This is a genomic window from Pseudomonas sp. MT92 (genome assembly GCF_058792515.1).
In genome coordinates, this window is the sequence record NZ_JBXAFA010000014.1 from 1 (window position 1) to 55,991 (window position 55,991).

The 55,991-nt window shown below is 54.5% G+C and carries 59 protein-coding genes and 1 pseudogene (1 of these 60 running past the window's edge); 17 read left to right on the forward strand and 43 right to left on the reverse strand.

Going from position 1 to position 55,991, the window contains the following annotated elements; all coding sequences use genetic code 11:
* A partial coding sequence (locus tag AC1Q6D_RS23940; protein WP_132445019.1) for a Tn3 family transposase occupies positions 1-265 on the forward strand: 265 nt, incomplete at its 5' end.
* Positions 234-1,349, forward strand: a complete 1,116-nt coding sequence (locus AC1Q6D_RS23945; protein WP_103403839.1) for a hypothetical protein — start codon at positions 234-236, stop codon at positions 1,347-1,349. The genes AC1Q6D_RS23940 and AC1Q6D_RS23945, both read left to right, overlap by 32 nt.
* A gap of 77 nt (positions 1,350-1,426) precedes the next feature.
* Here AC1Q6D_RS23945 and AC1Q6D_RS23950 read toward each other — a convergent pair whose 3' ends face one another.
* The gene (locus AC1Q6D_RS23950) at positions 1,427-2,179 is read right to left on the reverse strand and encodes a hypothetical protein (protein ID WP_103403838.1); all 753 of its coding nucleotides are present in this window, start codon (positions 2,177-2,179) and stop codon (positions 1,427-1,429) included.
* Between the two features lie 59 nt (positions 2,180-2,238).
* Positions 2,239-3,216, reverse strand: a complete 978-nt coding sequence (locus AC1Q6D_RS23955; protein WP_256590191.1) for a DNA replication terminus site-binding protein — start codon at positions 3,214-3,216, stop codon at positions 2,239-2,241.
* A gap of 1,093 nt (positions 3,217-4,309) precedes the next feature.
* Here AC1Q6D_RS23955 and AC1Q6D_RS23960 point away from each other — a divergent pair.
* Positions 4,310-5,236, forward strand: a complete 927-nt coding sequence (locus tag AC1Q6D_RS23960) for a coiled-coil domain-containing protein (protein WP_103403837.1) — start codon at positions 4,310-4,312, stop codon at positions 5,234-5,236.
* Positions 5,229-5,714, forward strand: a complete 486-nt coding sequence (locus AC1Q6D_RS23965; protein WP_050682283.1) for a hypothetical protein — start codon at positions 5,229-5,231, stop codon at positions 5,712-5,714. The genes AC1Q6D_RS23960 and AC1Q6D_RS23965 overlap by 8 nt, the downstream gene beginning before the upstream one ends.
* Positions 5,715-6,624: 910 nt before the next feature.
* On the opposite strand, the gene trfA is transcribed toward AC1Q6D_RS23965, so the two are convergent.
* From trfA to AC1Q6D_RS24005, 8 genes are all read right to left on the reverse strand, one after another.
* Positions 6,625-7,740, reverse strand: coding sequence for a plasmid replication initiator TrfA (gene trfA, locus AC1Q6D_RS23970; RefSeq protein WP_050682282.1), 1,116 nt, complete (start codon positions 7,738-7,740; stop codon positions 6,625-6,627).
* 11 nt (positions 7,741-7,751) lie between these two features.
* Positions 7,752-8,723: a ParB/RepB/Spo0J family partition protein gene (locus tag AC1Q6D_RS23975; protein ID WP_103403836.1), complete on the reverse strand. Its 972-nt coding sequence runs from the start codon at positions 8,721-8,723 to the stop codon at positions 7,752-7,754.
* Positions 8,723-9,529: a ParA family protein gene (locus tag AC1Q6D_RS23980; protein WP_050682280.1), complete on the reverse strand. Its 807-nt coding sequence runs from the start codon at positions 9,527-9,529 to the stop codon at positions 8,723-8,725. The genes AC1Q6D_RS23975 and AC1Q6D_RS23980 overlap by 1 nt, the downstream gene beginning before the upstream one ends.
* Positions 9,530-11,731: 2,202 nt before the next feature.
* Positions 11,732-13,168 carry a 3'-5' exonuclease gene (locus tag AC1Q6D_RS23985; protein ID WP_050682279.1) on the reverse strand — a complete coding sequence of 479 codons (1,437 nt, stop codon included), beginning with the start codon at positions 13,166-13,168 and terminating at the stop codon, positions 11,732-11,734.
* 1 nt (position 13,169) lies between these two features.
* Positions 13,170-13,943, reverse strand: a complete 774-nt coding sequence (locus AC1Q6D_RS23990; RefSeq protein WP_103403835.1) for a FlhC family transcriptional regulator — start codon at positions 13,941-13,943, stop codon at positions 13,170-13,172.
* A 1-nt stretch (position 13,944) separates the two neighbouring features.
* Positions 13,945-14,376 carry a hypothetical protein gene (locus AC1Q6D_RS23995; protein ID WP_146041479.1) on the reverse strand — a complete coding sequence of 144 codons (432 nt, stop codon included), beginning with the start codon at positions 14,374-14,376 and terminating at the stop codon, positions 13,945-13,947.
* Positions 14,369-14,878, reverse strand: coding sequence for a hypothetical protein (locus AC1Q6D_RS24000; protein WP_050682276.1), 510 nt, complete (start codon positions 14,876-14,878; stop codon positions 14,369-14,371). Before AC1Q6D_RS24000 ends, AC1Q6D_RS23995 begins: the two co-directional genes overlap by 8 nt.
* 2 nt (positions 14,879-14,880) lie before the next feature.
* Positions 14,881-15,438, reverse strand: coding sequence for a transglycosylase SLT domain-containing protein (locus tag AC1Q6D_RS24005; RefSeq protein ID WP_050682412.1), 558 nt, complete (start codon positions 15,436-15,438; stop codon positions 14,881-14,883).
* A 447-nt stretch (positions 15,439-15,885) separates the two neighbouring features.
* Here AC1Q6D_RS24005 and AC1Q6D_RS24010 point away from each other — a divergent pair, with 447 nt between their 5' ends.
* Positions 15,886-16,581, forward strand: a complete 696-nt coding sequence (locus AC1Q6D_RS24010; RefSeq protein WP_050682275.1) for a LexA family transcriptional regulator — start codon at positions 15,886-15,888, stop codon at positions 16,579-16,581.
* 34 nt (positions 16,582-16,615) lie between these two features.
* Here AC1Q6D_RS24010 and AC1Q6D_RS24015 read toward each other — a convergent pair whose 3' ends face one another.
* Together AC1Q6D_RS24015 and AC1Q6D_RS24020 are read right to left on the reverse strand one after the other, a co-directional pair.
* Positions 16,616-17,137 carry a hypothetical protein gene (locus AC1Q6D_RS24015; protein WP_103403833.1) on the reverse strand — a complete coding sequence of 174 codons (522 nt, stop codon included), beginning with the start codon at positions 17,135-17,137 and terminating at the stop codon, positions 16,616-16,618.
* A 10-nt stretch (positions 17,138-17,147) separates the two neighbouring features.
* On the reverse strand, positions 17,148-18,158 hold the full coding sequence (locus AC1Q6D_RS24020) for a ParM/StbA family protein (protein ID WP_103403832.1): 1,011 nt from the start codon (positions 18,156-18,158) through the stop codon (positions 17,148-17,150).
* 587 nt (positions 18,159-18,745) lie between these two features.
* On the opposite strand from AC1Q6D_RS24020, the gene mobI reads away from it, so the two are divergent.
* Both mobI and AC1Q6D_RS24030 read left to right on the forward strand, forming a co-directional pair.
* Positions 18,746-19,213, forward strand: coding sequence for a conjugative transfer protein MobI(A/C) (gene mobI / locus AC1Q6D_RS24025; RefSeq protein ID WP_050682272.1), 468 nt, complete (start codon positions 18,746-18,748; stop codon positions 19,211-19,213).
* A 61-nt stretch (positions 19,214-19,274) separates the two neighbouring features.
* Positions 19,275-19,598 (forward strand): hypothetical protein, encoded by a 324-nt coding sequence (locus AC1Q6D_RS24030; RefSeq protein WP_103403831.1) that lies wholly within the window; start codon positions 19,275-19,277, stop codon positions 19,596-19,598.
* A gap of 79 nt (positions 19,599-19,677) precedes the next feature.
* On the opposite strand, the gene AC1Q6D_RS24035 is transcribed toward AC1Q6D_RS24030, so the two are convergent.
* From AC1Q6D_RS24035 to AC1Q6D_RS24055, 5 genes and pseudogenes are all read right to left on the reverse strand, one after another.
* Positions 19,678-20,655: a DinB/UmuC family translesion DNA polymerase gene (locus tag AC1Q6D_RS24035; protein ID WP_256590190.1), complete on the reverse strand. Its 978-nt coding sequence runs from the start codon at positions 20,653-20,655 to the stop codon at positions 19,678-19,680.
* A gap of 136 nt (positions 20,656-20,791) precedes the next feature.
* A pseudogene (locus AC1Q6D_RS24040) lies at positions 20,792-21,014 on the reverse strand (DUF4113 domain-containing protein); the annotation flags it as partial.
* A 165-nt stretch (positions 21,015-21,179) separates the two neighbouring features.
* Positions 21,180-21,308 carry a hypothetical protein gene (locus AC1Q6D_RS24045; RefSeq protein ID WP_256556348.1) on the reverse strand — a complete coding sequence of 43 codons (129 nt, stop codon included), beginning with the start codon at positions 21,306-21,308 and terminating at the stop codon, positions 21,180-21,182.
* A gap of 92 nt (positions 21,309-21,400) precedes the next feature.
* On the reverse strand, positions 21,401-22,036 hold the full coding sequence (locus AC1Q6D_RS24050) for a hypothetical protein (protein WP_057387498.1): 636 nt from the start codon (positions 22,034-22,036) through the stop codon (positions 21,401-21,403).
* A gap of 12 nt (positions 22,037-22,048) precedes the next feature.
* Positions 22,049-22,786, reverse strand: coding sequence for a HupE/UreJ family protein (locus tag AC1Q6D_RS24055; protein ID WP_103403829.1), 738 nt, complete (start codon positions 22,784-22,786; stop codon positions 22,049-22,051).
* 513 nt (positions 22,787-23,299) lie between these two features.
* Between AC1Q6D_RS24055 and AC1Q6D_RS24060 the strand changes: the two genes are divergently transcribed.
* Entirely contained in the window at positions 23,300-23,599 is a 300-nt protein-coding gene (locus AC1Q6D_RS24060) for a metal-sensing transcriptional repressor (RefSeq protein WP_069557030.1), read from the forward strand.
* 38 nt (positions 23,600-23,637) lie between these two features.
* Here the strand turns inward: AC1Q6D_RS24060 and AC1Q6D_RS24065 are convergent, their stop codons facing one another.
* Positions 23,638-24,954, reverse strand: a complete 1,317-nt coding sequence (locus AC1Q6D_RS24065; protein WP_103403827.1) for an MFS transporter — start codon at positions 24,952-24,954, stop codon at positions 23,638-23,640.
* Between the two features lie 286 nt (positions 24,955-25,240).
* On the opposite strand from AC1Q6D_RS24065, the gene AC1Q6D_RS24070 reads away from it, so the two are divergent.
* Positions 25,241-25,372, forward strand: a complete 132-nt coding sequence (locus tag AC1Q6D_RS24070; protein ID WP_103403826.1) for a YHYH domain-containing protein — start codon at positions 25,241-25,243, stop codon at positions 25,370-25,372.
* Positions 25,373-25,420: 48 nt separating this feature from the next.
* Here the strand turns inward: AC1Q6D_RS24070 and AC1Q6D_RS24075 are convergent, their stop codons facing one another.
* The 10 genes from AC1Q6D_RS24075 to AC1Q6D_RS24120 all read right to left on the reverse strand — a co-directional run bounded on the left by AC1Q6D_RS24075 (position 25,421) and on the right by AC1Q6D_RS24120 (position 35,141).
* Positions 25,421-25,873 (reverse strand): chromate resistance protein ChrB domain-containing protein, encoded by a 453-nt coding sequence (locus AC1Q6D_RS24075; protein ID WP_103403825.1) that lies wholly within the window; start codon positions 25,871-25,873, stop codon positions 25,421-25,423.
* Between the two features lie 83 nt (positions 25,874-25,956).
* The gene (gene chrA / locus AC1Q6D_RS24080) at positions 25,957-27,315 is read right to left on the reverse strand and encodes a chromate efflux transporter (RefSeq protein WP_103403824.1); all 1,359 of its coding nucleotides are present in this window, start codon (positions 27,313-27,315) and stop codon (positions 25,957-25,959) included.
* Positions 27,308-28,252 carry a chromate resistance protein ChrB domain-containing protein gene (locus tag AC1Q6D_RS24085; RefSeq protein ID WP_103403823.1) on the reverse strand — a complete coding sequence of 315 codons (945 nt, stop codon included), beginning with the start codon at positions 28,250-28,252 and terminating at the stop codon, positions 27,308-27,310. The genes chrA and AC1Q6D_RS24085 overlap by 8 nt, the downstream gene beginning before the upstream one ends.
* A gap of 579 nt (positions 28,253-28,831) precedes the next feature.
* Positions 28,832-29,278: a hypothetical protein gene (locus AC1Q6D_RS24090; protein WP_057387491.1), complete on the reverse strand. Its 447-nt coding sequence runs from the start codon at positions 29,276-29,278 to the stop codon at positions 28,832-28,834.
* Entirely contained in the window at positions 29,268-30,065 is a 798-nt protein-coding gene (locus tag AC1Q6D_RS24095) for a hypothetical protein (RefSeq protein WP_256590188.1), read from the reverse strand. Before AC1Q6D_RS24095 ends, AC1Q6D_RS24090 begins: the two co-directional genes overlap by 11 nt.
* Positions 30,055-31,287 carry a hypothetical protein gene (locus tag AC1Q6D_RS24100; RefSeq protein ID WP_256590187.1) on the reverse strand — a complete coding sequence of 411 codons (1,233 nt, stop codon included), beginning with the start codon at positions 31,285-31,287 and terminating at the stop codon, positions 30,055-30,057. Before AC1Q6D_RS24100 ends, AC1Q6D_RS24095 begins: the two co-directional genes overlap by 11 nt.
* Complete coding sequence (locus AC1Q6D_RS24105; RefSeq protein WP_103403822.1) at positions 31,284-33,020, reverse strand: integrase; 1,737 nt, start codon at positions 33,018-33,020, stop codon at positions 31,284-31,286. Before AC1Q6D_RS24105 ends, AC1Q6D_RS24100 begins: the two co-directional genes overlap by 4 nt.
* A complete protein-coding gene (locus AC1Q6D_RS24110; protein ID WP_069552991.1) occupies positions 33,013-34,326 on the reverse strand; it encodes a tyrosine-type recombinase/integrase in 1,314 nt (437 codons plus the stop codon). Before AC1Q6D_RS24110 ends, AC1Q6D_RS24105 begins: the two co-directional genes overlap by 8 nt.
* A 25-nt stretch (positions 34,327-34,351) precedes the next feature.
* Complete coding sequence (locus AC1Q6D_RS24115; protein WP_158249384.1) at positions 34,352-34,657, reverse strand: Y-family DNA polymerase; 306 nt, start codon at positions 34,655-34,657, stop codon at positions 34,352-34,354.
* 43 nt (positions 34,658-34,700) lie between these two features.
* Entirely contained in the window at positions 34,701-35,141 is a 441-nt protein-coding gene (locus AC1Q6D_RS24120; protein WP_050682269.1) for a LexA family protein, read from the reverse strand.
* A 313-nt stretch (positions 35,142-35,454) separates the two neighbouring features.
* Here AC1Q6D_RS24120 and AC1Q6D_RS24125 point away from each other — a divergent pair, with 313 nt between their 5' ends.
* Positions 35,455-38,715 (forward strand): DEAD/DEAH box helicase, encoded by a 3,261-nt coding sequence (locus AC1Q6D_RS24125; RefSeq protein WP_103403820.1) that lies wholly within the window; start codon positions 35,455-35,457, stop codon positions 38,713-38,715.
* A 140-nt stretch (positions 38,716-38,855) separates the two neighbouring features.
* Here AC1Q6D_RS24125 and AC1Q6D_RS24130 read toward each other — a convergent pair whose 3' ends face one another.
* The 3 genes from AC1Q6D_RS24130 to AC1Q6D_RS24140 form a co-directional block, all read right to left on the reverse strand.
* Positions 38,856-39,977, reverse strand: a complete 1,122-nt coding sequence (locus AC1Q6D_RS24130; protein WP_103403819.1) for a S1 family serine peptidase — start codon at positions 39,975-39,977, stop codon at positions 38,856-38,858.
* A 113-nt stretch (positions 39,978-40,090) separates the two neighbouring features.
* Positions 40,091-40,771 (reverse strand): hypothetical protein, encoded by a 681-nt coding sequence (locus tag AC1Q6D_RS24135; RefSeq protein ID WP_103403818.1) that lies wholly within the window; start codon positions 40,769-40,771, stop codon positions 40,091-40,093.
* Between the two features lie 123 nt (positions 40,772-40,894).
* Entirely contained in the window at positions 40,895-41,713 is an 819-nt protein-coding gene (locus tag AC1Q6D_RS24140; RefSeq protein ID WP_103403817.1) for an abortive infection family protein, read from the reverse strand.
* A gap of 299 nt (positions 41,714-42,012) precedes the next feature.
* On the opposite strand from AC1Q6D_RS24140, the gene AC1Q6D_RS24145 reads away from it, so the two are divergent.
* Entirely contained in the window at positions 42,013-42,672 is a 660-nt protein-coding gene (locus tag AC1Q6D_RS24145; protein ID WP_103403816.1) for an SOS response-associated peptidase, read from the forward strand.
* On the opposite strand, the gene AC1Q6D_RS24150 is transcribed toward AC1Q6D_RS24145, so the two are convergent.
* The 11 genes from AC1Q6D_RS24150 to AC1Q6D_RS24200 all read right to left on the reverse strand — a co-directional run bounded on the left by AC1Q6D_RS24150 (position 42,669) and on the right by AC1Q6D_RS24200 (position 48,301).
* Positions 42,669-42,860, reverse strand: a complete 192-nt coding sequence (locus AC1Q6D_RS24150) for a hypothetical protein (RefSeq protein WP_103403815.1) — start codon at positions 42,858-42,860, stop codon at positions 42,669-42,671. The genes AC1Q6D_RS24145 and AC1Q6D_RS24150 overlap by 4 nt on opposite strands.
* A gap of 11 nt (positions 42,861-42,871) precedes the next feature.
* Positions 42,872-43,153: a hypothetical protein gene (locus tag AC1Q6D_RS24155; RefSeq protein ID WP_103403814.1), complete on the reverse strand. Its 282-nt coding sequence runs from the start codon at positions 43,151-43,153 to the stop codon at positions 42,872-42,874.
* A gap of 132 nt (positions 43,154-43,285) precedes the next feature.
* Positions 43,286-43,513: a hypothetical protein gene (locus tag AC1Q6D_RS24160; protein ID WP_103403813.1), complete on the reverse strand. Its 228-nt coding sequence runs from the start codon at positions 43,511-43,513 to the stop codon at positions 43,286-43,288.
* Between the two features lie 35 nt (positions 43,514-43,548).
* Positions 43,549-44,112, reverse strand: coding sequence for a 3'-5' exonuclease (locus AC1Q6D_RS24165; RefSeq protein ID WP_256590186.1), 564 nt, complete (start codon positions 44,110-44,112; stop codon positions 43,549-43,551).
* Positions 44,113-44,414: 302 nt separating this feature from the next.
* Positions 44,415-45,833 (reverse strand): hypothetical protein, encoded by a 1,419-nt coding sequence (locus AC1Q6D_RS24170; protein WP_146041478.1) that lies wholly within the window; start codon positions 45,831-45,833, stop codon positions 44,415-44,417.
* A 101-nt stretch (positions 45,834-45,934) separates the two neighbouring features.
* Entirely contained in the window at positions 45,935-46,222 is a 288-nt protein-coding gene (locus AC1Q6D_RS24175) for a hypothetical protein (RefSeq protein ID WP_103403810.1), read from the reverse strand.
* Between the two features lie 27 nt (positions 46,223-46,249).
* Positions 46,250-46,474 (reverse strand): hypothetical protein, encoded by a 225-nt coding sequence (locus tag AC1Q6D_RS24180; RefSeq protein ID WP_146041477.1) that lies wholly within the window; start codon positions 46,472-46,474, stop codon positions 46,250-46,252.
* A gap of 144 nt (positions 46,475-46,618) precedes the next feature.
* Entirely contained in the window at positions 46,619-47,029 is a 411-nt protein-coding gene (locus AC1Q6D_RS24185; RefSeq protein ID WP_146041476.1) for a hypothetical protein, read from the reverse strand.
* Between the two features lie 343 nt (positions 47,030-47,372).
* Positions 47,373-47,603: a hypothetical protein gene (locus AC1Q6D_RS24190; protein ID WP_103403808.1), complete on the reverse strand. Its 231-nt coding sequence runs from the start codon at positions 47,601-47,603 to the stop codon at positions 47,373-47,375.
* Between the two features lie 10 nt (positions 47,604-47,613).
* Positions 47,614-47,805, reverse strand: a complete 192-nt coding sequence (locus AC1Q6D_RS24195) for a hypothetical protein (protein WP_103403807.1) — start codon at positions 47,803-47,805, stop codon at positions 47,614-47,616.
* 178 nt (positions 47,806-47,983) lie between these two features.
* Positions 47,984-48,301 (reverse strand): hypothetical protein, encoded by a 318-nt coding sequence (locus AC1Q6D_RS24200; RefSeq protein ID WP_146041475.1) that lies wholly within the window; start codon positions 48,299-48,301, stop codon positions 47,984-47,986.
* A 166-nt stretch (positions 48,302-48,467) separates the two neighbouring features.
* Between AC1Q6D_RS24200 and AC1Q6D_RS24205 the strand changes: the two genes are divergently transcribed.
* The 6 genes from AC1Q6D_RS24205 (at position 48,468) to AC1Q6D_RS24230 (ending at position 55,904) form a co-directional block, all read left to right on the forward strand.
* Complete coding sequence (locus tag AC1Q6D_RS24205) at positions 48,468-49,289, forward strand: GIY-YIG nuclease family protein (RefSeq protein WP_219738956.1); 822 nt, start codon at positions 48,468-48,470, stop codon at positions 49,287-49,289.
* A 374-nt stretch (positions 49,290-49,663) separates the two neighbouring features.
* A complete protein-coding gene (locus AC1Q6D_RS24210) occupies positions 49,664-49,855 on the forward strand; it encodes a hypothetical protein (RefSeq protein WP_103403804.1) in 192 nt (63 codons plus the stop codon).
* Positions 49,856-50,321: 466 nt separating this feature from the next.
* Positions 50,322-50,624: a hypothetical protein gene (locus AC1Q6D_RS24215; RefSeq protein WP_050683038.1), complete on the forward strand. Its 303-nt coding sequence runs from the start codon at positions 50,322-50,324 to the stop codon at positions 50,622-50,624.
* A gap of 168 nt (positions 50,625-50,792) precedes the next feature.
* A complete protein-coding gene (locus AC1Q6D_RS24220; RefSeq protein WP_050683037.1) occupies positions 50,793-50,981 on the forward strand; it encodes a hypothetical protein in 189 nt (62 codons plus the stop codon).
* Positions 50,982-54,758, forward strand: a complete 3,777-nt coding sequence (dsr1, locus tag AC1Q6D_RS24225; protein ID WP_103403803.1) for an anti-phage defense-associated sirtuin Dsr1 — start codon at positions 50,982-50,984, stop codon at positions 54,756-54,758. It abuts the gene before it with no gap.
* Between the two features lie 90 nt (positions 54,759-54,848).
* Positions 54,849-55,904, forward strand: a complete 1,056-nt coding sequence (locus AC1Q6D_RS24230; RefSeq protein WP_103403802.1) for a tetratricopeptide repeat protein — start codon at positions 54,849-54,851, stop codon at positions 55,902-55,904.
* A gap of 42 nt (positions 55,905-55,946) precedes the next feature.
* Here the strand turns inward: AC1Q6D_RS24230 and AC1Q6D_RS24235 are convergent, their stop codons facing one another.
* Positions 55,947-55,991, reverse strand: the 3' end of a protein-coding gene (locus AC1Q6D_RS24235; RefSeq protein ID WP_050683034.1) for a hypothetical protein. It continues 228 nt past the right edge of the window; 45 of the gene's 273 nt are visible here — the last part of the coding sequence; its start codon lies beyond the right edge, outside the window; the stop codon is at positions 55,947-55,949.

Here is a 55,991-nt window from a genome sequence, read left to right on the forward strand (position 1 = left end):
GACCGGCCGCACCGACATCGAAATCGAGATCAGCAACCAGTGCGCCAGGCTGATCGGCAACGCGATCATCTTCTACAACTCGGCGATCCTGTCCCTGCTGCTGACGAAGTACGAGGCAGCTGGCAATGCCAAGGCGCTGGCGTTGATCACGCAGATGTCGCCAGCGGCCTGGCGGCACATCCTGCTGAACGGGCATTACACCTTCCAGACTGACGGCAAGTTCATCGACCTGGATGCGCTCGTGGCGGGACTGGAGCTGGGCTGACGGAAATTTCTGGGATTCCGGCGTACAACCCCTGTCTGCGGTCAAATCATCTGGCCTTGGAGAGACTGTCAAAAGCGCACTTCAAAAAACCGACGGCACTACGCTGGCCAAGAACTTCCAGAGCGCTGACCGCTCGAGCCTTTCGAAAGCTGACCAGGATAGCCTTTCACAATCGGCCCAGAAAACCATCAACGATCAGATGGCCTATCAGAAGGTTAGCGGATTGGCGAATACCTATGGGTACTCTGAGGACATGAAGCTTGATTCGTTGACGGGCAAGGTCATCAACGAAGGCCGGGATCGGGCCGTTGTCGGTGACGCCATGAACAAGTACGGCCAAGAGTTTCAGGAGAACCAGCAGATGTTCAGTCAAACAATGCTGGATCCCAACCGTGCGAATACAGCTGCAGCGTTGTACACCCTGGCCAAACACCATGATTTCGAGGCTTTGACTGGAGCCACCGTCGACTATGACAAGAATGCGAATTTGCGTTCACCGGCGGTTGGCAATCTAGAGGCGGAGACAAGCAACGCAGGCCACATGGTTGACACAGGGGCATTTGACTCTCGGTTTAATACGGAGAAGACAGCTGCCGTTGCGGATGCTCACCAAAATATCGCAGCTAAACATGCTCACAATGATGGGATTGCGCAAAACGACTCTGAGGTTTACGCGAAGAAGGCATTGGATCCTGCAGCGGATAGGGCTGCTGATCGTATCCGCGGTTCGGCGACCGAACTCAACGATCGAGGTGAGTCCTCGTTTGGCATACTCGCTGCGGCCTCCAATGGTGTCGGAGCGGCTTTGGGCACCCGCGCAACACGTGAGGAGTACATGCACGAAGGTGAACAACTGGGTCTGAATGAGGCCCAGGCAGATGTATTTGCAACAGCAAGAGTTGGTGGCCTAACTGATAATTCAAGGGAACGTTGGGACAGTTACGCTGCTGCCAATCATATGGATAAGGACTTGTCCGATGGAATGTATAAGCAACTGGTTGAGGCAGGGCTACACGACAATGGATCTGGTGGGCACCTTGCAGACATTTTGACGCTGAATCAGCGAGATAATGTCGGTCGCTGACATGTCCACAGTTCCGCGGCAGTAAATTGAACCCTCGTTACGAAAAAAAACCGGCTTTTAAAGCCGGTTTTTTTTGGTCAAGACAATCTGTCAATTGGTTCGCTCATATCGTTGCCAGTCGTCACCTTGTAGTAGTTGAATTCTTCTGCGCGTAATCCTTCCACTGGTTGGTATTCCTCGGGATACAACTCGCTACCGGTAGGACCGTTTTTGCTATCGAACAGACTTAGAAACGACCCAGCCATGAAGGCGATTGCACCTGCAAGCAGAACAAGAAACCCGACATTAGGTGCGAACAGAGAGTTCAGCACACAGAAGGCTACCAGAGCACCAATCGTGTAGACAGGAACTCTCGTGCCGGCATTGCTGCTGTGTGTCAGGTGCAATGCCCCCGAGGCAACGATCAAGACCAAGGCGACATAGGCAAACATCTCGTAGCCTAAGGTCATGACTTTAGTGCTACCTACCAGCACGCCGGCGAACGCCAGTGCGATCGTCACCAGGTGCTTGAGCGTCCACAGTCCACCAGCAGTACGAATGCCCTCCTCCACCGCCCACAATTTCTGGATGGGTGCAGGCAGTTGTGGCCGTTGCGCCAGTTCTGCAATCAGATCAACCACGTTCACGGCGTAGGCTGCATCAGCTTGCGAAGGGCTGCTTATGCCAGCTACCTGGCGCAATGCGCTGATAGCGCGTCCAAAGTCGGCAGGAGCCTTGCGCAATGCATCCACGTTGAAGCTGAACAGATCGATCGTTTCTGGTGGCAGGCCCATGTAGCGCTCAACCAGTGCTTCAGCACGTTTGACTTCTGACTCAATGATCATCTTCATTGCGAATTCTCCTTTCGACTGAATACATCCTACCGCACCTGCTGTAGATGCAACCCCTGTCACTGGCTTGAGTAAGTCTGCCCGGCCAAGCGATAGGTGGATGCGACCTCCTCCTCCGGACTCTGGCGATCAATGTCCTTCTCCTGGACAGGCTTGCCCTTGGCGGTAGGTAAGTACATGTCTCGCCCCTGCAGAACCTCCTGACGCGCCTTTTCGTCGTGTCGCTTGGCACGCCTTGCGTTGCGGTCGAATGACTTCAGCGGCTTGATCGTTGGTGCTCGTTCGCTAGCCAGCACAAACACCGGAAGATTGGCTTTGATCATTGCGTCCCATCGGCTGCTTTCGGAAAACCACAGCATGCAGCGTGGGTGGGGAGCGACCATTTTGTGTTTGATAAGGATGTCGGCGTCCGAAAGATGAACAATAGAGTTGAGGTCGAAAAACTCCGGGGTTTGCTCCATCGGAATGTCCTCGGCGCCGGCGCGGATTTCTGCCTTGGCCTCGAGCTGAGCGCGGATCTTGCTGACGGTCACTCGCTCGTTGCCGGGTGAGTGACCAGCCCACGTGAACGTAATTTGCCGTGGGGCTCCGTCGAATGCGTGTACGGATCGCTTCAGCTGGTTGGTATTGAAGCTCGCCCCCAGGGCACGCCGCATAATTCGCGGCCGCATCTCCGGCGTCAGGTTCTGCTCAACGCGCACCATCTCAATGGCGTCGACCAGGTTCTGTTTGCAAGCGTTGATCGCAAGTACCTGATCGAGCACCGAGGTGGCCACCGTGAAATAGCCAGGCAAGCGCATGACTGTGCCCGGGGCCTGTCCTATGTCGCGTTCGAAAGTCCCGATCGCATCGATGGCCATCTTGATGGCATCAGGACCAGTAACCCTCTCCACCAGCAAGATGTCGGGCGTTTTCTGCTCGTTCAGCAACGGCAGTACATACACCACGCCGTCGACCACCAGTGTTGGCCACGTTCGGTTGAATGCCTCGATGGCAGCGGTCAGTGATTGGTAGGCAGACTGAATTCGTTCGTACATAGGACCCCCTATACAAGAAGCCACATTATACCACCCCTGCACGTCTTCCTCCATTTGCAAGCCAAACCCTTCTACCGCGTCCCTCCCCACTACCTCACCGCCGACTTACCCTCACCTTCATCTCCCTTCCCTTTACCTTCCTCTTACCTTCCATCGCGCTACGCGCGGGCCGATCAGGATAGGGGTCGCGCCCTGCACCCTGCTTTTGAGGTTTCAAGGCTCAGCGGAGCTCCTGGGAGGTACGCAGCGAGCTTCGCGTTTAGGTGTAGGGTCAGGAAGGTCGCGGAGTGGCCCGCCAACCATATGCAGGGGTGGTATAAAGTCGCTTGTTTGTCGCCTTACTGTCGACCGATTGTTTTCGAGTTTTGAAGAGTCGAGTCCGCTTATGGAGTCGCTCTCGGCCGGGCCGCGGGCTGCGTATTCCAGAATTCGTGGTGACGTTGCCGCCGGCCATTACCAACGCCGAACTTGGGCGTAGACAGTGGCTTCCCTTCTGCTATTTCCAGATCCCTCCTCTACCTGGGGTTCGGGGAGCAATGGAACAGTAAACGCACTTAAGCCCAGTACCTGCCCGCAAACCAGCGCTCTGTCTGGGGAGTACGATAAAACCACCGTTTTATGAAACCGCTTTAACGAACATCAGGAAGGACCGTAAACATCCGAAAAGCGGTTCGATAAACTCGTTTCGACAATCAGAGTTCTCCAATCAACAGTCACATACGAGTAAAGCGAACTCTAATTCGTGCTTACGTTGGTTTTCGGTTCCATTGCTCCCCAAACCCCTACCTCTTCCCTGCCACTTATTCGAGATCGATCCGTTGCTACAGACAACCTGGTTGGTCGTAATACTCGGCCGCCGTTCGTTCAAGGCGCTGATCGATCCTGGTGGATTGTGGCCACCGTTCTCGCTCAGGCGATCAGTGCTCGGACCAGCCTGGCGAAAGCTGGAGGTGCGGCGCTTCTTCGGTCGCCCATATCAACAGCATCGGGTGTGGGGTACGAAAGAATGAGGTCGCAATGATTGTTTGTTTGTTTGTTTGTTTGTTTGTTACTAGTTACAATCAACTTAACATTCCTTGCAAGGTGTCTCGCTGTGCGCGAATCCCCGATCTCAACTCAAGACATCGTCGACGCTGGCAATTCCATTCTCGCGGATGGTCGCGCGGTGAATGGCTATTCGTTACGTAACGCTATTGGTAGTGGCCGGGCCGATCGGCTCATCAGGATCTGGACAGAACACGTAGAGCTGAACGGCTCGTCTGCTGCTGGGTCCATAAGCATTCCAGTCCGCGCACAATCATTGATTTCCAGCTACGTGAAACGCCAAGAAGCATCGGTCAACCAGCTGCTGCAGGAATTGGCAGTTGTGCTGAACGAAGCGGCTCAGTCCGCCGCTCTAGAGGAAATTGATTCCTTGAAAGCCTCGGTTGAACAACAGCGCAATGCTTTGCTTGATGCAGATTTGTTGATTGATCGTCTCGAGCAGACAAACCAGGATCTTGAAAATCAACTTGTTGTTGAACGGGACAACGCTGACCAGATGCGCACTGCCCTAGCGAGAATGGAGGATCAGGCTCGGAAAGATTCTTCTGCCCTTGATGTGTTGAACAGCCAGCTTCAAGAGGCCCAAGAGCAGGCCTCCTCTCTTCATGAGTCGCTTGAAGATGAGAAAAAGGTGTTGGGTCGCACTCAGGATGAAGTTCTGAGGTTGGAGGAACGTGTAGCCGGCTTAGTGGAGAAATCGAAGCAACAGGACGCGGCGTTGCTCGATGCGCGACGGGATGCTCAGGCGTCGAGGGAGCGTGAAGCCACGGTTAACGGACAGATGCTGCAGCTTCAACGCGATCGCGATGTCGATGTCGAGTTAATAACCAGGTTACGGCTTGAAGTAGGTACCGCGGCTACTAGGGTTAGCCAAAGTGAGGCTGAGGCCAATGCGTACAAGGGGCAACTGGCTCAACTGAATGATCGAGTTGGGGGACTGCTCTCCACAACAGGTCCCGGTGGTTCCCATGAATGAGGTTACCTACCAAGGTTTCAACGTTTACGCTACGTCCTGTGCTCTCAAATTTGAGATGGCTACAAATGCAGGGGGTGAGACTGTCCTGAGTATCGACGGCGCCAATAAAGCCGGCGCCGAATTCGATTGGGGCAACAAGCTGATTTTTCAGGTCACACCCAGAGAAACCACCTTGTTCCTCTGCGCGGTAATGGGTTTGGTACCTACGTTCGAAGCTTCGAACCATGGTAAAAGCAGATCCAAATCTATGACTTTGCAGAACCAGCTCGACAAAGGGGTTCTTCTGTTGAAGATGCAGGCGCCTCGCCGATCGGTCTTGGTGCCAATTACCCCAGACAAGGTCTTCGAATTGGGCTGTTTGACAATGCGGGTGCTCTCCACCCAGGTCGGACTTGACCCCGGTACCTGCCTCTCAATGCTTCGCGCTACTGCTGCCCGCTTTTATCATTACAAAGCAAAAGGTTCTGATCCTGGTTAAGAGCGGTTAGAAACCTGTTAGAAGCGGTTAAGGGTCTGAGAAATGGGCCTGAAGCCCTTGATCTGTATGGCTTTTCGCTTAATACCTAATACCTCACCATGAGGTTTTTTTACCTGACTATGAGGTAAAGCTACCTCACGATGAGGTAAACGTACCTCACTATGAGGTAATCCTGCCATTTACCCTTTATTCAGCTTTAAATAACGCTCATAAGTATCTGAAATATAAGGATTATTCGAGTTTTTGCGATTATCTGACTATGGAGTAATTCTGCCTGACTATGGGGTATCTTTTTTGTCTGCTTCTTCACACCTTCGTAAGTCGTTGATATATAAAGATATTTGCACCTGTGGTGCAACGTTGATGGTGACTTCGATCCGACATATGACGGCACCTGATTTAGGGGTAAAAAAGTTCACCATGCTAAGCCTTCCTTCCCGTCCAGAGTGGCCAATCTGTCCCGATTGAAGGGTTTCTAAAGCGCCACCAGGGCCTATTTCAAGGGCTTGCGGAGCATTTCATTCATTTTCCGTAAAGACGTTCTGAGCGGTGTTTTGACCCTTTTCTCCGTTTTTTACTCCTTGGTGAGTTTCTGCCCCGCTCTATTTTTCTTTATCTACCTCTTAATCAGGTGCTGCTCAGGCCCTCTTTACCCCTAAGTCAGCATTAGCCGGTTCAGTAGGATTTAAGGTTTTGGCTGTTTTCTTCCGTGGAAATCTGCCCTGTGTGTGCGGATTGATCCAATATCAACCGCAGTGCCGGCATTCTTTGTCGACGCTGCTTAATCGTGGCCAGCCCCTTTTGGTTAGGTGATCAGCGGTCCTGTGACGGCATTATTACGTTTCCCTTCCCTCCTACATCTGCTCTCAGGGAGAACGTTACAGCTCAATCTACAGGCACAAAAAACCCCCTAAGCGGGGGTCTTGGTATTTGCCTTGTTTCTCACGACAGTCACCTTGCCTGATCTGTCACAACTAGCCTCTTTTAAGAAGCCTACGGCGACGAGTTCGTTCAAGGCTTCTTTGACCATTTGCCTCGCTTTGCCTTGTGTTGAGACGCGCGATCCGGCGTGCTTTATCAGGGTATCAACGTTCAGTGCATATGGCTCACTGTGCGAGGCATAGAAACCATGCAGCCATTTGGCTAGGTTTCCGGGCAATGCCATTCGCTGCTCCCATTCAATCCTGGTGCTATAAAAGCCTCCACCAAACAAGGTGGCGATCTCAGGTTCCAGCTCTACGATCCATTCGTCATCAGCGCGTTTGCCGGCGACGTCAAAGTCATCACTGTATTCAAACTTTCTGACAAGCGAGAGAACTACACCGCGGCCAAGACGTTCCGAGTGAAACTGAACCCCAGTTGTTTTCAATCTGGTCAGGATCGTCATGAGCCGGACGGTGTGTTTTACCCCGTATGGCCACTGAAGGTCCTTTTTCATCTGAGCTGGGCTGAAACGAATAGGCGTCCCAAGTTCCTGAAGCCGTGCCAGATGAAGCACTTGCAGCCAAACGTCCAAGTCGTCCTGGCGTAGCTCCTCCCCCGTATAGATCACACGGGAATTGCCGTAGCTGGAAATTTCAACTGATTTCAGTTGATCACGTTGTACGTTGCGATTCCGAGCAGTGAACAGTGCGCATCGAAGCGCTTCATTTGGAGCTTCTCGAAGTTCCTCTGCCCATTTGCCCAATCGCTTTTCCGCGTTCTCCTTGGCTTCCTTGGCTCGTTGTTGTGCGGCCTTTAGGCCATCGCCTCGTCGCGTGGCAGGGGCCGCTGCTGGCTTTTGGGTTTCGGCCTGAGTTTGTGCGGCTTTACCTGATTCGTTGGTCGTGTCACCCGTCCCCTGCTCTTGTGCGCTTAGCGGATCATCTCTGAGGAGTGCGGCGTTCTGAGCTGCTTCAGCCCGCTCTCTTGCTGCTTTAATGCCATGACCTGGCTTAGATTGAGGTGTACCCCCCTCCCCCTCTGCACCGCCCTGAGTGGCGAAGAGATCACCATTTCTGGGCTTTTCCGATTTGGTGTCGTTCACACTCGGACCCCCTATGCCGATTTAAGGCTTTTCAGAAACTCTTCAAGTTTTTCAAGCTGCTCGTCTGAGAACTGCGAGCGAACCAGTTTCAACTCGTAGAAATTTTTGCTTTTCTTCGCATGCCCGAGCTTAACCTCACCGCTTTTAAGCTCGATACCTGCCGCCGTTTGCGTGGCTTGCGGAAATTTCTTCTCCAGTGACCGAGCAAGATTCTTTATCGGCGTACCGGTGCTAAGTGCTGCCTGTATGATGGAGATAAGGGCCTTTTCCAAAGCCTCTTGTGAGGTTCCGGACTCCACTTTCTCCTTAATAAACTTTACAGTTTTCTCTGCACTTGCAGCCGTGATCAGTGCGGGCTTTTTATCCAGAAGAGTATTCACCGCTACCGGAAGACTTTCGAATGCCATCATCCGATAGTACGTGGTTTGTGTCAGTCCAAATTCCTGGTGCGTGGAACTGACGCTTCCAAACTCCTTTTTGTGCCGGATTATTGCTCGTGATTTTTCGTAGTCACTTAAGTCCTTGCGACCAAAGTTTTCTACGAGCGCTCTAGCCGAACTTTCTTGGTCAGTGATATTGACCACGTGGGCCAAGATCCGGGTCTTACCCAAAATCTTATGAGCTCTTACCCTACGCTCTCCAGATACGAGTTCATAACGGTTGCCCTTCGCTCGAACTTCGATTGGTACCAATAAGCCTTGCTCATCTATCAGTCTGACCAGCTCATCAATACCCTCGAAGTCTTTCCGCGGCTGATAGGGGTTGGGGTCAACTATCGATATGTCTATGGGGCGCGCAGACCAGTATTCCGTATCAGAAACACCGGTATCTTCAATAATCTGTTTGTGGTTCGCGAAGGTTTGAGTCAGGGATCCTGCAAGTAGCGCGGAAAGCCCTGGACGGCTCGGTTTAGCAACTTTGTCGTCTGCCGCCTTTCCTGTCTTCCGGTTGGCTTTACTTGTGGTTTCGCTTTGTGCGCTCATTATCTAGAGCCCCCTGTTGTTTCGGCAACATAGACAGCAAGTTCCCCATATTGCTTCGTAACTTTGTTGTTGCGATCAAGCATTCGTAAACTTCTGCTTATCGCGATCGACTGATTCACTTTACTTGTTTGAGAAATCTTTACTGGGACAACAGTTCCGAACATCTCAATCGCATCTCGTTCATTCTCCTGACATAGCGTCAGTCGCGAATCGTGCTTAACCAACAGTGCACCAAGAAAGCTTAGATCTGGATTGATTTTCTTAATTCTATTGATTCTTTCCTGGAGGTCAGCGAGTCCGTAAAGACCATACGCTGCGCCCGACTCTACAGGAATGATGTAGTGCGTTGCGGCAGCGAGTGCATTCATAGTCAGAAGCCCAAGATTAGGTGGGCAGTCCAAAATGATGTAGTCGGCCACACCCATCAATGGGGCAATTCGTGCCTTTAGAACTTCGTTGGGTCGAGGGTCTTCCTGTTTAATAATGTCAGGAACAGTTTCGAGGCTAAGAGAACCATAAATCAGACTCACGCCTTCAATTTGTGTGGTTTCAAAGATAAACGCGTTAAGGCTGGCAGATGGGTTCAATAACAGTTCAGCGAGATTGTGTGTGACCTTTGCTGGATGCTCTGGACCAATATGCTTCGATGCGTTGGCTTGCGGATCCATGTCGATGAGTACGACGTTATTGGAACCGTTGAGCTGGGCGAGATGGTCCGCAAGGTTTATCGACGTGGTTGTCTTGGTTACACCGCCTTTGTGGTTAGCAATGGCAATGATCTTTGTATTAACGACACGTTCTGCCATTTTCTACTCCTAATGAAAGATCCCAGGTTTACTACCTGTTCATACATCGTGAAAAGCATTATGCAACATTACGTCGCCAAAATTCTTGGAAAACGCTATTTATTTTGCCGTATCGTTTTTAAAGATGGTCTGCGGTGACATGATCTTAGACCACCTTTCCCATTCATTCGCCCTCCCCTCCCCCGCTTCTTTGTCTAACCTAAGCGATATAGCTGGTCTTGGTTTGCGAGAATTCCTCGTTCATTCCCACGGTGGGAATGGTAATGGCGCAGCTCAAGGCCTTGATTCACCGAGGCTCCCTTGGTATTCCCGGTTTTATACCCTGGGCTAAATCGCCCCTTCCTGATGCCTCTCTCGCTGGAGGATTGATCGGTTAAACGCATTCGTTTTGATCGTATTCGCTGATTCGTGCGACGGACGGTGCCGTGCATTGATCTCTCCTAACGTAAGAATGTAAAGGACCTGCGCGCTTTCATGGGATTATGTCCTCGCCATCGTGCGCTGGGCTACACCGTATGGCGCTTATTCCCACGGTGGGAATCGATCGGCCCGGTGACGGGGTCCTTGATTGGTCAGTCCCTACACCCCCGCTCATTCCCACCGTGGGAATGGTATAGACAAGCGACCTTTCATCGACTTTGAAAGCTTGATACATGCGTTGACTTGCTTCGGTGCGTCCATCATTCCCACCGTGGGAATGGTTTTGTCCAATACCCTGTGCGCAGTTCCACGATCGTTCCCCTTCTACTGGCGGTTTCTTACTCGGTGGCAGTTGCCACGGCTGTATCGCCCCGCGTTGCTCGGTTTGCGCCGGCAGCTCCCAGCACGCTCATTTCCCACTGTAGGAATGGTATGGCTAAGCGCCCTTCTGAGATCTTCTAAATTGGTTCGTGCATTGGGCGACTCCGCGATGGTGCTTATTCCCACGGTGGGAATGAAACGGTTCGACGCTGGTAGCAGATCGGCGTCTAGTGGGCTGGCCTGTTCATAGACGGCGGCATTTGTTTGTTGGGATGGTTTACTCCGCTGACCCCGGTTTGTAGATTGACGCGTGTTCCGTACCTTGGTCATTCCCACCGTGGGAATGCCATGACCAAGCGCCCTTTCACGATCTATAAATTGGGTTCATCCGTTGTGGGACTTCGCGATGGTGCACAATCCCCACGGTAGGAGCGAAACGTCTCGACGCCGGCCTTTGGTACCAGATGGTGCCTTGTGGGCTGGTTAATAGACGGCGGTAAATACCTGGGTTGGGGTACCTCACCCGCGGAACCCGGTTTGTAAATTGGAGCATGTCCCATAGTTTGATTATTCCCACCGTGGGAATGCTGCGGACAAGCGCCCTTTTCGTTATTGGGCTCATGCGTTTTCGGACTTCGCGATAGTGAACATTCCCACGGTAGGAGTGATACGCCTCGTCGCCGGCCGTTGGTACCAGATCGTGGCACGTGGGCTGGCCGGTTCGTAGACGGCGGCGTTTGCCACGGTTGAGAAAGCTTCACGCGGATCCCGGATTGAGGGGGGCGGGTCACAGCATGCTCATTCCCACCTTGGGAATGGAACAGTACGTAGTCCTATATGAGGTTTCGCATCGCTGTCTCTCGTTCCTTCCACTACCAGGATGGTGGCAATTGCGACTGTTGGAATGTGTCGCCTGGCGTCTTGTGAGTGACGTGTGCGCAGCGTTGGTGGACTGCGCTGTTTCGTGACGGTGCTCATTCCCACTGTGGGAATGGAACGATTATCGCGGCTCTGAGTGCATCTGAGTTGAATAGGGGGGTAGTTGATTCCTCAAGGGAGATTAGACCCTGACTGACTCATTCATTGAGTGGGCGATACTCGGCACAAGGCGCTTCCATGTAGGGCAATCTGCAACGGCCGAATAGCGAGTTTGATGCACTGTATAAAGGTACAGGTTTGGTGACGCAAGTGTGCAGGCGTTTGTGGATTCTTCGAACGTAGGTTTTCATCTCAGACTCACTCACTTATTTAGGCGCACAATAGATCCACGATAGGGCGACAAAAGGTCGACATTCGGAAAGCTGGGTTTGAACGTCTATTGACCTACATTTTTGAAAGTTCAACGGTCGACAATAGGTCGACGATCGACGGACTATCGCCTTAGGCTTGGTATCCGCTGATCGCTGTCATAAAAAAGCCCGCAAGTAGCGGGCCTAAGAGGGAGGGGAGGGGAGGGCTGCCTCAGACTCTGAATTCCGAGACCTGAAGCTCAACTGCTTGCTTTGCCCTGGTAGCGGCGACATACAGCAGGTTCAGCTCTTCATCTAACTGTGCATCCCCCCGGCGCTTAGCGATAGCCAGGCTATGGTCGAAGTCATCTCGGACAATCACATTCGCAAATTCCCTGCCTTTGGCCTTATGACAGTTTGTGAGCGTAATTCGTCCTTTATTCGATTGCCCTCGGCCAGCCAAAACACGCACGAGATCATCCTCCCGTAGCTCGTAATCTCGTGCGAGAAAGTAGATCTGAGCTGTTTCTGAATCTCGATGGTCTGAAGCCCATTCAGCGAGTTCGTCGTGGGTCTTAAAGGAGGAGAGCGCTGGGTGTTTTGCTTCTCTGGGCGAGTTTCTCATCAATGCAAAAACGGATTCAGTTTTGTCACGAATATCTCCGGTATCGCCGACGATTGAAAATGACTCGCCGAGATCCCTTAGCGTTATTGCATCTCGTATCAGCGCTGTATTTGTGCGAAAGATGCGTGTGTGCTCATCGCTAGCAGCTATAGGCCCAACCCTTGAGGATTTCCCAGCGAGCCCACGGAGCTTGATAGGGGGAGGGGTCGATTTGCACTCCAGTATACGGTTCGCCAAGTCGGCAATTTGAGGGCCAAACCGAAAGGATAAGGTTAGAGGGAACTCACGGCCTGGAACCTTCAACATAGCGTCCTGGGAGCCGCGAAAAGCAAAGATCTGTTGTCCGGCATCCCCAACGTAGGAGGCACGCTTGGCGAACGCCAGGCAGGAGAGCATGACATCTGATGCGTCCTGAGCTTCATCGAGGAACAATTGGTCGAAATGTGCAAGGCCCGGACATCCTTGCAGGTGCCAATCTTTGACATACAGATCGTGCGGGAGGGGTAGCCTGGTTCTCGACGTTACGCGCAAAGCGTCGAATAGTACTGTTGCGTAGCGCACGGCAAGATCGGCTACTACCGGTTCTCGTACCCAGGCTGGAACATGTGCAGCTGATAATGTTGAGTCGGCGCTCGAGCAAAATTTACTGACTGTGCCAATGATGACCTTGGCAAAGGCTTGAGCATCTATCGGTAACTTTTTCTTATGTAGATCAAATGCTTGTAGGACGTGGGAAGGGTAGAGCTGCCCAATGGTACGTCCTTCTGAGCGGGCTCCGACAGCCTCTAGAGCCAAGCTGTTGAAGGTTCTGACGACAGCGAGATTTCCAAAGAGACCTTGCACCTCCGATACAAGTTGCTTGGTATACGATAAAACTAAAAGCCGGCTTGCGCCGGCTCGATTGCAGTCCTGGACTGCGCCCTTTAATGCTGTGGTCTTGCCGCAACCCGCTCCGGCCGTTGATTTAATTATTCCTCGAGGTGCCTCCAATAAGGCTACAGATGCTTTCCGAAAGGCCGCCTGTTCTTCCGTAGGCGCATGCATGTTAAGCCGCCTGCAGGCCGTGGCCACGCGCTGCAGTCGCCTTGATCAGGTATTTAACCAATCGATCGCCGGTTTGAAATTTCAAGCAAAGACGTTGGATTTCATCATCCGAGAGAGAAAGCAGTTTCCTACAGGCGACTAACTCACCCTCAGAAAGAGAAAACTCCCCCCTGATTTCTTCGGACTTGTACCCCCAGTTCTCCCATTGACTGACCTTCACCGAAACCTCAATGAGGTCACCAACGCTACGGGCCGATACAGCGCGGTCTGCAACGTCACAATGGAATGGGTCACGTACCTGGACACCCTCGCACAGTGGGCATGCATGACGCCGATGATTGATGCTCGCTACAAACTCGATGTGACAAGTGCTGCAGGATCGCATGGTGACCTCCTGGCTCCGGTAATCACGTGCAATCAGCCACGCGTCATCGAGCTCCAGGATGTTCTCAAGGTCCAGATTTCCACCGCGCAACGCTGAGTGGCTATCAAGGTACTGAGTGTGGGCAGCCATTACCGCATAGATATCTACCGCTTCACGTGGTTTCTCGGCAGTAATTAAATACGCCAGCATGAATAGGCTCGCTTCCAGAGAAACCGCGCGTTTGACCAGAAGGCTTTCTGCGTTGGGCAGGGGGCCGGATTCGGAGGGGCCACAGACCCCCAATTTTTTCCGCAGGCTAGTCACCTGTTTCCGGGTCAGGCCGGTATGCAGCCGGATGATCGCCGATCGGAAGCCGGCTTTAACCAAGACACTGGCAAGTGATTCGTCCATTTCAATGCCCCTTTACGACGCTAGATATTATTTTGTTTAAGAGTGTTATCTGGTCTGAGCTGCGAAGTTCTCTTGCGAGAACCCAGGCCTCATCCAGTGAAAGAGGGGAGGGGAGTCCAGTCCGTTGAACAAGCCGGTATTCGCGGAGGTAGTCCTCATACGCGGCAACAAGCTTATTGATGTCGACCTGGAGCTCGGCACGGTCTGCCAAAGCGGTGTAGAGAAGCAGAAGTGCTGCTGCATCAGACGCTTTGTTAGGGACGCTCAAAATGTCATTCAGCGAGGGAATGTTCGAAGCGACCAGGCTGCGCACTTTTGCCTTAACGTCAGCTGGTAACAGGATTTGCTCTGCGGAAAGCCCGGTTTGAATGTTGACCAGAATTGGACTCAGTCCAGCTTTGAGCAACTGTATGGCTTGTCGTTGATTACTCACCACGACGCCCTCCGGAGAGTATCCGCATCAGGTTGGCAATGCGTACGGTGCTATCAGGTGCGCCAACGATGATTTTGCTAAAGGAGGTTCGAGCGGCGAATGTTACTCGCCCCTGCGCAGCAAGCCGGACTCGATCTTTCATTTTGCTTGTTGCAAGCCAGTTAGCCTTGTCCGCGCAGGTGATGCCCCAATCAATCATCGCTACGCGCCCCCTGATGCGAAGATCATCTGCAATCGCGCCGAGGAGCTGGCTGATGGTTGAGACGGCAGGGGAGGGGGTTTGAAATCCGGTGAAGTTTTCTTCACTCAACGTACCGATGTTGACCAGTAGAATTGAGGATGGGAGCGATGCAAGTTCGGCCAAATCGCTTTCCGTGGCTTGGACAAGCCATTGCCGATCTACAGGAGCCAGATCGAAATACCGACCATAGGCTGGATCATTGTTTGTCGCCCAATCCTGAGCAACTCGGAGTGCAAGGTTCAACGCGAATGAATCCATCATGATCACCCCTCCTGCTCAAGAACAATGAGTCGGCGCCAAACGCGCAGAACATTTACCCCATAATCACGTGCCACTTGCTCAAGATCTGGGTTTGGCGTGTGGTACCGGCCTAGGGCAAGAGCTAAATCGCCTTTACCTTCTTTGATGAACTCGCAAAATATCTGCGTGCCAACACGCACGTTCGTATTGAGATCAAGCAAATCCGCGGCATTTGAAACACGATGTCCGTTCCACCGCATGCTCACCTGCATGGCACCTACTGCGATTGTTTTCGTTTTGGTCAGGGCCTTATTGAGCTGATCGGCTGCCTTTGCCTTGGTGGAGGGGTGATAGGCCTTGTTGTCGATGTTTAGCGCATAAGGGTTCGGCTTGACCAAAGGGCCATCGTAGTTTTTCGACTCGACGAGGGCGATCGCATAGAGAAGTTTGGGGTCGACCTTGCAGGCTCGATTAGATTCTTCCTCCCACACTGTCCCTTTAAGGCTGAATGCCGCTGACGAGAGCGGTTGCAGCGCTATGGCAACTGCCGCCGTCAGTATGAGTTTGAGTGTGGAATCCATCGAAATATGACCCTGTCCTAGTGCATAAATGGCCTTTCGTTCGTGGCGCATTCTACCCATGGTTCAGGATGTTTCAAGATGGTTCACCACAATATGACCCTTCTACAGTGTAAATTTGTTGTGCTTATCTGACGAGCGGTATTCACATTGTCACAATTTTGACTGGATTTCTCTCGAAACAGGCAAAAAGTGGCTTAATGCAATGTTATTGACACTATTTTGACCTCAAAGTGATATTACTAAAATCTACACTGCTAGCTCATTTATCTACTCTAAAAGGGTCACATTTCAAGGTTTTGATTTACACCAATGAATGGGTGTAAATTGACACGGTATAAACGACGTCAAAATTAACGCCTATAAGCTGCCGGGTGAGGTTTCGCCGAGGGTAGCGCGATGGTCGCAATTGAACAGAAACCAAGGTGGAAGAGCCGAGGATCGCACTACATGCAGTACGCCGCTGAAGCGACCAGTCATCCAGCTTTTGTCACACGCGTGACTGAGCTGATGAAGGTTCGAGAAATTTCCGCAACGAAGTTGGCTCAGCTATTGGAAGAATCTGAGTCTACGGTCAAGAATATGCTGTACAAGGGAACCTCGTGCACACGTGAGCGTCTTGTCCAGTTGGCCCGTGTCCTTGAAACCACAGTTGAGTACCTAGCAACTGGATCCGATACCACGAAAGTTGACGACTCAGTTTCTTTGATGGTTCAAAGTCCTGAACAATTAGCTTTCACCTTAGGCATCCTGGTTAAGGAGCCCCCTGCGATAGTCGTCGAATCAGTGCTTCGGACCTTGCCGATGCCTCTCAGGCTTTTAAGTGAGTACGGATTAACGCCGGAAAGCACCAGGGCAGTACTAGTGAATACTGATGCTTTAAAATCTGTCGTTTCCCGAAATGACATCATTCTTGTCGATATTTCCCAGAAAACACTTCACGAGGGTGTTTATCTGATTTCTATCCGAGATTCCGTAGTCCTCCGCCAAGTGTCGCCAGTTATCACTGGTTTTGCCTTGACGTCGACAAATCCCAATATCCTGGGTACCACAGTTCCAATTGACCCTGAAACAGGTTTTCCTAAAAACGCAGATACACGGGTAATTGCCAAGGTCGTTTGTAGAATGTCGTTGAGTGCACTTTAAAATAAAAGCCCGCTGATGAGCGGGCTTTGTATTTTCAGGCGAGTGACGATTTGAAAGCAGGCCTATTTCGGTTCAGCAGTTGGGCCGGTGGGCTAGTTTCAGGGCCCGGACTCACAACTGCCGATACGACCTCATCGACCTGGGCTCGTCCAACCGCAGTTGGCTGATTTGGCTGCTGCCGGTTGCCATTCAATTGGTCCTTCGTGGGCTTTTCGATCGGCAGGGGAGAAGGCGTAACAGCTGTAACCGCTGTAACCGCTGTAACCGCATCTCCCACTAACACCCCGCTGTGTACTGCATCCTTAGGTACCTCATCCTGCGCATTAGCTGCCTTCACCTCATTGCCAGGCATGGGGGCCGGCATTGGCATCCTTACGCCTGTGGATTGTTCCCCCTCAAGCGTTTTCTCTGTCATCAGGCCGAGCTGAGCAAGGTAGAGAAGACGCCTGGCTCGACGCATTTTGGGCGTGCTCTCTAGATCCTTATAGAGAAGTTTTGACTCCGATGTCAGCTTGACCAGCATTTTCAGAGTGTCGTCGTCGTCTAACTTGCCCATGTTCATTCCCTTAACCGTGGTTCAGCCAATACCCGAAGGCATTCGAGATTACTGGTCGGTCCGAGGTTAACGTCTTGGAGCGGGGGAAAACCTGTTGAGCTGCAGATTTGTAGCAGTTGCCTCCACCACCCCCAAGCAGCACGAAATCGACTGCTTCCCCGTCTAGGAAGCGCATCTGTTGCTTCATGTTCAGGAGGGCTTTGGGTGCCACGATGTTGGACGCCTGCTCGATGAATGGGCCCAGATCGACTTCGTCACCAAACAGAAAGACGTGGTTGCGACCGTTCTGCATCGCGATTTCAATCTTGTCGCGGCCAGGTCCATTGCCCCCAAAATCCTTGGCGATTTCTACATTGATTGCATCCAGAAGGGCACTCATGGCCTCCATGGAGGAGTCCGATGAATCGCGGACAATGTCACCCCGGCGAAAGACAACCCAGTCAACAGAGAAGAACCCAGGGTCGAGCACGAGAAGGACTGACTCCTCAAGGATCTCTGGGTTTGGATGGGTTGCGTAGATGTAGTTCAGGGTGCCGACAGGTTGAGGGAGCACCGTGACCTTCTTCACGGTGATCTCGCGTTTGGGGGATACCTGGTGGGTACCTGTCAGTTGTGCGGTTAACCGCTCGACCAGCTCCACATTACGAGCTTGCTTCACGGGCAGGCCGGTGATCAGGTGGTCAATTACAGAGCGGCCGTCTGCGCACACTTCGCTGATCGACGCATTGAAGAGGGCGCGATAGGTATCGGTCGATGGATAGTCGGCGTGGAGTTCACGTTTAACTCCCGAGCGGCCCGGGTTCACGAAGCCGACCCACTGTTCGTTGTTAAAATAGACGTAGTGCTCTCCATCCTTCAGGTCAATGTTGCCATTGAGGCTGGTCACAGGTGCCGCTTGGGCAGGTCGAACCATCAGGCCAGGTTGATCCTGATCGGCATGACCGTACGCCATCTTCACGTTCGAATATCCGATGTCCAGACCTACAACGAAGTCGCCGGTGGGTTTGTTTTTGCTGGCCATGTTGCTCCTTAAGCTCTCGCTTGGGTTTTCTATTGGTCCGAAGCTGTTTTCATTCGGTCGACAATCGATCGACAATCGAAACCAGCTGGCGGAATGGAGATTCTGTCTTCAGTGGTGCCGTCCCTTTGCTCGAACTTTCTTCGCAGCACAATCGGACGACAAACGCACTTCACGCTCAAATCCTGCCATCGATTTCCAATATGCAACCCCCCAATTCGACCCAATTTTCAGTCCCGGCAAAGGGCGCGAAAATGGTGTTTTGCGCTTCCGAGCGACTCCGCAGCGATATAGAGCTCAATTCTCGATAAATTCCCTTATAGGGGAAATGCAGCCATCAATCCGAGTACATATGACAAGAAAAGTAATCTAGGAAGGTAGATTCCCCCTATAAGGGTTTTTGTCGCACTACATTCCTTCCATAACTTTCAGCCCAAAAGTAGGGCTAGATTCCCCCTATAAGGGAATTTCGCATTCGTGTAGAGTTTTGCCGAAATTGGCAATTGGGCCATGAATTTTTGCCCCTTCGGAACAGTTCGCTTTTCTAGGGGAAATCTAGATTTCTGTATTCCTATTATAAGGGTAGGGTAATGATTGATCCGATAGAGCACCCTTCAGTGCGCGGCAAGCTGAGCGCCAAGTACCTCGAGATGATTCGCGAGCTCGACACTATTCACTTCATGTTGAGGGATCAGGCAATCGAGCTTAGGGACGCATTCTTTGCGGACGCAAAACGAGAGGGGAAAATCCTCTACCGGACGGTGCAGGTGAAGGTGAATAAGCAGGAGTCTGTGTCGATCATTTGGAAGCGAGTGAGCTTTGTCGACTTGCCTGGCGGTAAGAAAAAACAGAGAACGACGGCGATTCCAAAAGGGAAGGGACACAGCTACAGGGAGGACGCGGTTGTGAAGAAAGCGGACTACTGGTTGCAGCAACTGTTTCACACCTATGAGCCCAAATTCGCAATCATCCGAGAAAGTCTCGTGTCGAACATGAAGGCCCGGAAGACGCTATTGGAGCTACAGCGTCGGGTGAATGCTAATCCTCCGATTGAGTGAGGGTTGCACATTGGCGAGAGGGTATAGAGTCGGGATATCCAATTAACGAGCAGGATTGACCATGAGCAATACGCCTCACGAGACCTTGATCACCATTGATAAGGTAGAGCTGGACCTTTGGGCCGACATCTACTGCAAGGCAAGACTTGCCAGCCTGATCGATGTGACCCTCTCTGAGTTTCTGCAGCGCCCCTACGAATTTCTGAAGGAGTCAGGCCAAGCGTCAGCGCTCGACTGCTTGGAGAACGGCTTCTTTCCGATGATGCCGGCGCAGGTCCAGATTTCCAGGGATATTCAGCGCGCGTGGGAGGGTAGTGATAAGAAGCTGCGGTTGGACCGCCAGCATTTGCAACTGGTCCATAGTTCTTGCGGGAAGGAACGCTGAATCAGAGGCGAAGAAAATGGACAGGGATAGCAGCAGCGCTGCTAACAGTGAGGCCGGACCTGACGGTGCAGAACTGGGATCAGAAAACGACTTTCAGATCTGCTAATCGACAAGAGTATGCAGGGCTTAGGCTTTCCGGCCTGGTCCGCGGTCCGGCCAATTCGATTGTTCGTGCAAGCTTTACGGTGCCACGACCAAATCGGGAGTTGATCTCGTCAAGAGTGGACATCAACCGATCTTGCGACGTGTTGTCGTAACCGAACAGGTCGTGTTGGCTCATTGCTGATGCGGGCTGCAAACCCATCAGCAAAACTCCCGCCTTGGAAAATCGAATACCTGGCTTGAATATACTGCGCGCAGCCTGTGAGACAGCTTTGGCGAACACTCGGGCGTCAGACGCAGGCTGTGCAAATGGGACAGTTACCGTCTTGGCGTACGGTGCTGACTTGGTTTCAAAAGGGCTGGTGCGCGCATACACCCGGATAGCTGAGGCAGCAGACCCTTGTTTTCGGAGCCTGCCGGCTGCCATTGAGGCGAACTCCACCAAGGCAGCAGTCAAAGCATCCAGCGTCTCTATCCGCGATCCGAAGGATCTACTCACGTTGATCATCTCGCGGGGGCCATCGTTGCCCTGCAGATCAACCGCGCATATGCCATTCAACTCCAGTTGCGTACGAAGGACTGTCACCGGGAACTCACGCTCAATAACGTGTCGTGGCAGACTCGCAAACTGAGCGGCGGTGGTTACCCCCATGGTGGCCAACCGGGCGGTCAAAGAAGGCCCAATCCCCCAAACCTCGCCGACGGGCGTCAACGCAAGTAACTGCTCGCGGTCAATCGGAGACATCAGGTTGCACAGGCCGGTCTTCAACACCCGCTTAGCCCCGTAGGAGCCAAGCTTTGCCAGGGTCGGCGTAGGGCCAATCCCGGCGCCGGTACCCAGACCGGTCCACGCGAGCACCCGTTCCCTCGCCTGAATTGCCAACTGGTGTAGCTGATGGTCTGACATGCCGTGGGCATGAATAAAACATTCGTCGATGTAAAGGAAAGATGTCAACCCATGGACATCGGTTTGAATGAATGTTTGTCAGGGTTTAGATCAGGTGTCCGATGTCCATAGACCACACGCATTTTTCACAGAAATGGATCACGTGGTGTCCATGGCAAATACGCGATTTTTGTGGCGACGAAAGCTAGCGTGACCAAGATGAGCCAGCTCCAATAGTCCAAAGCTCATCCAATCTGGTTGTATAACTGGGGCTCTTAAGCTCTCTCCTCATACCCCATTCAGGTGATACAGGGACGCTGGCAGTCCGCAATGTACCTCTCCCCCCACTTGGCATTTATCTCATCCAAAACATTCATCACTGGCCCGCTTGCCTCTGGCTGTGATGGCGCGAATAGGTCGCCGGTGAAAGCATGAGCAATGTGCTGGAGGCGCTAGCTGGACATCCTTACCCCGTAGCAGCTGTAAATTACGGGCAGCAATCGACCCCAAGCTGACGGTGGAGACAGCGAATTTGAGGGCGATTCACTAAACAAAAACAAGGCCGCAATCACGGCCTTGTTTTTTTCAGGGTGTTACTCGTGCGAATGGCCGTGCTCGGCGCTCTCGGAGGTTGCGCCTTTCTCGCCACCGCCGCATGCCGTCATCAGGCCTAGGAAGCAGATCAGAAGCATCGAACGAATCAGAGTAGTTGGGGTTTTCATGGGAAGACTCTTTAAAAATGGATGAAATAAATGGTCTGTGGTCAGGCTGAGCACCGAATTTTCGACAGTAGAAAAGCCATCGTCGCTTCGGATTACTGTTTGACGCTCAAGTAATCGCCGGTCGTTTTCAGTGCGATGGTCACGTCGTTATTGCTGCGATTACGCCAAAACCAACCGTGGGTGCCGTCAAAAATGGCGGTGAATTCACCTTTATCACTTTTGACCTGCTTGCCCTTGTTGTAGCTGTGGAAGTAACCCTTTTCACCGTTGTAGGGCTCACCATGGGTGTCGTAGTTCACAGGCCCACCAACCGCAGTCCATTCATAGCTGACAGTCTTGTTCTTGAGCACTTCCAGTTTGATTTCTGTCCCTTCACCTGGCTTGAGCGTGACGCTCATTTGATTCGTCTTCAGAACTGGGGTAGGTGTTGGCACCGGCTGAGCAACAGGTTTCGCAATAGGTTGGACTTGCGCAACCTGCGGGGCTGGAGCTGCTGGTTGAGGTGGTGCGGCATCCGCCAACGCCTCTTGAGCAAGGATGATCTTCAATTCACCCATCTGGGTCAGTCCCAGTGCTCGGCCCACACCCGTTGGATCAACGGCGTATTCCGAAGGCATGACGACGGTCACCAGCAGGCCGACCGCAGTCAGCAGCGCAATGAGAGTCGAACGCACCAGTTTGCGAGTGCTAGGCAATTCATTAACAGTTGGAAGCGGAGTATTGAACATGGTCAGAATTCCTTACGCGGAGACAAACAGGCCGGTGATCTGGTAACCCATCAGGAGGAAACCGGCACTCATCATGGCGACGTTGGCGGTATAGGCGTGGCGCCAGAAACTACCGGTGCGACGCCAATACCCCATCAGGATGAGAATCGCGCTGAGGGCCAGCAATTGGCCAATCTCGACACCAACGTTGAAGGCGATCAGGTTCGGAATCAGGCCATCAGGCGAGATTTCGTACTCCTGGATCTTGGTCGCCAAACCGAAACCGTGGAGCAGGCCGAAGATCAGCGTGGCCACTTTGGTGTTGGGTTGGAAACCGAACCAACGCTGGAATGCGCCCAGGTTATCGAGCGCCTTGTACACCACCGAGAAACCGATGATGGCGTCGATGATGTAGGAGCTGATGCTGACCTCAGTCAGCACGCCCAGCAGCAGCGTGACCGAATGGCCTACGGCGAACAGCGTGACGTAGAGACCTACGTCTTTCAGGCGGTAGAGGAAGAAGATCACCCCGAACAGAAACAGCAGGTGGTCGTAGCCCGTCATCATGTGCTTAGCGCCCATGTAGATGAAGGGCAGCAACATGACGCCGGAGCTTTCCTGGATGAATCCCTTGTCACCTTCGGCGACGGCATGAGCCATCGCCTCGGGCATTGCGAGGAAAAGTGACACGACAAATAAAAACAGCAGCAGTAGCAGGCGACGCGAAGGCGCAGTAAGTGCGTCAACGCCGCTCATCGAGTGCGAATGCATAGATCAGTCCTACGTTGCAGGGGTCAAAGGCCGCACTGCGGCCATGGTCAGGATGCGAACGAAGGACGGGGTGGCCGCTCGATCAAGAAAATCGGCGGACGGGGAACGGAATAGCGTGGCGCATCGACCCGCAAAGAGAGCTTCGGCTGCGCGGCCAAGCTCAACGCGGACGTAAGCTGTGGCGTTTCGTGCTGATGGTCAGGGGTCAGCGGCGAGTGATAGTGATCCGAGCAGCTCGCACACGACATCTCGGCTTGCTGTTCATGGGAGTGATGGGCGTCTTGCGCAATCTCCCAAGCTGGCTGTTTCGGTGTCACTGACAACGTATAGGTATGCCCGGCCCAGGCCACAAACATGGCGAGAACAAGCGCGATTACCACCGTGGTTGTCAATGTTCTGCTGAACATAGCGTTCGGATTTCAACTCGTTTTGTAGGGCTTTGATGCGTTTGACCATATCCTCCTAGGGGGGATAGGATGCCAGCGTAATTCATTGAGGCCTGAGGCTCAAGTCATGAGTGAGCACGAACACGAACACAGCCATCCCCATACCCACCAAAGTCATGAGGCGATCATCAAGCGCCTCAAGCGAGCGGACGGCCATTTACGCGGCATCATCACGATGATCGAAGAGGGTCGTCAGTGCGTGGACATCGCCCAGCAGCTGCATGCGGTTGAAAAAGCGGTGTGCCAAGCCAAGCGCACGCTCATTCAGGATCACATTGATCACTGCCTGGAGGACACCGTCTCAGCGTTGAACAATGGCGAGCGCGCACCACTGGAAGCCTTCAAGCAAATCACCAAGTACCTCTAGATCTGACATGACCAACCAGTCTTAGCAAATCTTAGGGACTACGGTCGTCTATCTGGCCATCGGCGATGCTGGTCGTCGATCACATAAGGGTGTTCGTGATCCGCACCCTCTCGGCTGTCGAAGTGAGTGTGATCGTCCGGCAGGTTCTCATGGGTGTGTTTGATCGACTCTTGGTCATGAGCCGGACGCCAGATCACAATACTGACCACCAGTGCGCCACCGGCCACAATAGCTAGCCCAACAAACGACGCCGTAAGGCTGATGTTGGCACCCAGCCATCCCGCCAGTGGGTAGGTAATCAACCAGCAGGCATGGGACAGCGCAAATTGGGCGGCAAACAATGCCGGGCGATCTTCGGCATGCGCCGAGCGACGCAACAGCCGACCGCTCGGGGTCTGCGCCAGGGAATAGCCCACTCCGAGCAACATCCACAACGGCAACAGGAAATTGTAGGTGGTCAGGTTGATGCCAACGGCCAAGCCTACTACCAAGATTCCTCCGCCAAACAGCATGGCCGTTCGGTCTTTGATGTCTTTCAAAAGCCGAGGTAAGACCAAAGCAGCGATCATGGAGCCGCCGCCAAACGCGGCCAGCGCCAATGCCGTAGAACTCTGCGGCAGAGCGAAGCGCGACTGCACCAGCACTACCGTATTGACGATAACCATGGCACTGGCGGCAGCTACCGTCAGGTTGAGAGCCAGCAGCCCTCGCAGGCGCGGCGTCGCCAGGAATATACGCATGCCACGGGTGGTTCGCTCATAGATGCTACGTCGCGGTGTTTGCTTCGCCTTTGGCAGCAGCACTGTGCCGACCAATGCCGCTGAGGCAAGGAACCCAATGACAGTGCCGGCGAATAGGTTGTGGAAGCTGATCACTGTCAGCAGTGCTGCGGCGAGCATAGGGCTGGCGACGCTTTCGAGATCGTAGGCCAGACGCGATAGGGACAAGGCACGGGTGTAGTCATCTTCATCCGGCAGTATGTCTGGAATGGTCGCCTGGAATGTCGGAGTGAACGCTGCTGAGGCTGACTGAAGGACGAAAATCAGTACGTAGATTTGCCAGACCTCGGTCACGAACGGCAGAGCCAGCGCAACCAAGGCTCGCACCAGATCCAGCGAAACCAGCATTGCCCGACGGGGGAGACGCTCTGCAAAAGCTGCTGCAATGGGCGCAACGCCGATGTAGGCCGTCATCTTAATCGCCAACGCTGTACCAAGGACGGCCCCCGCTTGGGCACCTGCAAGATCGAATGCCAGTAGGCCCAGCGCGACAGTGGCAAGACCTGTTCCTATGAGCGCAATCACTTGGGCTAGAAAGAGATGGCGGTAGGTTCGGTTGGTCAGGATTTTCAGCATGAGAAATCTCACATGGAGAGGCGTGCGCCCATCTGGTTGTCGAGCATTTCTCGAAGAAAGAGAGCGACGAGTTTCTCGTTTATAGATGTTTTTGTATCCCCCCTAGGGGGATATAGCACCATCCTAAACTAGAGGCGGGGACAGCTCAAGAAATAGGCGCTCAGCCTTTCATCGAATGTCAGGCAGAGAGTAAGGAAGTCGCTTGCCCAGTGAAGGCAATTGGCCATACTCTGCGGAGCGTGAGAGGTCTCACGGATGTAAAAACATGAGCATGGAGTAAGCCCTGATGAAACTGTCTGCCCTTTTGATCGCCGCTTTACTTTCCATTACCTCCGTGGCGGCCTTCGCGCACAGCGGCGGTACTGATGCAAAAGGTTGCCACCGCAACCATAAAACGAACGACTACCACTGCCACTAAACGGTAAAAGCCCAGCTTGAGGCTGGGCTTCAATGCAAGCTGGCTTTCTCACATTTGTGGAGGCCAGTTATGCGATTCACCTTGGCACTCCTTGCACCATGCATAGAGTGCGTCGTACAGGATCAGTCCATGCGAAAGCATTTCATGATCGTCGGAATATCGCTGCGACAGTCCCAGTGAGATGGCGTACAGCCCAGCCGATTGCGGAGTCAGATCCAGGCGAGAGGTATCAGCGCCGCGTATGATCTTGGCCAAGTGCTGCAAGGCGGGCTCACTGAGTTGGTACTTCTTCAGAAATGCATCGAAACTGCACAGTTCGCCCTCATGGGTAAGTTCTACGCCGGGAATGTCGTAAGGCGCAGCGTCTTTCTCCGCCGCTAATCGCAGCACATCACCACTGGGTACGTATAAAAACTCAGGCTGGGGATCGATAAAGCGTGTGATCAACCAGGGACAAGCGATGCGGTCGATCTTGGGTCGTTCACGGGTAATCCACCTCATGGAACACCTCCTGCCTAGCTCGGTAGGCTGGGTGATCTGGCGGGCCCAGTGCCTGCCAGAGATTGTTAATCCACTCATGCGGTCTAGCGCAGCAGATGTACTGCCAACCCAACGAGCGCGCAGGCCATCAGCACCTGGATGACGCCCCGCTTGAAGCGGAACAAGGCAATCGCCGCTGCGATGGCGATCAGTGCAGAGGGCCAGTCGAGGTTGCCGCTGAAGCCCTTCGGCCACAGCACGTGATAGCCAAAGAAACACGCCAGATTGAGAATCACCCCAACCACCGCCGCTGTGATTGCGGTAAGCGGTGCGGTGAATTTGAGTTCGTTGTGGGTCGACTCCACGAGCGGGCCGCCGGCGAGAATGAACAGAAACGAGGGCAGGAAGGTGAACCATGTCACCAGGGAGGCGGCCACAGCCCCGGCCAGAAACACCTGATCGGCGCCGAACACTTGTGAGACGTACGCTCCAACAAAGCCGACGAAGGCCACCACCATGATCAGCGGCCCTGGTGTGGTTTCCCCCAGTGCCAAACCGTCGATCATCTGGGTCGGGGTAAGCCAGCCATAGTGACCGACCGCACCTTGATAGACATACGGGAGGACTGCATAGGCTCCGCCAAAAGTCAGCAACGCGGCCTTGGTAAAGAACCAGCCCATCTGGGTCAAGGTGCCTTCCCAGCCAAAAAGCGCGGTCAGGACTCCCATCGGCAACGCCCACAGCGCTGCGCCGATGAGGGCGAGCGACGCCAGTTTTATCCAGCTGAACCGGGCATGTTCCGGGGACGGGGTGTCGTCATCGATCAAGGCTGGGCCGAAAGTCTTTTTGGTAGCGCTATGGCCCCCGGTTCTGAACTTCTCAGGCGCCAGACGCCCTCCGACATAGCCGATTAACGCTGCCCCCAAAACGATCAGCGGGAAAGGAACATTGAACGCGAAGATCGCGGTAAAGGAAGCTGCTGCTATCGCCCACAGCCAATTATTCTTCAGCGCCCGAGTGCCGATCCTGTGTGCCGCCTGCACCACGATGGCCGTCACGGCGGGCTTGATCCCATAGAAGAGGCCGGCCACCACGGGCACTTCGCCGAACGCGATGTACATCCATGATAAAGCGATCAGGATGAACAGTGAGGGCAGCACAAACAGCACTCCGGCGATCACTCCGCCCCAGGTTCGATGCATCAGCCAGCCGATGTAGGTCGCCAATTGCTGAGCCTCTGGCCCAGGCAGCAACATGCAATAGTTGAGCGCATGGAGAAAGCGTCGTTCGGAGATCCAGCGCCGACGTTCTACCAGCTCCTGGTGCATGATCGAAATCTGTCCGGCTGGCCCGCCGAAACTGATGAAACCCAGCTTCAACCAGAACCAGAATGCCTCACGCAAGCTGATCGGCTTTGGCTTCGACAGATCCTCTTCAACCGCTGGTGCGAAAACCTTACGCATTGGGTTGTTCCTCTTTCACAAACTCGGCGAGCAGGCCGTCGAAGATGGCGCTGGCAGCAGCCAGCAAGTGGTCGTCGTGGGTAATGGTCTCGCGTAATCCTGCCAGCACTACCTCGATGCCGGCAGCCTCCAAAGGCTGAATGCCGCCGATATCGAGGTAGTGCACCAACGCCGCGATACGGTTCAGGCCGGGCTCTTGAAGTTCAAAACTGGCTTGCAGGGTTTCGAAGGTCACGCGGTTGCCGACATGGCTGAAAGTTGCGTCATCGAAGTCGAAACCCAACACATCGACGGGACAGTCCTGCGGCGTGTCTAACCAGAGAATCTGCGCATTGGGGTCAATGAAACGGCGAATAAGCCAGGCACATGCCAGACGGTCTACCCAAGGGCGCTTACGGGTTGCCCAGACACGCCCCTGATAATCAACAAGGTTGAGTGCCGTTATTGGTTGGTCGCGGCTATGGGGCTCATCCGCAGACAGGGCCCTGCTGACCGCCGTTTCTAGCTCCTGCAACGCCGAATCCAGTTGCTGCTTAGGCTTGCCTGGGAAGTAATCGATGCGGATCAGTTGATCGTAGGCTTTGCGAAGCTTACGAATCTGCTTGGTGCTCGCCAGTGCGTTCTCAGCGTTGAGTTGTGCTCGGCATTCATCAAGCTCCGCACGAAGCCCGGCGTAGTCTTCGCTACGGTCGAACAACTCGACAAAGCGCTCACCGTCAGGATCGACAACGGGCAGAGTGTAAGCGGTGCCATTGATGGCAAGGATGTCCCGCTCGATAGACGCCAGCACTTCACGACAGAAACCGGTGTCAGGCAACAGATAGGCCCCATCGCGCAATACCGCCGCACCTGAAGCTTTCAAAGCGCGCCAAGCCCGCATGCGTTCGGTGGCATTAGCGGTGGGTAAGCCAAGAATCAGAGCTAGCCAATTTTTCATGTAGAGATAGCTATTCAATATGTAGTCAGTATTACATTACTCTTGATCTTGGCGTTTGAAAAGCCACCCTATAGAGCTAGGGTTTTGGCGAGACCAACTGGAGAAAGGGTTGCGAAGGCAGGGTTAATAGGTGCTGTGCGTGTTGGCCAGTCAATCAGGCTTTCAAGCTTAAGACGTTCGTGATGAGCGTCCGGTTTTGGCCGATTCTGTTGAAAACGTCGGTCTGCCCAAACTGCTTGGTCATTGACTGGTGAAAACGCCTTTTTTGTAACGCTGCTACGTGAAACTCGAGTCCGGAAGCCTCTGCCAAAAGTAAAGATTTCAACCTCGGACGCGTATTGTTCTGATGTGCAAACCATGGCCGACTTTTTCAACAGAATCGGCCGATAGCTGCCTGTTTCTATCGCCGTATCGCAGCCAGTCGGCAGAAAGCATCTAGCCCGGAGCTGCCAGCTGAGATGCCTCAATCTAGCAGAACGCTCATCTCTTTCCGGCTCGCCGCATCAAGGTTGAGCAGCAGAGTGGTCGGAATAGGCCAGCCGCTATACCCAGGCGACTAGCTGCACGCGCGCTGTGATCTCAAAGCTTTCTCGGCCCGCGCGGATCCAAAGAAATTATATTTGACGCAGGCAACTGCCTCTCAAGCTCAGCGATACGGTCATACAGCTCAATGATTTTCGCATCCGCTTCGCTCAATAAACTTGCGAGTTGGTCGCGCTGCCGGGCAACTTGCTCAATCCGATCACGCAGGGCGCGGGTTTTCTGGCGTGCGAGAAGATTTACCTTGTTCAACGAAGGAGGTCGCTCCTCCGCATGTTGTTCCACGTAGGTTTTTATCTCTGCGATGAGACTCGGGAAACGAGATTTCTTAAGCGCCGACGGATCGCTCCCCGCCTCTTTGGCCACGTTGTTCTGAGTGACCGGTGTCCCCTTCGGTAGAAGCTGTGGCCTATCGAGTTTCAGGCGCTCAAAAGCATCACGATATTGATCAGCCGCGCTGCGGCGAGCAGGGAGTTCAACGTCCATTTCTGCTCCCTACGACACGACGGAAGCTCTCTACGCTTCGCTGTTGAGCCATCAACGATTCCATTAGCGGACTTCCATTCTGAGCATTAGCAAGCCGCTCTTTGAGTACATGTTCAAGATCATCTACCGCGCCCAATCGTTCTGAGTCATACAGCACGTCAGGGCAAGGTTTTGCATCCTCTGAATCACCGCCCCCGCAATGAGCAATGTTGTCAATTCCGCCGTACGGACAAGGTTCACGACTCGAACAAACGCCAAGAATGATCGGGCGACAGGCGACCGCGCCTTTCTTTGCCAAACCAATCATCTTCTTCGCATCCTCTGGCGAAATCAGCCGAACGATCTCAGCCTTTCGTTTGTCTCCATGGGGGCTGACAAAACGCTCACTCGTAAGCTGCTGTAACTCTCTTCCCAGCGTCTCGTACATTGTGCGAACGTACAGAGTGTGAGCCTTCTCCTCTAGACGCATCCGCGAGTGATTTTGTCCGTAGTAAAGGCTCATCGCTCGTGTGACGTGCTTGAGCTGGTACTGAAGCGAAGCATCACTTACGAGCCCGGAAGCTTGCATGTTTACTGCCCCAGTTCTACGCAACTGATGCCATGCCAACGGCCATACAGCGCCCACTTGATACTCCTCCGGCAGTGAAGGGGTAGCTAGCCGGGCCAATTTCAAATCCTCAGGCGTGATACGCAAATTTTCTAAGTCAAAGAGCTTCCCGTGCTGCCCCAAAAGGTCGGAATATGACTGAATGCTTGGCCTCAGTGAATGATTACCTTTATTGCGCAACGAACTCCAGGGCTCGTAAGAAAAATCGGTCAAGTAACGCCCGGCGAGAACTCTCGCGGCTTCGTGAGGTGCGTATAGTGAGCGAAACAGAGAAATAACCTCCATCGCCTTCACGGCGACTGTCACAGATGGGGATGTGACCCACGGCGTCGCTATCAGAGAGCGTTTTTGTCGTCTGCCCACGTAACAAAAAAATGTCGCCGAAGCTCTTGTCGTGCTCGATGTCAAGGCACCCGGCTCGAAGATTCCATGCCTCCTCGACCCGCATGAGACTGAAGTTAAGGATGTAAGCTAATCCCGCGCCGTTGACCAATCTCAGATAGCTAGTCAGCGCTGTTACTTGCAAGCCGCCACTTCGACCCACCCAACGTTCAAGTAGCTCAAAGATGCCGAAGCGTTTCGCGGTATCTGCAAACGCGCCGAGAAAACGAAGCCCCGTTTTAGCGCCTGATAATTGCATCTTATGGCCGCAAAAAGGCGGGGCGTTTACGCACGCTGTTCTCTCCGAAACCCTCTGGTTATGTTCGTAAGCCGCGAAGCAGAACCGGTAACAAGCTTCAACCTGTTCTCGATGGGATAGGAAGTCATCAAGGCACTCTCGCAGCCTAGTAACTTGATAGCGCCAAATACGTGGAGGAATGTAAGGTGTTTGAGCTGTATGGTGAGTTGGAAAAAGCGCAGCCAGACGGGTTAGGGAGCCTGAATCCAGCAACGTAAATCCTACGGCATTACGGGACGCGTAAAGCTCATGCATTAACGACAGAAACTCGGTTTTTCTTGAGGTATTAAGAAAGGCAGGGATCCGTTCGCATACGCGTGGAAAGTGGCTTAATTCGCTGGCAAGTATTCCTGCCTCTTCGCAAAGAACAAACAGCCGCCGCATCTGATCGAAACGCGTTTTAAGGGATCTGTAGCCACGAGCGCCATACGGCCCGTATAGCCACCAGCCAGTGATGATTCGAAGTAAATTTGCGTTCTTTGAGCTAATTGGCGCCGCTGATTTTTTAACTGGCCCATCACCAAAATTCAGCGTCAGTGCCTTCTTGGCCCATGGATCAAGCCTCCAAATTGGATCGCCCCAGCGGCTTATAATTTTGCCCTGTGCATCAATTACGACCGGCCAATCAGGTGGCGGAGGCCAGCTCTCTGGACGGTAATTCGATGCCCCAGGAACGGCGAGAGGCGACTCGATAGAAAGCCCTAACGTCGTGAGCATATTCATAGGGAAGGCCCCGCTGTAACTTCCGCAAGCCGAATAAATCCGTCCCAAGCTGGGTGATAGTCCTCCTCAGCTATGCGAGCCAGTGCCTCATCAACCCAAAGCCGACGCACCTCGCTACTTTCTTGAAAGAACCGTAACTTCGCACTCAGACGCTCGACCGCAAGCATCGCCGGATGGTCAGCCTCGTCAGATCTAACCGTGCACGCTGGGCGATATCTAGCTAGCTCCAAGCTCTTGAGCACTCGCAAACTACTCAGAGACCAGACGTGATCCTCGCTTTCAATATCCCGATGATTGACGCAGAAAAGGCAACCCGCTGCGTTAATACAATCGGGATCAGGAGCATTAGTCGGAGCATCCACGACCGATTCTGGTATCGGCGCTACACAAGTACCTGGAGCAGGTGAGCAAACGACGAGATCTGCTTGCCGGTGAAACCGAGTGATTTCAACCATCGCAATTTGCGGATTGGGCTCGGCGTACACACGAATCAAAGTTTCAGCGGTGTGCTGTGCGATTTCCGCCACCAGTTCGGGGCGTTGCGACTCACGTAGCAGCCAATTAATACGCGCGCCCCGGAGCTTACGGGGTCGAACGAATCGAACATTGGAATCGGTGCAGACACGCGCAATAGCCGTGAACTGAGGAGCTTCTAGAACGAGACGTCCCCCAAGACGGACGAGAGGAAAAAGAAGTCCCTCTAGATCGACTGGAAACCACGTGCTTCGCCACTCAATGTAGCGTTCGAACCACTGCTTATAGCTTGAGAAAACCTCAAAAAGCACTTCACCCTGACGGCGATTTTTGTAAGACCTGACTTGGTAACCATCAAGATGACTCGTGTAATGGTATTGGTCGATCCGAAGCTGATGCGCCTGCGACAAATTCATGCCCGTTTGTGCGATGAACATAAGCAACTCGGCTTCGATTCGCAGATTCACTGCTGGGTATCGAGTCTCGATTGAAACGTCAGAGTTCCGAAGTTCGCGGTTTCGAAGGATGTCCGCAATCTGGAATTTGGTTTGAGGTCGGATCCGTCGTGACGCTTCCTTCCCTGTGTCGCGTAGGCCGCACCAGATAGGTAGCGTCGAACCTGACCGCAATTCCACTTGGATGGGAAGTGGCCCCGTCACGGCCTCATAGGTAAGAGCCGTACAGAGGTCGGCAATTAACTGCCCGAATGAGAAGCTCTCTTCTAAGCTTTGCTTACCAGCGCTTCCATTACCTGCCCTTCCGTTGCCTCTTGGTTTGCGAATTCGGGTGCTGTAGAGAAGCGTCGAGCTTCGACCCAGAACTCGGTCAAGCATTGTCGCGGTTAAACTTGCCGTGTCGTATAACGATCCGGCGGTTAGATATCCTTCTACGCGGTGACGCTGTAGAAGATGCTCGGCCCACCCCAGGTATGCTTCCGTGACCGAATCAACACTCAACGGACGCCCGCATTGATCAACCCACTGAAAAAACTTCCTCAACGCACCGATCTTGTTATTCGCCGAAAAGCGGCTTCCTCCGCCGGCAAGGTCATCGGTCAAACAATCATGGAGTCCTTTCACAAGCTCCGACCGCTCCAGTAAAGGGTCACCGAAAGCCTCTGATGTGATTTCACTGCGCACAGTCTTCACTTTTGCCCCAGCACCACCACTGTATAAAAGCGGTGCCAGATCCCAGGGCGTCTCGTTTTTCCCGTACTCAATCATTGGAAACGTCAGGTCTAAAGACATCAGGTTACTCATTACTCGCTCCCTGCCTCGAAGCAATTCCTGTAAACGCAGTCATGAAGCTGTTCGCAATGGCCTGCTTAGCGGGTTCGGCCTGCACAAACTTGATGTATTTGAAGGTGGTAGCCTCCGAATTTCGACCGTGAAGCAATGCATTGCTGACAGTCGCAATCACTATCGCCACATCAGTGCAATTTGCTAAAGCGAGCCTAGCTAGCTCAGTTCCAAAGGTGCATCGGGATTGGTGGAAGCGAAACTTCCTGAGCGCTTTGATGCCCGACGCGATGCCTAATTTTCTAAGCGATGACATCTCAACGTTTATGGCCGAAGACTGATCACTGTTGCGACGTCCGAAAGGGTTTCCGAAACGTGTCAAGAACACTAAGTCTTGATGCTCGCCAGCAGCAGATGCCTCGCGAGTCAACCTGCGAAGACCCTTGGCGTACTCCAAGACTTCTGAGCACAAAGCTTCGGGAATCCATACCTGGCCAGTTACTCCAAATTTGGTATGCACGGGCGGGGACGCACCTGGCCCTACGGATATCAGAAGCAGACCTTTAGCAGACGGATCATGTAGGGCACGCTCCAACGTATTGATACGAAGGTCACAGATCGTTCCCAGTCGCATACCCGTAAAGAAACCTAGAGCCAACATCAGGTAAAGCTCGGGTGAGGCGCTCTGTTTTGCGAAATCAAGAATGGCGTCTCGATCAACCGCAGACACTGGAAGTAGCCCACCTTCCAAAGTGACCCCAATGCGTTTTCGGTTTGGAATACCCAGATCGGTGCTGGTGCCAGCTAGCGTTCGCTCGAAGCCGACCTGGTCAAAGTATTTGATGAAATAGCGCTTGTCTTTCCACAGCGGCAATAGCGGGTTTAGAAGGCCACGCCTCCTAACCCACCTGTAGAAACTGATGCAGTTACGCATGTACTCGGAAGCCGTGGCAGGACTGATATGACCAGCATCACGAGCCTTGATAAGCGCCCCACGGTACTGAACAAGACATCGATCAGCCTTTCGAGACGGAAACTCAAACCACTGAAGCCCGCGACTCTCCAAAAACTTCGCGTAGTTCAACAGCCCGTTCAGGTTGCTAGAAACGGTCTTAAGGAGTGCCTCACCATTGGTGACTCTCTCCATAGCCCAGAGATTGGCTTCTCTCCAGGGCAAGCCGTCTTCCCAGAATATTTGTGGTAGTCCTTCGATCACTACACGGGAGCTATTCAGCGAGTAGGTAATCAGGCGGTCTTTGACAGAAAGGTCATGCGGACTGAAGTGAATGTGTTCGACGGTAGGCAAGTGAAATCTCTGTAAGAACAAGCGTCAATGTCCATGGGGACACCATCTAACTTTGGGCGTCCACAGTATGCAACTTATTCTTATCAATTGAGTACGGTGTAATTTTTGGCGCAACAGTGGCAACAGATCGCATCAGGCGCGAACTCGCGTCGCCATACAGGGGAAAGTTCGCGGAACAAATAATCAACCCAGAGCGCCAATGTTGTTGGCGTACTAAGTGAACAGCTTCTCCCATTTTAATGCCAAGTGCCTTGGCTTCGTCAGAGCGTGCGATTACACATCCATCACCAGAGCCGGCAACTACAACAGGTTTGTTTGCAAGTTCAGGACGCCAAACACGCTCCGCTGACACGTAGAAGCAATCGCATCTAATAAGATGAACGCAGGTCGTCCGTTCATACCGGGCAAAGTCGGTGCAAATTAAAAGTGCAGACGCCCCAGATAATTAAGCTTTCTTTGTCTGCAATTACGATTGGGGAGTAACTCGTGTTTTCGGGGCAGAGCAGAACGACGTCGCCGGCAATCACCAGACGCTTGCACACAAACTCCCCCTCATGAATGGCAACCACGATTGAACGGTTGACCGCCTTCTTGGACCTATCGACCACAATCACGTCGTTAGGCCAGATGCCGGCATCAATCATCGAGTCGCCTCCACTGCGCACCAGGTAGGTCGCAGGCGGGTTGGCGACAGCAATGTCATCCAGTGACGACATCTCCTCGATGAGGTCCTCGGCAGGACTAGGGAACCCGCAACTGAGCTTCGATGTGAAGACGGGTAGCAGCCCGGAGGCAGGCTCCACGCGGATGCGGCCGATGACTGAAATGGAATTCATTGGTTAGCCTGTATAGATGTACAGTAAATGAATTCATGATACACGCAGTCCATCAAGCGACAAGGATCTCGCGCCGGAAGGCAGTAGCAAAAAAAATGGACAGGGGTGTGCCCGCACCGCGGGCCCGGCGAAGCCGGAAAAAATGGACAGGGGAGGGCGTGGCCACCGCAAATGGAACAGACTGAAGAAAAATGGTCAGGGAGCTGGCAGTGAGAGAAAAAAAGACTCCCCCGCGGCACCGTCCGCCTCGTACGATGTGCGCCTATTCAGACCGCTTGATTCCCAGCAGCGCAAAATTCAATAAGGACACTGGATGACCCCTGCCGATATCGTCCGTTACTGGCGCTCAGTCGAACTGCTTCAGCCGCAGGCTGCCCCCAAGCTCAAGAAGCGGGAAATGCCGCATCAGTCGTACATTCACGACGTTTCCGTGGCCAACCCGGTGATGCCCTGGGACAAAACGAGCAAAGTCCTAAAAGAACCACTGCCGAAAGGCAAAGTGTGGAGCCACCTCCTTTTCGGGCATTGCTACGACTTCAAATACGCCGTGAAGGCATTGGAGGACGTGTTTGGCGCCGATCAGGGGTACGCGGAACCCCAAAGTCAGCTCGTCGCCCTGTACGCGCTCAAGTTAACGCACACCGGCGCCATGGTGGCCGACAGCCTGGTGCTGTCCTCTGCCGCTTGGCTGCTGGCAAGAGTGCGCGCAGGGGAGGATTGGGCGCGCAGTTTCGACGAGACCCAGGACAAGGTACGAGCCGTCGCGACAGAGCATCTTGCAGGGGTGGTGACCGCGGACAAAATTGTCCGCCTCACCAATTGGATCGTCACATACTTCGGCCTGCGCGATTTTTTCGCGGAGCAGCAGTGCTTCCATCGCTTTCGCTCCAAACCGATCAAGCCTACACAGGTCGAAAACGACGACGACCCGTTGAACAGTTTCATTCTGGACGACCTGGCCAAAGTTGCGGACAGCCTGGAGCGCAGCAACAGCAGTGCACCGCTGAATGCCTACCTCACAGCCCACACAGGGATTGGCCGAATAGACGTCGGCGATGATCGCTTTTCACGGGTCTTATTGGACGAGCTGGCACCGGCTCGCTACCCGAGTGGTTGCTGGCCGACAGAAGCCGACCAAGGGCTGGTCCATTCCCAGCAACTGGCGGTTAACCATATCGCTGGCTCACTCAGCACCAGTAAAGGACAGCGTGCGGTCAATGGTCCGCCGGGTACGGGTAAAACCACGTTGCTGAGGGACATCATTGCCTCAGTCGTTACCGGTCGGGCTGATGTATTGGCCTCGCTGCCGCGAGCTGCGGATGCATTTGAGGGCAAGGGACTGCGCGCCGAGGAGGCGAGGGTCGGGGGCAAGCCTCAATTCTGCTTCAGCTTGAATGATCGCCTGCTGGGTCATGAAATTGTCGTGGCCTCATCAAACAACGGCGCGGTTGAGAATGTCACGCTGGAGCTACCCCAACGAGACAAGATCGACGAACGTTGGCTGTCCGACCTCGATCACTTCGCCGACCTGGGCGAGTGGCTGACCGGCAAACCCGCCTGGGGGCTGTTCTCTGCTGCCCTGGGCAGCAAGACCAACCGAAAGACATTTGTCACCCGGTTTTACTATGGCGATGGAAAGCCACTAGGGAAGACTGGCCCCGACGCGGTCGACCTTGATGAGGAGCTGGATGAGCCGGACGACGCTCCGGAAAAGGCAGAGAAAGTTGACGGTGAGCAGGCGGACGGTGCTCGGAAAGCAGCTGGCCCCGATGAGGAGCGAAAACCGAAAGGCTTCCGCGAATGGCTCGATGAGCAAGAGGTCGCCGTTGAGAAGCTTACGGTTAGCCGGCAGTCCATCTGGCAAGCGGCCGTGAAGCGTTACACCGACGCTAAGGCCCAGGCCGAGGCGGTGGGGGCTGAGGCCGCACTGGCGACTCAGTTGTTGGATGCCATGCTGCAGGCGCGAGAGCAGGTCCGGATCAAGCAGGAACAACTTGCTCTGTCCGTTGCGGGCCGCAAACGCCTCAAGTCTGAGGTCGACGACGTCATCAAGGAAGGCACCACCGCACAGGGTACGGTTCGAACACAGGTGACTCAAATACAGCGTCATAACAAGACCAAGCCCGGTTTTTTGGCCAACCTGTTCAGCTTGTGGGGTCGCTACCGACAATGGAAGCAGGAGTTGGATCTGCTGCAGAAAGTTCTTGATGCGGATGAGCGGGCATCGACGCTTGTTGATGTGAAGGTGAAGCGGCTCCAGGATGACTTGGCTGAATTCGACAAGTTGCTGGTCGTGAGCGAGGTCAGGTTGCTGCAGTTACAACACGCGGCGAAAGCGCGTGAAGCGCAGGTGACCACGCTGGCCGAAAAGTACAAAGCAGCACATTTTCTGGCTTGGCTGCGAACTGGCAGCATCGGCCGGGGGCCAGACATTGAGTTGGCCGAACCATGGATTGTACCGGGATGGCGCCGGGCGCGTGCGCGCGTGTTCATTGAAGCACTACGTCTGCATAAGACCTTTTTCGAGCTCGAACCAAAACGGGTCCGCGCCAACCTGAACTTTGTCACCAGCATGCTGCAGGGAACCCGATACGGCGGCGTGTCTCAAAACGCCATCCGGTCCGCTTGGGCAACGCTGTTTATGGTCGTACCGGTACTAAGCAGCACATTCGCGTCCTTTGCCCGTACGTTTAGCACGCTGGGTGCTGGCGAGATTGGCTGGCTTCTGGTGGATGAAGCAGGGCAAGCGACACCTCAGGCTGCAGTGGGTGCCCTATGGCGTTCGCGCCGGTCGGTGATGGTCGGTGATCCACTGCAACTCAAGCCAATTCTGTCCGTTTCTGACGCTGCGCTTGAACACATGCGTCAGCCATTCAAGGTTGACCCGCGTTGGATCCCCAGTGGGCAATCAGCGCAGTCGGTGGCTGACCAGGGCAATGCGGTCGGCAGGATGCTCGGCCCGGCCGGTATGAAAAGCTGGGTCGGATTACCGTTGGTGGTTCACCGGCGCTGCGACCGCCCCATGTTCGAGCTGGCCAACCGGATCGCCTATGACGGCGCCATGGTGTACGGGACCAGTACGCCATCCCCGGAGAAGGAAACCACCGCCACGCTGCCGACAGGCTGGATCGACGTGCGTGGGCCCTCGAGCGGCAACTGGGTCGAGGCGGAGGGGCTGGCATTGAAGGCGTTGCTGGCCAAGCTGGCGCTGGAGGGCGTGGAAGCTAAGGACATATCAGTGATTACCCCCTTCCAGGACGTGCGTAACCAGTTGCGGGCGATGCTGCGTCAACCCATGGTCTTTGGCACCATCCACACCATGCAGGGAAAAGAATCTTCTGTGGTCGTGCTCGTGTTGGGCGGTAATTCGGATTCGCCCGGTGCGCGTGAGTGGGCCGTGTCCGAACCGAACCTGGTGAACGTGGCGGCTACCCGAGCCAAGCGTCGGCTGTACGTCATCGGTGACCGGGCAGATTGGTCGAAGCGGCCGATTTTCTGCAAGGTGATGGATCTGTTGCCTGCGCTGACACTGCTGGATGCGTCCGTCGAGCGCCAAGTCTTCGCGACGGAGTAGCTCTCGCTGGAAGCTTTGGCGCGTCAGTTCGTTTGGGAAGAAGTGCAGGGAGAGGCAGGACGTGGGAAGGGGGGCAGGATGTCCCCTTCCAGTATCATAGAGGTCGAAAGCCTGGCTCGCCGCTTCGCGGCGCGTCCGACTCAAGAAGGCGTTATTTGAGCCTTGTGGGCGAGGTTATGCTTTGCGAGGAGATTGATCACATATTTCGAGTCTAGGAAGTTTATTTTCCTTGCGTCTGATCGCCCCCTGAGAATCATCCCCACGTAATAGAACCGGTCGTCAAATTTGGCGAACACCGGCCCACCACTCATTAAATTCAGGTCGTGATCGACCTCTTCGATATCCATGACGTGGACGCCATCAACCAATATCCCGGCCGCAACACCTGTGACGATGAGCGCTATATCATTGACCTTGAAATTTTCCCAGTCATATCGGTCGTCAAGGTCCGGGTATCCGGCAGCATAAAGCTGCTGCCCTGGCGAAAGATCCGATGCAGGCTTACTCCACAACTCAAGATTCCATGCCCAAAAGCCGTCGTCTGACTCTGGGTAGCCCTTGATGTGCCAGGCATAGATGTCATCGAGCTCATCTCTGTCCGGTGGTAGATCACGGCTGGGAGATATGCCTCCGTACATGTCCAATGGAACAGGACTCTCTGGCAGCAACAGGCGAAATTCTTTCCTGTTAGCGCCAAGATTTTCGATGACGTGCAGAGCGGTCACAGCAAAATCGACACCGCCCCAACGCATGACAAAAAGCGAGCCTCCACCCCACTGTGCATTGTCATATGACGATGGCCCAGGTTTGGTCTGAAAGATCACTGGTCGTGTTCCGGTGAGAATTGTGGTCCGCAACAGGAGGTCTTGCTTCTTTTTTACTGCCGATGCAAAGAGAACAGAATTCTCAACGTAGCTCGCGCGGCTCAGCCCCAAAGCCACATGGTCATATTTTTCGTAAAGCTCGTGCAGTTCTTCCACGCAATCTTGCAGCAGATAGAACGCACGGGTGAAATACTCATGAGCCAAGGCGGGGTTGGTGTGTTTGACGGCCAGTCCTAGAAGGAGCTCGTGACTCTGAAGTTCTGTTGCATGAGCATTGTTCAGCCAAAAGCGGGCATGATCTTCTTGGCCCTTGCCCTCATAGAACGCAGCCAAGTCAAAGGCCGCTTGGCGGTCGCCGTTCTTCCATTCAATGATCTTGGTCCCGATGAAATCACCATCCGGGTCCGGTGCTTGTACGTCTTGGTAAATTGGGGGCATGGAATATTCTTAGCTACTGCGTGAGTTTGTGGCCGGGTACCGCGAAGCCCGCACTGGGCGGGCTGGTGATCGGTGTTATTTTCCCTGTTGCTCGGGAATTTCCTTCGGGCCTGTCATGGTCGGATCCCCGGTTGCGTTTGAAAGCCAATCTCGACCTCAACGCTGCTACCACTGATCAAAGCCACATCGCACCTGCTTGACACCGACACGCTTACCTCAGAGACATCGCTCATGAGCTGGATCATATAGCTGAAAACGGCCTGTGCCGCCTGTTCGTAAGGAAGCGAGCCAAGAGACGTTCTAACCACCTCTTGCAAGCTCGACTGCACTGCTTGAGCTTCCATAGAGCTAAGACCGCCGGGAAGGCATAACACCCCGTACTCACCCAGCACGACAAGACTGTCTGCACTGACTGACTGGTGATAAAACCTGACCCGTGTGACAGCCTTGCCTTGCTCCGTTGCTGGGTAGGTGAACACCCACGATGTTTCTCTTAGGTCCTTATCCAGTCGAGAGCTGCCGCTGTACCGCTCTGAGTAATCCTTACGAACTTGTAGAATCGACTCCAGAACCTCACCCGAGTCATTGAAGTTTTTTCCACCGAATTTTGATTTCACTTCATCGAGCATTTCAACAATGCCAGCGCCTGTGATCACCCCCACGCCGGTTTCCACGATTTTTTCAACGTCGTCATTTAGCACGGCCCTTGAGCCGTCTGCATTGATCCGAACAGCCCGCTTGTCAGCGGCAAGAATGACATGCTCGCCGAGGTGAGCTACGAGAATGCAGGTCATGGAGTCAATCCTCGATGGTGGGGAACCCTGTGGCTGCACGCCACTTAGCGACTATTGTGTGTTGCGCCTCGATGAGCTGACCCATCATCTTTTCCGTTTGCTTGGGCTGCTTACCTGGGGGTATCAAAATGGAATGGACTCATCCCAGAAGGGATCTTCAGCCTTCTGAACAGAGGTCTTGGTCTTGATTCTCGCTTCTACCGCCTTGATGAAACGGATGGATGAGGCAACGTGATTGAAGATCAGCAGGCTCTCGTCGTAGTTCAGAATTGGATTGTCATGTGCGAGGCTCTTGTTATTGCGCACATCGTTGAAGGCCTCCAGAACCGAGATACTGGATCGTAATATGCGCTCTGTCATCGCCGACTCAAGGTGGCCACTCCCGCGTAGCGCCTTCACATATTCACCGAACACACTGTGTAACGGTTTGTCCCGGCTGACCGTTATGCCATGCGGCTCACAGGTGACCCGGATGAACTTGTTTACGAATGTGTGCAGGCGATCTAAAGCGCCCTCCGGCTCGTTTTTCTCGATGGCTTCGCGCACATGCTGGGCCACCACTTCGAAATCGCGCTCGTCGGCAATCGCCGTCAGTGCCTCCAGATCAGCGACAGGCTGATTACTCAAGAGGCGCTGGGCAATCTTACGGCAGTCATCCTCAAGCGATGAGTTACTGTTTTTCAGTAGTTTGAATTGGAGCCCGTAGGCAATCAGCCCTTCGAGGACTTTACCAACGGTGTGGTTCTGCCCAATGTCCCAGAAGGTACGCATCCGCTTGGCCTTCGAATCACCACCGACTCGGAACTGTGCAGAGTCAATATCGACACGGAAGTCGAGGAAGAACTCTGCGTAGGTGCGATCTGAGAAGTTCAGGACATACCCTTCACCCATACCCAGAAGCATTTCGAGTTTGCGCCGCTCTAGGGCAGTGATCTCAGCCATATCTTTGTCTCAACTTCGCGGACGCGAACACCGCGCCCTGGTACTGCGAAAGGCCCTTTCGGACCGGTAGGTGCAGCGATTTTTCAAGAATCAGTCTCGTAAAGCTATTCGGTATTCCCTAGGTCATCGGCGGGCTCATTGGTGCGGGGGCGACTCAACCAACCCGTACCTAATCTTGAGGGGCGTGCAAGTTTAGCGCGCCCGTGGTGCCTTCGTAGAACTACAAGCCTAGCCGCTAGACGACCTGCGGGGATGGCGAGCGATGGCCTATGATGTGATTTTGTATCGGAGGTACGGCAATGTGTAGTCGATACGAAGCACCTTCGTCAGAAAGGCTCCTGGCCGGGTTCGGCACTTCACCGGATCAGCCTTTCAAAACAGCCCTGTGGCCTGGGTACATGGGACCCTTTCTGCGTGCTCGGGGAGAGGAAGGGGCGGAGGAGGGGGACAGTCCGGTGGAGGCGCTGGTCGGTATGTTCGGTCTGCTACCGTTTTGGGCGAAGGACACCAAGCTCGCGCGCAGCACATACAATTGCCGGAGTGAAACGGCCGCGTCCAAACCGTCATTTCGATCGGCCTGGGCCAAGGCCCAGCATTGCATTATCCCGTGCACTGCTTTCTACGAGCCGGACTGGCGTTCTGGCAAGGCTGTGCCAACCCGCATCACCCGTGCGGATGGTGGCCTGATTGGCATTGCCGGCCTATGGGAACGCTGGGTTGATCCTGCGGGCGGAGAGGTGGTGCACAGCTACAGCATGCTCACGATAAACGCCTCTCAACACGAGTTAATGCGCAATTTTCACAAACCCAATGACGAAAAGCGCATGGTGGTTATCTTGCCGAATGGCGTACATCAGGATTGGTTGCGGGCGCCGGCGGAGGAGAGCATGGAGTTTATGCGGCCGTATCCCGCTGACCGGCTCATCGCCGAGGCGGAGCCGGTCCAGGGTAAGGCCTAGTCGGCACGGCAGCGATTTAAGCGCGGCCCGCTCGGATCGGAGTCGCATTCGTGGAACTCCATCGGGGTGAAGTGGCACATGGGCACCGGCCCAACGTCGAGGCTACACATCAGGTCGTTGTAGTCGTTCATCACCTGAAAGTAACGAGCTTCGTCCTCGGTGGTAATGGGCTGAACGATCAAGGCCATGGCTGATTTCCCTATCGTCCGAAGTATTCACGCAGGTGATCACCATCAAGTTCGTGCGGCTCACCTTGGTCATCGATCACCCGAACAAAGGCCGGCCTGGCGATTGGGTGCATGGACTCCACGCGGTAGTTCTGACCCTGGGTGAACGCTTGCTCACCGCTATCGTCCATCAGAAGATTCTTGATGCACCTGAGTCTGGTGCCTGTCGAACAGTCCCACACGCGCTTGTCGGCGGCAGAGACCTCGGCCAGCGCCTCGTTAATTTCGGACTGTGTGAATTCATGTTCGCTCATGATTGTCACCTGCTCGTTCCTGTGGCCGAAAGTGCCCCTATTTTACTGACCTTCCCCGGGCTGGAGGGCGGGGTTTGGGGTATGCCTAGGTGGCAAACCCTCGATTACAACATTTGCTCTGTCATGTTCTCTTCAGCCATCGCTATCGGTTTTGAACAACTCGTTTTGCCATGACGGGTAGGTTTTAAATATTGCTGCCACGACTGTTTCTTCATCGGCGCCGGTTGCAAGGCCATGGCGAACCATATCGTCTAACCAGAACAGGAACACGTCGCGCTCAACCTTGCATTTGCCATGATGCTGCTCGATAGCGTCGGCAAGCTGATTGAGAAATTTGAGGGCTTCAATCTCTTCGCTCATAACATTCCCCCTTCAACACTAGATGGTGTGTTCGATCAGTTGGCCAGTGCAGCCACGTTTCCCTCAGCATTTTGGCGGGCTGGCTTTCGCCCATTCGTTCGCCGTTGCAGATAGCGGAGAACACCGAGGGTCATATGAGCATCGGCCAGGTCGCGGTGGGCGCCATCCTCCAGTACGCCGCAATCGCGGGCGGCCTCAATCAGCTTGATCCAACGCCACTGCCAGCCCTGACGCCCTTCCACCCACTCGCCGTTCCATGAGGCGTACAGCAGCATAGCGCAGGCGGTAGTCAGAATCGGCGCGGTCAGGCCGTGAATCTGGTGGGTCTGCTGCAGCAGTCTCACGTCGAAAGCGGCGTTGTACGCAACGACTGTGCAACCAGCAACGACGGCTGCGTACTGTTCGGCCACCTCGGGCCAGCTCGGCACGGTGGCCACCATCTCGTCAGTGATGCGATGAATAGCGGTCGCCTCGGCCGGGATCGGTTGAGTAGGTCGCACCAGCGTATCGAGGATCGGAGTACCGTTCGCGTCGATAATCGTGATTTCACATACCTCGGCGTCATCCCCTACGCCTGTTGTTTCCGTGTCCAACAACAAGCAGTCGCCCCCGATAAGTTCCAGGGCGCGGGCGACTATAGCTTGACGGCGAAGTTGCGTCGGACCTGGTTGCCGGATCCATGGCACGCAGTCTGCTGGGTCATAGACGTTGTAGGCGCTCCTCCCCTGCCAAACAGTGCCCGCAGGTTGGGCGCTCGGACCCGGCATTAGGCATTCGGCTCTCAGGTGGGTCCGGCATCGCCATCCTTTGGCTGCTGCCTCCGCGGGGGTCATGTGGAGTCTCTGGTTAGGCATCGATCATATCCCGGTCAAGGCCAGAATTCGCGGTGGGGGGAGATGCGTCAGGTGAGGCGCCTCACGAAACGTGTTTCAGCGCTCAACTCCAAATGCTTGAGCTGAAAGTACATCTCCACGTCATCATTCACGCGCATGATCGGCTTTGAACTGCAAAGCAAATTCCATGGCTTTGGGCCCAGCTCAGTCAGAAAATCTGCGGCGGCCTCTGATAGCGCAGCATCATTGATCGACTGATTGAAGAAGACTGGTGTGAACTTCATGGTCGCGTCAAATTCGTCCGCAATCTCATACCCAAGCTTGACGCGTTCGCATCGGCGGATCCTTGATTCGAACTGTTCAGGCTTAATCTGGCAGGCGATGCTTACGGGGGTTGGATGGTAGTTGCCGTCATCGTTTCCTTCACCCACCGACAAGCCTACATAACCAATAGGTTCCCAACCCAGGGTGAGTTTCTCGAGCACGGCTGCGTATGACTCGAACGACTCGCGGTCACTGTTAAACACGCTGTTGCGGGGGCTCACATCCTTGTAGACGTTAAGCTCACTCTCGACCTCAAATGTGCCAAAAGCAGGCTTCACATTCAGTTTCCATTCAAGCGAGCTGAAAGATGTGAATGTGTTCTGTAGCAGGAGGTGCTTGGTCATCGGATTGGATGGATCAGCACCATCAGAGAGCATAACAAAGGCTCCGGTCTGGACGCCGTCCTTCAGAATTTCGCCTGTCTTGGGATTGCGGGCGCTGATCTTGGCATAGCCACGATCGACTAGCGTGACGGACTCCTGGGGGGGGCGCTTAAATTTCCCAAAGTGTGTGGACCAGTCAGCAATCACGTCTCTCCACACCTGGTCTTCAATCTTCAGTCTGTGGTTTGCGCAAACCATTACCTCCCGAATAACACGACTGAGCGTATGGACGCTTGAGAGCGCGATTGACGCGGTCGGAAAGGGGAGCTCGGCCGTTGAATGAGCGATTTCTGTTCGGATGTAGGCCGCTTTGACTGCCTCAATGATCTTCTCCTTATCCAGATCAGGCAGGTGTTTGCGCACAATACTGTCGAGTCGCTTCATGCCTATGGAGTGGGCCATAAAGCTGACGGTCGGATTTTGCAGCGCCAGGCTCTGCGCGAAGACTCGGACCTGCTTCATCTCCAGCAGAAGTTCAGCAGGATATTCAAACTGAAAGGTATCGACTTTCAGCGCGTCATCGGGACAGAGCCAAATGCCGTTCGATTCTGCTCTGATCTCCTTGTCAGTAAGGCCAACTGGTGGTCTTGGCCCCCCGGGAGAAGCTGCGTAGATGTGCGCAGCGACTGCTATTCCTTTCACTCCAACGGTACCGTCGCCTTTGATTTCGGGACCGATGGTGGGTTTCCCGCAATCATAGAAAGAACACATGTGGCCCGCGTTGCCTGCAAGGATTTTGCGCGTGGACTTTAAAAAATTGACACGTCGTGACTTGGACATCCGGCAATAACTCTGAGTGGGGTAAAAAAAACGATGAAATCGTCGCCGCCGAGGTTTGGTTCACTGGACCAAATTGAGGTCCAGCCGGAGGGTAATCGCGACTAGGCGAACAGGTGCGCCAGACCAGCAGCCATAAAGCTCAGACCTACGAGGAGTGCAGCTCTGAAGCGCGTCTGGTAAGGACGATAGTGGGCGCTTTCAATCTTCGAAAACTCGGCTTCACCGATGCCAGAATCGCTTCTCGCGTGTATAGCGATCTGGAGGTTGCGCTTTGATTTTTCTGGGTCCAGCCTCGCCTCGGCATAGCGCGAATAGTTCCAGTACGAAACCCCAAGTGCTGTTGCACACAGTGTCCATAGCACTGACTGGATGAACAATACGGATGTCACGTTGCTCTACCTCCTTGACCACAAATCCTATCTGTCTTCAGCGGACCGCAATGCCGCCTTGATGGTGTCGCGCCGGGTTGTCGCGCGCCTCGATTTTTCGGCCTTTTCGATCACGCTGTGCAACGCAGCTTTGGCCGCAATCAAATGAGAAGCGTCACCCGATGTACCCTCAAGCATCGCACTCAGATAGCCGGTAACGTCACGCAATCCTTCCAGTTCCTGGGCAGTAACGTAGGCACTCGATCCCTTCATAGCGGTTACCCTACTGTGGGAGGGGGCTCATACACCCCGAAACGTTGATACTGTGAGATGGCCCTGCCGGCGGAGTGTGCACCGCCCCATGCCTCCATCGGCCCAACGTTTGACGGTCGGGCCTGGGGGTGAACCTGGGCGGCGTCAGACCTTCACTGGGGATGTCAGAATGCTCGGATCGAGCACGATCAGGATTGGATAAGTCACCCCGTCCTGCCGTTCGTTGCCGGCAACAGCCTGGTAGCCAGCAGCAATTGCAGCATCGACGATGTCTTCGATGCAGTCCCGCGTGATCCGCTGAAGTAGATTCCAGGCATGCTGGCCTTCAGCGGTTTCACGATGAAATAGAGCGAGACGAGCCATCTGTTCCATCTGCAGATCACCGGGTCTTGTTGCATACTTCATGATCTCGCCCGTCCTCCAGCCGTTTACCCAGTATTCCAGGTATTCAGCTTGGATATTGCCCTTGCCCGGACGGCGGCTTACAACGAGCCGACGCAGACTCTCCGACTCCTCAGGAGAACACGTCACTCCCGGGGCGGAGATATCAAGCACACGAGCCCCAGGTCTGACAGTTGCCTGATACACGTTTGGACTAGCCGTCGACTCTCCAGCGCTGCCCAAAGCGCTGCCCAAAGCAAACACACGACTCGTAGTGAAAAATATGCCTTTGTGGAGTGGTGCACTTCCCTTGAGGGCGCCACGTCCACTTAACGTCCATTGAGCGATGGTAGAGGGTGTCCCATGAAACCAGTCTGTGAAGATGTTCACTGCTCTTTCCTTATCCTAAAAGCTCCGGTGAGCCGAAGTGACCTTGTAAAATTCCTCGACCGGCTTGAACTCAATATGTCGAAGCCCGCGACATGGGCGGGCAGGTGGGGCTGCCTGATTTTCCCCGTCAGTTGCTGGCTTTGTCCGGGGCAAAAAATGCTGGCAGGGTCACACTGGCTTCGCGCAGTTGAGCATCAGCGGCCAGAAGCAACTGGCAGGCCGGGCAATCATCATCCCGAACAAGCGCGCCTTCAACAATGTCCGGGCAGGAACCATAATTGACATGTGCAATCTGCCCCGTGGCTACTGCGAACAGCCCCGCCACAGCCTCGAGAGATATTGGTGCCTGTTGAGTCATGGTTTTTCCTTTAGCTGGGGAGCTTCCCAGTGAGCTTCTGGTACTTACCTGCCAACTCGTTTACCTCTAGACGCAAATCATCGCGTTGGCCGGGGTATTCTTCTTTTGCTACGCCGTAATCGATCCGGTGGATTCGATCTTTAACGCCGATCCAGGCGCCGTGGAGGCGATCAGCGTCGCTGTATTCGTGCTGCTCCTTCATGCTGTTTTCCCTGCTCGATCCTGGGTGCGGGAATCGCGCCTCTCTCTACGTCCACGGCCCCAGTTTTCGGCCGGGGCCTGGGGTGCATCTGAGCGACGTGTTAGGGCGTTTTCCTCGAACCTCACGCCAGTTTCAGGTGAGGTGTGCTTGCGTCGGCAATCTGTACCTGTTTTGGATATCAATGCTGAGTGTTGGTCTGCTGAGCGCGCTTTTCTAAAAACTTTACGGACTCAAGCCGAGGGTCATCCAGCAGCTCAAGAGCACGAACGGCATCTGCCTCGAAATCAAATGTGAATTTCCAAGGTGGTGTCGGTACCACGTCGTAGCTCCAGCCTGAGAGTATCTGCCAACTAAAGGTGGAATCACCTCGCTTGTAATCCACTCTCTCTTTAACAAGCCGCTGCCCAAGTTCGGCTAGCGTCTCTCTTTCGTCTTCATCAGCAACCCAAAACTGTATTCTCATAATTATTTCCTGCTTGATTATTGACGGGTTCATGGCGAATTCGATCAGCTTCGTGACCGTAAGTGCCGGCGGCAAAGCCCCTGGGAAACTCCTCATTATTACGCCGATATTATCATTTTCGGGCTGAGTGCAAGCCTTCGATGCACACCACACCTACAACGAATACACTTGCGATCGTGGCCACTTAGGGAGCGTTGCATTGAACCTGTTCGATCTGTTGAAACTGTGGGAGCCGACGTTTTCGCCGGAACAGACCAAGGTCCACCTGGCCAGGTACAACGGCGAGGATCATCCGCTCGACGTGTTCATACAGGGCGGCTTCGACGTATGGCAGAGTCGGCAAAGCAATCGCAATTTTAAGCTGCCCTACGTGGTTTCGCTGATTCAGGCGGGCAGTCCAACCCGCTGGTTGTTTGCGGGTCTGTTTCGGACAATGGATTGTGTCGAAAGAGACGGCCCGAAGCCTGACTACATCTACACCCTGGAGCGTGTGCCGGCGGCCGAGGAGTGGGTAGGGCGGCTGTATCTGAGCAGCAGCTACACCAAACGTAACTCCTACCCGTATGGTCAAACGCTGGCAGGGGACTTGGCAGTGAATGAACTGCTGGCCGAACGCCTCAGCATTGGCCATTTTCCTGGCTTCAAAAAGGTCAACCTGACCAAAAGCCAACTCGATGTGGTGGTCCAGCAGAACGTTGATTCCTGGCGCTCAGCCCTTTCGAGTGTCAAGGGCATCTACCTGATCACCGATACCCATACCGGGAAGCTATACGTGGGCAAGGCCGACGGGGAGACCGGTATTTGGGGGCGCTGGTGTACATATTCGACGACCAGCCATGGCCACAACGTGGCGCTCAAGCGGGAGTTTGGAATTGATGCTCCGCCCGAACGCGAAAAGGATCTTCGATTCTCATTGCTGGAGATCGCAGACCTGCACGCGATGCCGGGGGAAATTGATGCGCGCGAGAGCCATTGGAAGGAAATCCTGCTGACCAGGTCGCACGGATACAACCTCAATTAAGCATTATCAGTGCATTGGCAACGGGGTGGCGAAGCCCCCCCTCATTGTCCATTTAGAACACTGAACGGGTGCTCGATCCCCGTCAAAAATCCCAACACCCTATTACCCCATGCCATAAGCGGCTTGAGTCGCTTTCGAGCCCGAGGGAGACCCCTTGCATTTTGAAGAGTGGTGAGACACTAGGAACGAATGCAATGAGCCCCGGCGCTCTGCCAATCCCCATGCAGCACACATCAGATTTGGGGACCTGGTAAAGAGCGCGATGTTTTCAATGGCGGTGAGCGTGAGGTAGGGCAGAGGCCCTGCCTCTCGCGAACAGGGCATTGCATTCACCACCGATTCCCGAAGCATTGTTTGAACCCCGAGTAACGCTGATGAGTGCAATCGACAACCAAGAAATCATCAAAACTGGACGTACCCCAAATTTGACCGGTAGCACCCTTGCCCTGTTTCTAACCTTCGACGGTCACTGGTATCGCGTCCGCACCCGACTCGAAACGTTCGGCAGATTCAAACGCCGTGAACGCCCGCAACAGCTCTTTCTGAGTTGCGAGGTGGTTGCGTGAGCCGCCATCACTGCCAAGTGGTTCTATTGGCAGGTAAAGCCATTGACAGTAGCGGCTGGCCTACTTCCCAAAGCACGGTATGCGAGAAGTGCCAAGGCTGCGAAAGCTATTCGGCAAACATGGGTCTGGCCTCCGGTAGCGTTGAACTGATGGCAATGGACGCTGGACAAAGGCTTGCCTTGGTCTGGAGCTGCCCTGGCTGCGGTGTTTCAGTCAGCGAATCGACGACGCCGTTGGCTTCGATCGAAGCGTCCCTGCTCGTTGAGAAGGACCCGCTCTGCTGGCGATGCCGAAACTGATCTTTGGCCGGCTCGCCGAGTCACTATGCTATTGGATGCCCCGAATCATTCGCCGATGACTCCATCCGTGCAAACACTTTTTGCCTGAGCCCCGGGCGCACCTCTACTATCCTGATCTGCGCCTCGATGCGCACTCGACCAGACAAAGTAAACAGGACGCCAGAAAGATGACCACTCAGCGTTTCGCAAAGTCACAGATGGACACCTTCTATCCTCAAGCACCTGCAGAGTTGCAAACGGAGTGCATCGTCGAGATGTCGCCCCAGCAGCTGATCGTCAAATACATGAACGACGGCGAGCTCGTTGAGTACATCGGAGAAATGGAGGGAGAGGGGCATTACCTCATCAGGGGTAAAGGGTTCGAGGCGAGCGGCACACTGCACCTGGCGGATGGTCGCCGACTGGAAGGCAGTTGGAAGGAGGGCCAACAGTATGGGATGTGGCGCATCTTCCTGGAGACAGAGGATTAATCGACTGATCGGCGCTGCTCAAACGAGAGCGCCCTCGGCGAGACGATGAATCCGCAGCGGTCGCGCGCGGGCCGATACCGGCGGCGCCGGCTGCACATACATCTGACTGTTGTGCCAGACTACTGGATTCGTTGTTTATGCGGTCCGGAAAGTACTCAGGAAGAGCCAATGCGAGATGGACTGATCACCCAGCCTGATGCAGGCGCAGCTCCCGCGGCATTGACGGCCTACCGAAAAACCATCGACCGCCTGCCCGGCGATGTCGTCTCTCTTAAGGTCACGCACCCCGCCATCACTGAAACTGGCCGCCCGCTGCTGCCAGTTGCCCGGGTGCGGCTGATTTCCGAGGTCCGCTGAATGCCGCAATTCGTCCAAAATGGCCCCTACATTCCCGAGCGTTTGCTGCAGGCACACGAGGAAGGGCGCGTGGTGTTCTTCTGTGGGGCAGGCATCTCCTACCCTGCACGCCTGCCAGGGTTCCGCGGCCTTGTGGAGGAGCTGTATCGACGCCTTGAACCCAATGCGAGCGGGGTGCAGAAACTGGCAATCAAGTCCAAGCAATACGACACCGCCGTCGGACTGCTGGAGGCAGTAGTAGGGCGTGAGAGAGTTCGGCGGACTATGGCGAGCATTCTCACGCCAGACCTGAGCTCGCCCAAGGCAACCGCAACCCACAAGGCCTTGTTGAACCTTGGCAGGACTCGTGATGGGCGCACTCGGTTGATCACTACCAACTTCGACCGTTTGTTTGAAGAGGCGAAGCCGGCGGCGTCATTTCCGGTCCATGTCTTTCAAGCCCCCCTGTTACCCGTGCCAAAAAATCGGTGGGACGGGTTGGTGTATCTTCATGGCCTACTGAGCGAAGCACCCACAGCAAGTGAACTGGATCACCTGGTGATTTCCAGCGGTGATTTCGGCCTGGCGTACCTCACTGAGCGATGGGCTGCGGGATTCGTCAGTGAGATGTTCCGCAATTACACCGTCTGTTTTGTGGGTTATAGCATCACCGACCCCGTTCTTCGTTACATGATGGATGCTCTCGCTGCCGACCGCCTGCTCGGTGAATCGTCCCCGGAGATGTTCGCGTTTGGCAGTTACTCTCAAGGTGGGGAGGAAGATCGCGCCAACGAGTGGGAGGCCAAGAACGTCACGCCGATACTCTACAAGGAACACCGCCGTCATGCGTACCTGCACAAGACCCTGCAGTCATGGGCGGAAACCTACCGCGACGGCGTGCGCGGCAAGGAGCGCATCGTCGTTGAAAGCGCGATTGCTCGCCCTCTGGCAAGTACCAAGGAGGACGATTTCGTGGGCCGCCTGCTTTGGGCGTTGAGTGACCGACACGGCCTGCCTGCCAAGCGTTTTGCCGATCTGGAGCCGGTGCCTTCGCTGGATTGGCTAACGCCGTTGAGTGAGGCTCGCTTCGGCCATATCGACCTGGCCCGGTATGGCGTTCCTCCGAACCCCCGCCTGGATAAAAAGCTTTCCTTCAGCTTGATGCATAGGCCCTTGCCTTACCCCCTGGCCCCCTTCATGAGCGTGGTAGAAAGTGACGGCGTCAGTGGTCAGTGGGATGCCGTGATGGGGCATTTGGCGCGGTGGCTGACTCGCCACCTGGATGATCCTGCATTGTTGCTTTGGCTCATCAATTGGGGAGGCCGTTTGCACGTCAATTTTGCCTCAGGGATCGAGCACAGCTTAGAACAGCTGGCCACACTCGAGCGCGAAGGTAAAACCGACGAACTGGCCCGAATGCGAGCCGGTGCTCCCAATGCGGTACCCGGGCCTCTGATGCGTACGCTATGGCGGCTGCTGCTCGGTGGCCGCGTCAAAGTCGGTCCCCGGGCACTCGATCTATACCGTTGGCGAAATCGATTCAATCGTGATGGGCTTACATCGTCCCTGCGTCTGGAGTTCAGGGAACTACTGTCGCCACGTGTTTCGTTGCGTGCGCCGTACGGCTCCTCCGACGAGTTTGAAGGCCAAGAGCAACAACGACTCAGGGATTTGGTTGGATGGGAGATCGTCCTGTTGGCGGATGACGTCCATTCCAACCTGAAGGATCTTTCCAGTATCGAGCGCTGGCAAGGAGCACTGCCCGGCCTTCTCTCCGATTTCACGGGCCTGTTGCGGGACGCGCTTGACCTGATGAGGGAACTGGGGGGCGCTGATGACAGGCGTGACAACTCGTACACGCAGCAGCCATCGATCGATGTGCACCCACAGAACAACGACTACAACGACTGGACAGCGCTCATCGAGCTGACGCGGGATGCCTGGCTGGCCACGGCTGCGGTTTCGCCAGTGCGCGCAGCCCTCGAGGCGGAGCTCTGGTGGACCATCCAATATCCTCTTTTCAAGCGCCTGGCTTTTTTTGCTGCAACGAAAGGGGATGTCATAGGCAGTCGCCGTGCCCTTGACTGGCTGTTAGCGGATGACCACTGGTGGCTTTGGTCGTTGGAGACTGAGCGTGAATCCACACGCTTGCTCGTTGCCCTGGCGGAGAAGTGCGATCCTGAGATGGTCCTGGAGCTTGAACGCGCCATTCTTGCCGGCCCGTCTCTCACGATGTTTGATGACGGTGCCGATCCCGACCGGCTGGCTCGTGTTCTGGATAGGGAGGTATGGCAGCGGTTGGCTAAGGTCGCCGGCGCCGGCGCAACGTTGAGCGCGGTTGCGCAGGAGCGCCTGGATGCGCTCAGCCGGAAGTACCCGGAGTGGGAGTTGACGCAAGATCAAAGCGATGAGTTTCCTTACTGGAGCGGAAGCGGCGATGACTGGCGAAAATTCACTGCCACACCACGCGCACGCGATGAACTGATCCAATGGTTGAAGCAGCATCCAGACGCCGATTACTTCCAGCAGGATGACTGGAGGGAGCGTTGCCGCGACAACTTTGCAACTACGGCCTGCGCCCTGTGGGCCCTAGCGCAAGAGAATTTTTGGCCGGCAGGCCGCTGGCGCGAGGCGCTGCAGGCATGGTCTGAGGGCAAGCACGTCTCACGCGCCTGGCGTTATATGGCACCCGTATTGGCTGGGGCACCGGATGAGGCCATGGAGCCACTAACTCACGGTGTGAGCTCCTGGCTGAGAACCATCGCTAAAACCTTTGTTGGGCACGAGGAGGAATTCTTCACGCTCGGTCATCGCGTCCTGGAACTGCACAGCCGCGACGGCAGTGAGACGGACGATCCCGTTGGACGAGCCATCAATCATCCCGTGGGTCAAGTCGCTGAGGCGCTGCTCCAATGGTGGTACCGGAATTCTCTGGAGGACGGGCAGGGGTTGCCTGTCGAGCTTAAACCCACCTTTACGGAGCTCTGCGATGGCAGGATTGAAAAATATCGGCATGGGCGTGTCTTGCTTGCGGCCCATGTTATTGCATTGTTCCGGGTTGACCGTGACTGGGCCACGGAACACTTGCTGCCTCACTTTGAATGGCAGATCTCAGAGGATGAAGCTCGCGCGGCTTGGGAGGGTTTTTTGTGGTCGCCCCGCTTATACCGCCCTCTGATGGAGGTGCTGAAGCGCTCGTTTCTGGATTCCGCTCGTCACTATGAAGCATTGGGCAAACATCGTGTGCAATACGCCTCACTTTTGACTTATGCCGCACTGGATCCGGGCGACACGTTCACGTACTCCGAGCTTGCTGGCGCTGTCCGCGCACTTCCTCCAGAAGGATTGCGGTACGTCGCAAATGCGTTGGTTAATGCTCTGGAAGGAGCGGGCGATCAACGTACGGACTACTGGGCGAACCGGGTAGCCCCCTTTATCAATAACCTCTGGCCAAAAGGCCAGGACGTTATGACGCCGGTGATTGCCGACGCAATGTCCCGATTGTGTGTTGCGGCGGGCGAAGCATTTCCTGAGGCTTTGGAGATGCTTCGTGCGTGGCTACAGCCATTGGGTCATCCAGACACCGCGGTGCGTATGCTCCACAAAGCGGACCTTTGCAGGATTTTCCCTGAACAGGCCCTTGATTTTCTGAGCCGGGTGGTAGGTGAGCAAGCCCAGTGGCCGCCCAGCGATCTTTCCACGTGTCTGGCAGCTATCCGGAACGCTGCACCAGAGCTAGAGGGGGATAATCGCTATGAACAGTTGCTGATATTCCTACGCATGCGTGGGCAGGGATGAGGCGAAGGGAGATGCCAGCCAGGCAGCACAGCTGGATTGGAGATCCGGCCAAGTGAGCTGGGTTGCGCTAACAGCACAAAGGAGAACGGCATGGGGTGGTTTGACGCATTAAAGAATCTGCTGTCTGGAAATGGCGCGGGTGACGTACGCCCGGGTTCTCAGATCAGGGCAAACGTTTCGACATCTGCTCCTGCCTCTGCGGCAGTCGCTGCCGCTGAGCCAAAGCGAGTGGATGCCGAAACTAACTCACCCGTTAAGGACAACCACATCTTTCGGCTGGGCGACTACGTTGGTATCCATTCAAGTTCTCCGAACGGTCGTTGGGTGCTGTCCTGGTCGGACTCTGTCCCGGCCATGGGAATTGGTGGTCATCGAGAGAGTGGCAACGGATCCTATCTGCTGTATGACGCTGAGGCCGGGCAGGTCGTTGTCCGTGGAGAAATGCCCCGCCCAAATGGTGGGCATGTTGCCGACAGTGGACATTTCAGCCTTGAGGATTGGCACTTCGGGTCTGCGCTTTCTGGCACGTTCAGTGTATTCGAGCCTAACGGCCAGATCCTGTTCGCCAAGGATGTGACGGCAAACGTCATGAACAGTGAGATCTCAAAAAATGGGCTGTTTGCTCTGTTCCAGACTGCAAATAGCCCAACCGAGGACGGGCGCAAGCTGTTCCTCATCGACGTCAGTAAAAGGGCGATTCGCTACTCCATTGATCCGCTTGCCGGATGGCCTGAGCGGTATTCGATTGATGAAGATACCGCGCAGGTAACTGCCCATCTCAAAGACCTCGGCTCGTTTCGATACGACAGCGAAGGAGCCTTTATCGATGCAGCGAAGCTTGCGCAAGCCAAGCTCAGCTCACCCCGTTACGAGTTTGCAATTCCGGCTGCCGAGGCGTTGCTAAAGTCGCCAGATTTGACTGCAGAGATGGCTCGCCAGGTGCTAGACACCGTTAAGCTGGCCCGTGAACGCGGTGCCGATCAGATTGATTCCTGGAACGCCAAGTCCTTAAAGTTGCAGGGGCTGGCGTATGAGGCGCTGGGCGAGTTACATAAGGCGGTCAAAGCGTTCGATGAGGCATTGGCTCTTGACCCAAAGATTGGGGTGAAGAGAAAAAGGGACGCATTGTTCAAGAAGCTCCGGTGAGCCCCTCCCATTCTCCCAGGGGCGCAGGAGCACATCGAACCATTAATTCGGTGTGTCCTTCTTGATCAGACCTACGAGGCTCGCGGC

What these genes read in the sequence shown, in the direction of transcription:
- AC1Q6D_RS24210 (WP_103403804.1), top strand. Translation starts at nt 49,664, where the DNA reads ATGAGTGCAATCGACAACCAAGAAATCATCAAAACTGGACGTACCCCA.
- AC1Q6D_RS23975 (WP_103403836.1), bottom strand. Translation starts at nt 8,723, where the DNA reads ATGAGCGCACAAAGCGAAACCACAAGTAAAGCCAACCGGAAGACAGGA.
- AC1Q6D_RS24050 (WP_057387498.1), bottom strand. Translation starts at nt 22,036, where the DNA reads ATGTTCAATACTCCGCTTCCAACTGTTAATGAATTGCCTAGCACTCGC.
- AC1Q6D_RS23950 (WP_103403838.1), bottom strand. Translation starts at nt 2,179, where the DNA reads ATGAAGATGATCATTGAGTCAGAAGTCAAACGTGCTGAAGCACTGGTT.
- AC1Q6D_RS24100 (WP_256590187.1), bottom strand. Translation starts at nt 31,287, where the DNA reads ATGAATATGCTCACGACGTTAGGGCTTTCTATCGAGTCGCCTCTCGCC.
- AC1Q6D_RS24055 (WP_103403829.1), bottom strand. Translation starts at nt 22,786, where the DNA reads ATGCATTCGCACTCGATGAGCGGCGTTGACGCACTTACTGCGCCTTCG.
- AC1Q6D_RS24120 (WP_050682269.1), bottom strand. Translation starts at nt 35,141, where the DNA reads ATGAATTCCATTTCAGTCATCGGCCGCATCCGCGTGGAGCCTGCCTCC.
- AC1Q6D_RS24195 (WP_103403807.1), bottom strand. Translation starts at nt 47,805, where the DNA reads ATGAAGGAGCAGCACGAATACAGCGACGCTGATCGCCTCCACGGCGCC.
- AC1Q6D_RS24020 (WP_103403832.1), bottom strand. Translation starts at nt 18,158, where the DNA reads ATGGCCAGCAAAAACAAACCCACCGGCGACTTCGTTGTAGGTCTGGAC.
- AC1Q6D_RS24130 (WP_103403819.1), bottom strand. Translation starts at nt 39,977, where the DNA reads ATGCCCCCAATTTACCAAGACGTACAAGCACCGGACCCGGATGGTGAT.
- AC1Q6D_RS24145 (WP_103403816.1), top strand. Translation starts at nt 42,013, where the DNA reads ATGTGTAGTCGATACGAAGCACCTTCGTCAGAAAGGCTCCTGGCCGGG.
- AC1Q6D_RS24010 (WP_050682275.1), top strand. Translation starts at nt 15,886, where the DNA reads ATGCAGTACGCCGCTGAAGCGACCAGTCATCCAGCTTTTGTCACACGC.
- AC1Q6D_RS24085 (WP_103403823.1), bottom strand. Translation starts at nt 28,252, where the DNA reads ATGAAAAATTGGCTAGCTCTGATTCTTGGCTTACCCACCGCTAATGCC.
- AC1Q6D_RS24075 (WP_103403825.1), bottom strand. Translation starts at nt 25,873, where the DNA reads ATGAGGTGGATTACCCGTGAACGACCCAAGATCGACCGCATCGCTTGT.
- AC1Q6D_RS24220 (WP_050683037.1), top strand. Translation starts at nt 50,793, where the DNA reads ATGCGAGATGGACTGATCACCCAGCCTGATGCAGGCGCAGCTCCCGCG.
- AC1Q6D_RS24230 (WP_103403802.1), top strand. Translation starts at nt 54,849, where the DNA reads ATGGGGTGGTTTGACGCATTAAAGAATCTGCTGTCTGGAAATGGCGCG.
- AC1Q6D_RS23990 (WP_103403835.1), bottom strand. Translation starts at nt 13,943, where the DNA reads ATGGACGAATCACTTGCCAGTGTCTTGGTTAAAGCCGGCTTCCGATCG.
- AC1Q6D_RS23985 (WP_050682279.1), bottom strand. Translation starts at nt 13,168, where the DNA reads ATGCATGCGCCTACGGAAGAACAGGCGGCCTTTCGGAAAGCATCTGTA.
- AC1Q6D_RS24105 (WP_103403822.1), bottom strand. Translation starts at nt 33,020, where the DNA reads ATGAGTAACCTGATGTCTTTAGACCTGACGTTTCCAATGATTGAGTAC.
- AC1Q6D_RS24070 (WP_103403826.1), top strand. Translation starts at nt 25,241, where the DNA reads ATGAAACTGTCTGCCCTTTTGATCGCCGCTTTACTTTCCATTACCTCC.
- AC1Q6D_RS24190 (WP_103403808.1), bottom strand. Translation starts at nt 47,603, where the DNA reads ATGACTCAACAGGCACCAATATCTCTCGAGGCTGTGGCGGGGCTGTTC.
- AC1Q6D_RS23965 (WP_050682283.1), top strand. Translation starts at nt 5,229, where the DNA reads ATGAATGAGGTTACCTACCAAGGTTTCAACGTTTACGCTACGTCCTGT.
- chrA (WP_103403824.1), bottom strand. Translation starts at nt 27,315, where the DNA reads ATGCGTAAGGTTTTCGCACCAGCGGTTGAAGAGGATCTGTCGAAGCCA.
- AC1Q6D_RS24140 (WP_103403817.1), bottom strand. Translation starts at nt 41,713, where the DNA reads ATGGCTGAGATCACTGCCCTAGAGCGGCGCAAACTCGAAATGCTTCTG.
- mobI (WP_050682272.1), top strand. Translation starts at nt 18,746, where the DNA reads ATGATTGATCCGATAGAGCACCCTTCAGTGCGCGGCAAGCTGAGCGCC.
- AC1Q6D_RS24065 (WP_103403827.1), bottom strand. Translation starts at nt 24,954, where the DNA reads ATGCTGAAAATCCTGACCAACCGAACCTACCGCCATCTCTTTCTAGCC.
- AC1Q6D_RS24200 (WP_146041475.1), bottom strand. Translation starts at nt 48,301, where the DNA reads ATGAACCCGTCAATAATCAAGCAGGAAATAATTATGAGAATACAGTTT.
- AC1Q6D_RS24150 (WP_103403815.1), bottom strand. Translation starts at nt 42,860, where the DNA reads ATGGCCTTGATCGTTCAGCCCATTACCACCGAGGACGAAGCTCGTTAC.
- AC1Q6D_RS23955 (WP_256590191.1), bottom strand. Translation starts at nt 3,216, where the DNA reads ATGTACGAACGAATTCAGTCTGCCTACCAATCACTGACCGCTGCCATC.
- AC1Q6D_RS24005 (WP_050682412.1), bottom strand. Translation starts at nt 15,438, where the DNA reads ATGGATTCCACACTCAAACTCATACTGACGGCGGCAGTTGCCATAGCG.
- AC1Q6D_RS24170 (WP_146041478.1), bottom strand. Translation starts at nt 45,833, where the DNA reads ATGTCCAAGTCACGACGTGTCAATTTTTTAAAGTCCACGCGCAAAATC.
- AC1Q6D_RS24155 (WP_103403814.1), bottom strand. Translation starts at nt 43,153, where the DNA reads ATGAGCGAACATGAATTCACACAGTCCGAAATTAACGAGGCGCTGGCC.
- dsr1 (WP_103403803.1), top strand. Translation starts at nt 50,982, where the DNA reads ATGCCGCAATTCGTCCAAAATGGCCCCTACATTCCCGAGCGTTTGCTG.
- AC1Q6D_RS24090 (WP_057387491.1), bottom strand. Translation starts at nt 29,278, where the DNA reads ATGGACGTTGAACTCCCTGCTCGCCGCAGCGCGGCTGATCAATATCGT.
- AC1Q6D_RS24000 (WP_050682276.1), bottom strand. Translation starts at nt 14,878, where the DNA reads ATGATGGATTCATTCGCGTTGAACCTTGCACTCCGAGTTGCTCAGGAT.
- AC1Q6D_RS24135 (WP_103403818.1), bottom strand. Translation starts at nt 40,771, where the DNA reads ATGACCTGCATTCTCGTAGCTCACCTCGGCGAGCATGTCATTCTTGCC.
- AC1Q6D_RS23945 (WP_103403839.1), top strand. Translation starts at nt 234, where the DNA reads ATGCGCTCGTGGCGGGACTGGAGCTGGGCTGACGGAAATTTCTGGGAT.
- AC1Q6D_RS24180 (WP_146041477.1), bottom strand. Translation starts at nt 46,474, where the DNA reads ATGAAGGGATCGAGTGCCTACGTTACTGCCCAGGAACTGGAAGGATTG.
- AC1Q6D_RS24060 (WP_069557030.1), top strand. Translation starts at nt 23,300, where the DNA reads ATGAGTGAGCACGAACACGAACACAGCCATCCCCATACCCACCAAAGT.
- AC1Q6D_RS24215 (WP_050683038.1), top strand. Translation starts at nt 50,322, where the DNA reads ATGACCACTCAGCGTTTCGCAAAGTCACAGATGGACACCTTCTATCCT.
- AC1Q6D_RS24125 (WP_103403820.1), top strand. Translation starts at nt 35,455, where the DNA reads ATGACCCCTGCCGATATCGTCCGTTACTGGCGCTCAGTCGAACTGCTT.
- AC1Q6D_RS24045 (WP_256556348.1), bottom strand. Translation starts at nt 21,308, where the DNA reads ATGAAAACCCCAACTACTCTGATTCGTTCGATGCTTCTGATCTGCTTC.
- AC1Q6D_RS23980 (WP_050682280.1), bottom strand. Translation starts at nt 9,529, where the DNA reads ATGGCAGAACGTGTCGTTAATACAAAGATCATTGCCATTGCTAACCAC.
- AC1Q6D_RS24160 (WP_103403813.1), bottom strand. Translation starts at nt 43,513, where the DNA reads ATGAGCGAAGAGATTGAAGCCCTCAAATTTCTCAATCAGCTTGCCGAC.
- AC1Q6D_RS24030 (WP_103403831.1), top strand. Translation starts at nt 19,275, where the DNA reads ATGAGCAATACGCCTCACGAGACCTTGATCACCATTGATAAGGTAGAG.
- AC1Q6D_RS24015 (WP_103403833.1), bottom strand. Translation starts at nt 17,137, where the DNA reads ATGGGCAAGTTAGACGACGACGACACTCTGAAAATGCTGGTCAAGCTG.